This is a genomic window from Pelosinus propionicus DSM 13327 (genome assembly GCF_900114615.1).
GTDB lineage: Bacteria > Bacillota > Negativicutes > DSM-13327 > DSM-13327 > Pelosinus > Pelosinus propionicus.
In genome coordinates, this window is sequence record NZ_FOTS01000027.1 from 1 (window position 1) to 57,671 (window position 57,671).

General features: G+C 40.4%; 52 protein-coding genes (1 of these 52 running past the window's edge). 4 read left to right on the forward strand and 48 right to left on the reverse strand.

Translation table 11 applies throughout. The features are described 5' to 3' along the window. Positions 1 to 248: 248 nt before the first annotated feature. The 11 genes from BMZ99_RS14665 to alr form a co-directional block, all read right to left on the reverse strand. Positions 249 to 2,105 carry a methyl-accepting chemotaxis protein gene (locus tag BMZ99_RS14665; RefSeq protein WP_217645096.1) on the reverse strand — a complete coding sequence of 619 codons (1,857 nt, stop codon included), beginning with the start codon at positions 2,103 to 2,105 and terminating at the stop codon, positions 249 to 251. 356 nt (positions 2,106 to 2,461) lie between these two features. Continuing rightward, complete coding sequence (proC, locus tag BMZ99_RS14670) at positions 2,462 to 3,265, reverse strand: pyrroline-5-carboxylate reductase (RefSeq protein ID WP_090938728.1); 804 nt, start codon at positions 3,263 to 3,265, stop codon at positions 2,462 to 2,464. A gap of 93 nt (positions 3,266 to 3,358) precedes the next feature. Beyond that, positions 3,359 to 4,774 carry a 2-amino-4-oxopentanoate thiolase subunit OrtB gene (gene ortB / locus BMZ99_RS14675; protein WP_090938731.1) on the reverse strand — a complete coding sequence of 472 codons (1,416 nt, stop codon included), beginning with the start codon at positions 4,772 to 4,774 and terminating at the stop codon, positions 3,359 to 3,361. Beyond that, complete coding sequence (ortA, locus tag BMZ99_RS14680) at positions 4,774 to 5,076, reverse strand: 2-amino-4-oxopentanoate thiolase subunit OrtA (RefSeq protein WP_090938734.1); 303 nt, start codon at positions 5,074 to 5,076, stop codon at positions 4,774 to 4,776. Before ortA ends, ortB begins: the two co-directional genes overlap by 1 nt. A gap of 33 nt (positions 5,077 to 5,109) precedes the next feature. Beyond that, on the reverse strand, positions 5,110 to 6,861 hold the full coding sequence (locus tag BMZ99_RS14685) for a cobalamin B12-binding domain-containing protein (protein ID WP_090938737.1): 1,752 nt from the start codon (positions 6,859 to 6,861) through the stop codon (positions 5,110 to 5,112). A 14-nt stretch (positions 6,862 to 6,875) separates the two neighbouring features. Continuing rightward, positions 6,876 to 8,279 (reverse strand): glutamate mutase L, encoded by a 1,404-nt coding sequence (locus BMZ99_RS14690; protein ID WP_090938740.1) that lies wholly within the window; start codon positions 8,277 to 8,279, stop codon positions 6,876 to 6,878. Between the two features lie 165 nt (positions 8,280 to 8,444). Next, complete coding sequence (locus tag BMZ99_RS14695; protein WP_090938742.1) at positions 8,445 to 9,590, reverse strand: YkvI family membrane protein; 1,146 nt, start codon at positions 9,588 to 9,590, stop codon at positions 8,445 to 8,447. A 278-nt stretch (positions 9,591 to 9,868) separates the two neighbouring features. Beyond that, complete coding sequence (locus tag BMZ99_RS14700; protein ID WP_090938745.1) at positions 9,869 to 12,223, reverse strand: glycyl radical protein; 2,355 nt, start codon at positions 12,221 to 12,223, stop codon at positions 9,869 to 9,871. Continuing rightward, on the reverse strand, positions 12,220 to 13,140 hold the full coding sequence (locus tag BMZ99_RS14705) for a glycyl-radical enzyme activating protein (RefSeq protein WP_090938747.1): 921 nt from the start codon (positions 13,138 to 13,140) through the stop codon (positions 12,220 to 12,222). The genes BMZ99_RS14700 and BMZ99_RS14705 overlap by 4 nt, the downstream gene beginning before the upstream one ends. Before the next feature lie 353 nt (positions 13,141 to 13,493). Next, positions 13,494 to 14,609 carry an alanine dehydrogenase gene (gene ald / locus BMZ99_RS14710; RefSeq protein ID WP_090938750.1) on the reverse strand — a complete coding sequence of 372 codons (1,116 nt, stop codon included), beginning with the start codon at positions 14,607 to 14,609 and terminating at the stop codon, positions 13,494 to 13,496. 69 nt (positions 14,610 to 14,678) lie between these two features. Further along, entirely contained in the window at positions 14,679 to 15,806 is a 1,128-nt protein-coding gene (alr, locus tag BMZ99_RS14715) for an alanine racemase (RefSeq protein WP_090938752.1), read from the reverse strand. 630 nt (positions 15,807 to 16,436) lie between these two features. Between alr and BMZ99_RS14720 the strand changes: the two genes are divergently transcribed. Then, on the forward strand, positions 16,437 to 17,447 hold the full coding sequence (locus BMZ99_RS14720; RefSeq protein ID WP_090938755.1) for a proline racemase family protein: 1,011 nt from the start codon (positions 16,437 to 16,439) through the stop codon (positions 17,445 to 17,447). 52 nt (positions 17,448 to 17,499) lie between these two features. On the opposite strand, the gene BMZ99_RS27410 is transcribed toward BMZ99_RS14720, so the two are convergent. From BMZ99_RS27410 to BMZ99_RS14805, 18 genes are all read right to left on the reverse strand, one after another. Beyond that, the gene (locus tag BMZ99_RS27410; RefSeq protein WP_281246814.1) at positions 17,500 to 17,622 is read right to left on the reverse strand and encodes an IS3 family transposase; all 123 of its coding nucleotides are present in this window, start codon (positions 17,620 to 17,622) and stop codon (positions 17,500 to 17,502) included. Positions 17,623 to 18,168: 546 nt separating this feature from the next. Then, positions 18,169 to 19,998 carry a glutamine--fructose-6-phosphate transaminase (isomerizing) gene (gene glmS, locus BMZ99_RS14725; RefSeq protein ID WP_090938758.1) on the reverse strand — a complete coding sequence of 610 codons (1,830 nt, stop codon included), beginning with the start codon at positions 19,996 to 19,998 and terminating at the stop codon, positions 18,169 to 18,171. Positions 19,999 to 20,388: 390 nt separating this feature from the next. Then, positions 20,389 to 21,732: a phosphoglucosamine mutase gene (gene glmM, locus BMZ99_RS14730; protein WP_090938759.1), complete on the reverse strand. Its 1,344-nt coding sequence runs from the start codon at positions 21,730 to 21,732 to the stop codon at positions 20,389 to 20,391. 22 nt (positions 21,733 to 21,754) lie between these two features. Further along, positions 21,755 to 23,350, reverse strand: coding sequence for an NAD(P)/FAD-dependent oxidoreductase (locus BMZ99_RS14735; RefSeq protein WP_090938762.1), 1,596 nt, complete (start codon positions 23,348 to 23,350; stop codon positions 21,755 to 21,757). Between the two features lie 33 nt (positions 23,351 to 23,383). After that, positions 23,384 to 24,307 (reverse strand): CdaR family protein, encoded by a 924-nt coding sequence (locus tag BMZ99_RS14740; RefSeq protein ID WP_090938765.1) that lies wholly within the window; start codon positions 24,305 to 24,307, stop codon positions 23,384 to 23,386. Beyond that, on the reverse strand, positions 24,307 to 25,125 hold the full coding sequence (cdaA, locus tag BMZ99_RS14745) for a diadenylate cyclase CdaA (protein ID WP_090938768.1): 819 nt from the start codon (positions 25,123 to 25,125) through the stop codon (positions 24,307 to 24,309). Before cdaA ends, BMZ99_RS14740 begins: the two co-directional genes overlap by 1 nt. A 160-nt stretch (positions 25,126 to 25,285) precedes the next feature. Next, positions 25,286 to 26,359 carry a branched-chain amino acid aminotransferase gene (locus BMZ99_RS14750; protein WP_090938770.1) on the reverse strand — a complete coding sequence of 358 codons (1,074 nt, stop codon included), beginning with the start codon at positions 26,357 to 26,359 and terminating at the stop codon, positions 25,286 to 25,288. A gap of 280 nt (positions 26,360 to 26,639) precedes the next feature. Beyond that, positions 26,640 to 28,055: an argininosuccinate lyase gene (gene argH / locus BMZ99_RS14755; RefSeq protein ID WP_090938772.1), complete on the reverse strand. Its 1,416-nt coding sequence runs from the start codon at positions 28,053 to 28,055 to the stop codon at positions 26,640 to 26,642. After that, positions 28,052 to 29,266 (reverse strand): argininosuccinate synthase, encoded by a 1,215-nt coding sequence (locus tag BMZ99_RS14760; protein ID WP_090938775.1) that lies wholly within the window; start codon positions 29,264 to 29,266, stop codon positions 28,052 to 28,054. Before BMZ99_RS14760 ends, argH begins: the two co-directional genes overlap by 4 nt. A gap of 28 nt (positions 29,267 to 29,294) precedes the next feature. Next, entirely contained in the window at positions 29,295 to 30,242 is a 948-nt protein-coding gene (argF, locus tag BMZ99_RS14765) for an ornithine carbamoyltransferase (protein ID WP_175490567.1), read from the reverse strand. Between the two features lie 44 nt (positions 30,243 to 30,286). Beyond that, positions 30,287 to 31,477, reverse strand: coding sequence for an acetylornithine transaminase (locus BMZ99_RS14770; protein ID WP_090938778.1), 1,191 nt, complete (start codon positions 31,475 to 31,477; stop codon positions 30,287 to 30,289). A gap of 30 nt (positions 31,478 to 31,507) precedes the next feature. Beyond that, on the reverse strand, positions 31,508 to 32,392 hold the full coding sequence (gene argB / locus BMZ99_RS14775; protein ID WP_090938782.1) for an acetylglutamate kinase: 885 nt from the start codon (positions 32,390 to 32,392) through the stop codon (positions 31,508 to 31,510). Between the two features lie 12 nt (positions 32,393 to 32,404). After that, positions 32,405 to 33,610: a bifunctional glutamate N-acetyltransferase/amino-acid acetyltransferase ArgJ gene (argJ, locus tag BMZ99_RS14780; protein WP_090938785.1), complete on the reverse strand. Its 1,206-nt coding sequence runs from the start codon at positions 33,608 to 33,610 to the stop codon at positions 32,405 to 32,407. 33 nt (positions 33,611 to 33,643) lie between these two features. Next, positions 33,644 to 34,675, reverse strand: a complete 1,032-nt coding sequence (argC, locus tag BMZ99_RS14785; protein ID WP_090938788.1) for an N-acetyl-gamma-glutamyl-phosphate reductase — start codon at positions 34,673 to 34,675, stop codon at positions 33,644 to 33,646. A 151-nt stretch (positions 34,676 to 34,826) separates the two neighbouring features. Next, complete coding sequence (locus BMZ99_RS14790; protein ID WP_090938791.1) at positions 34,827 to 37,130, reverse strand: HD domain-containing phosphohydrolase; 2,304 nt, start codon at positions 37,128 to 37,130, stop codon at positions 34,827 to 34,829. Positions 37,131 to 37,459: 329 nt separating this feature from the next. Beyond that, positions 37,460 to 37,918, reverse strand: a complete 459-nt coding sequence (locus tag BMZ99_RS14795; RefSeq protein WP_090938794.1) for a YbaK/EbsC family protein — start codon at positions 37,916 to 37,918, stop codon at positions 37,460 to 37,462. Between the two features lie 176 nt (positions 37,919 to 38,094). Further along, positions 38,095 to 38,946, reverse strand: coding sequence for an AmmeMemoRadiSam system protein B (gene amrB / locus BMZ99_RS14800; protein ID WP_090938797.1), 852 nt, complete (start codon positions 38,944 to 38,946; stop codon positions 38,095 to 38,097). A 93-nt stretch (positions 38,947 to 39,039) separates the two neighbouring features. Continuing rightward, positions 39,040 to 39,756, reverse strand: a complete 717-nt coding sequence (locus tag BMZ99_RS14805) for an N-acetylmuramoyl-L-alanine amidase family protein (protein ID WP_245754992.1) — start codon at positions 39,754 to 39,756, stop codon at positions 39,040 to 39,042. Positions 39,757 to 40,025: 269 nt separating this feature from the next. Here BMZ99_RS14805 and BMZ99_RS14810 point away from each other — a divergent pair, with 269 nt between their 5' ends. Continuing rightward, a complete protein-coding gene (locus BMZ99_RS14810) occupies positions 40,026 to 40,790 on the forward strand; it encodes a transglycosylase domain-containing protein (protein WP_090938802.1) in 765 nt (254 codons plus the stop codon). Positions 40,791 to 40,899: 109 nt separating this feature from the next. Here the strand turns inward: BMZ99_RS14810 and BMZ99_RS14815 are convergent, their stop codons facing one another. Then, the gene (locus tag BMZ99_RS14815) at positions 40,900 to 41,556 is read right to left on the reverse strand and encodes a hypothetical protein (protein ID WP_090938805.1); all 657 of its coding nucleotides are present in this window, start codon (positions 41,554 to 41,556) and stop codon (positions 40,900 to 40,902) included. An 893-nt stretch (positions 41,557 to 42,449) separates the two neighbouring features. Between BMZ99_RS14815 and BMZ99_RS14820 the strand changes: the two genes are divergently transcribed. Then, positions 42,450 to 42,707, forward strand: coding sequence for a hypothetical protein (locus tag BMZ99_RS14820; protein ID WP_090938808.1), 258 nt, complete (start codon positions 42,450 to 42,452; stop codon positions 42,705 to 42,707). Between the two features lie 105 nt (positions 42,708 to 42,812). Here the strand turns inward: BMZ99_RS14820 and BMZ99_RS14825 are convergent, their stop codons facing one another. Continuing rightward, the gene (locus BMZ99_RS14825; protein ID WP_090938811.1) at positions 42,813 to 43,448 is read right to left on the reverse strand and encodes a hypothetical protein; all 636 of its coding nucleotides are present in this window, start codon (positions 43,446 to 43,448) and stop codon (positions 42,813 to 42,815) included. A 191-nt stretch (positions 43,449 to 43,639) separates the two neighbouring features. Here BMZ99_RS14825 and BMZ99_RS26375 point away from each other — a divergent pair, with 191 nt between their 5' ends. Next, positions 43,640 to 43,786, forward strand: coding sequence for a hypothetical protein (locus BMZ99_RS26375; RefSeq protein WP_175490568.1), 147 nt, complete (start codon positions 43,640 to 43,642; stop codon positions 43,784 to 43,786). 145 nt (positions 43,787 to 43,931) lie between these two features. Here the strand turns inward: BMZ99_RS26375 and BMZ99_RS14830 are convergent, their stop codons facing one another. The 17 genes from BMZ99_RS14830 to map form a co-directional block, all read right to left on the reverse strand. Further along, complete coding sequence (locus BMZ99_RS14830) at positions 43,932 to 45,647, reverse strand: methyl-accepting chemotaxis protein (RefSeq protein ID WP_090938814.1); 1,716 nt, start codon at positions 45,645 to 45,647, stop codon at positions 43,932 to 43,934. A gap of 1,352 nt (positions 45,648 to 46,999) precedes the next feature. Continuing rightward, positions 47,000 to 47,392: a 30S ribosomal protein S9 gene (rpsI, locus tag BMZ99_RS14840; RefSeq protein ID WP_007937653.1), complete on the reverse strand. Its 393-nt coding sequence runs from the start codon at positions 47,390 to 47,392 to the stop codon at positions 47,000 to 47,002. Positions 47,393 to 47,413: 21 nt separating this feature from the next. Next, positions 47,414 to 47,851: a 50S ribosomal protein L13 gene (gene rplM, locus BMZ99_RS14845; RefSeq protein ID WP_090938817.1), complete on the reverse strand. Its 438-nt coding sequence runs from the start codon at positions 47,849 to 47,851 to the stop codon at positions 47,414 to 47,416. A 179-nt stretch (positions 47,852 to 48,030) separates the two neighbouring features. Then, positions 48,031 to 48,765, reverse strand: coding sequence for a tRNA pseudouridine(38-40) synthase TruA (gene truA, locus BMZ99_RS14850; RefSeq protein WP_090938820.1), 735 nt, complete (start codon positions 48,763 to 48,765; stop codon positions 48,031 to 48,033). A gap of 161 nt (positions 48,766 to 48,926) precedes the next feature. Beyond that, the gene (locus BMZ99_RS14855; protein WP_090938823.1) at positions 48,927 to 51,134 is read right to left on the reverse strand and encodes a HelD family protein; all 2,208 of its coding nucleotides are present in this window, start codon (positions 51,132 to 51,134) and stop codon (positions 48,927 to 48,929) included. A 153-nt stretch (positions 51,135 to 51,287) separates the two neighbouring features. After that, entirely contained in the window at positions 51,288 to 52,091 is an 804-nt protein-coding gene (locus tag BMZ99_RS14860) for an energy-coupling factor transporter transmembrane component T family protein (RefSeq protein WP_090938826.1), read from the reverse strand. 1 nt (position 52,092) lies between these two features. Next, positions 52,093 to 52,950: an energy-coupling factor transporter ATPase gene (locus BMZ99_RS14865; RefSeq protein WP_090938829.1), complete on the reverse strand. Its 858-nt coding sequence runs from the start codon at positions 52,948 to 52,950 to the stop codon at positions 52,093 to 52,095. Continuing rightward, positions 52,941 to 53,774 carry an energy-coupling factor transporter ATPase gene (locus BMZ99_RS14870; RefSeq protein ID WP_090938832.1) on the reverse strand — a complete coding sequence of 278 codons (834 nt, stop codon included), beginning with the start codon at positions 53,772 to 53,774 and terminating at the stop codon, positions 52,941 to 52,943. The genes BMZ99_RS14865 and BMZ99_RS14870 overlap by 10 nt, the downstream gene beginning before the upstream one ends. 274 nt (positions 53,775 to 54,048) lie before the next feature. After that, positions 54,049 to 54,387: a 50S ribosomal protein L17 gene (rplQ, locus tag BMZ99_RS14880; protein ID WP_090938835.1), complete on the reverse strand. Its 339-nt coding sequence runs from the start codon at positions 54,385 to 54,387 to the stop codon at positions 54,049 to 54,051. 12 nt (positions 54,388 to 54,399) lie between these two features. Next, a complete protein-coding gene (locus BMZ99_RS14885; protein WP_090938838.1) occupies positions 54,400 to 55,359 on the reverse strand; it encodes a DNA-directed RNA polymerase subunit alpha in 960 nt (319 codons plus the stop codon). Positions 55,360 to 55,448: 89 nt separating this feature from the next. Next, entirely contained in the window at positions 55,449 to 56,084 is a 636-nt protein-coding gene (rpsD, locus tag BMZ99_RS14890; protein WP_090938841.1) for a 30S ribosomal protein S4, read from the reverse strand. 26 nt (positions 56,085 to 56,110) lie between these two features. Further along, complete coding sequence (rpsK, locus tag BMZ99_RS14895) at positions 56,111 to 56,503, reverse strand: 30S ribosomal protein S11 (protein ID WP_090938842.1); 393 nt, start codon at positions 56,501 to 56,503, stop codon at positions 56,111 to 56,113. Positions 56,504 to 56,520: 17 nt separating this feature from the next. Further along, entirely contained in the window at positions 56,521 to 56,892 is a 372-nt protein-coding gene (gene rpsM / locus BMZ99_RS14900) for a 30S ribosomal protein S13 (RefSeq protein WP_007937673.1), read from the reverse strand. 14 nt (positions 56,893 to 56,906) lie between these two features. Continuing rightward, the gene (rpmJ, locus tag BMZ99_RS14905) at positions 56,907 to 57,020 is read right to left on the reverse strand and encodes a 50S ribosomal protein L36 (RefSeq protein ID WP_007937679.1); all 114 of its coding nucleotides are present in this window, start codon (positions 57,018 to 57,020) and stop codon (positions 56,907 to 56,909) included. 80 nt (positions 57,021 to 57,100) lie between these two features. Beyond that, entirely contained in the window at positions 57,101 to 57,319 is a 219-nt protein-coding gene (gene infA / locus BMZ99_RS14910; RefSeq protein WP_007937682.1) for a translation initiation factor IF-1, read from the reverse strand. A 24-nt stretch (positions 57,320 to 57,343) separates the two neighbouring features. Further along, positions 57,344 to 57,628: a KOW domain-containing RNA-binding protein gene (locus BMZ99_RS14915; RefSeq protein WP_090938844.1), complete on the reverse strand. Its 285-nt coding sequence runs from the start codon at positions 57,626 to 57,628 to the stop codon at positions 57,344 to 57,346. A 12-nt stretch (positions 57,629 to 57,640) separates the two neighbouring features. Next, positions 57,641 to 57,671, reverse strand: partial view of a type I methionyl aminopeptidase gene (gene map, locus BMZ99_RS14920; RefSeq protein ID WP_090938847.1) — the 3' end only. 716 nt of this gene lie beyond the right edge of the window; only the last 31 of its 747 coding nucleotides appear in the window; its start codon lies off the right edge, out of view; it ends in the stop codon at positions 57,641 to 57,643.

Here is a 57,671-nt window from a genome sequence, read left to right on the forward strand (position 1 = left end):
GAAACCGTAAATTTGCTTCCCATAAAAAATATGCTCCTTCCTTGCAATAGACAGTTTTATTATTTCAACTGTCTATTACAAGGGGAGCATATCAGGTAATTAGCGGCTTTCCTCTTTTTTCAAAAATTGGGATTTAGATGAGGAGCGAACCTCAATCTTGCATATCCCACTTTTATTTGATCATCGTATGGGTGGCTTCATGTTCTTGCTCCAAATCTTGCTGTCGGCGCAAAAAAGCATTTCGTTTTTCAAGTTTGGAAGAACCGTACGGTTTCTTGCAAATTTTGCGCCATTTTAGCCATATTCTTACTGGCACAGGCAACTTCATGTATGGAAGCCGACTGCTGCTCGGTGGCCGCTGATACCGACTCGGCTTCAACGGCCGACTGCTTACTCAAATCATTAATCCGATGTACAGAGGATACTATCTGCTGACTACCTATCTCCATCTGCTGCATAGCATCGGAAATCTCCATGATTTGTTCGGCTACCTGCGTGACGATCTCGTCGATTTCCTTGAAGGATCTACCGGCATCTTTCACCGCTTGAGCCCCCAGACTTACTTCACGAGTACCGCTGCTCATAGCGGTTACCGCTTTAGCCGTTTCCCTTTGTATTTCTCCAATGAGCGTGGCAATCTGTTTTGCTGCATCTTCCGATTGTTCCGCCAATTTTCGAACCTCATCAGCCACAACGGCAAAGCCACGACCTTGCTCCCCGGCCCGTGCCGCTTCGATCGCAGCATTAAGCGCCAAAAGATTCGTTTGTCCGGCAATGCCGGCAATAGTCTCGACAATTTGTCCTATTTCTTTGGACCGCTCTCCCAAATTAGCTACTAGATTAGCTGAAGTGTTTACGGTTTCCTCTATCAATCCCATTTGGCTGACCGCCTTATTGATGGATTGATCACTCACCTTCGCTTTTCCAGCCGCTTGAGAGGTTTTCTCCACCACATGATTAGCATCTACAGCCATCTGTTGGATATTACCGGAAATCTTATGAACCACCGCTACTGTATTTTCTATGGCACTCAACTGCTGATCTGCTCCCATGGCAATATGGGAAATTGACCCCGCAACTTGCGTGGATGCCTCTGCTGATTCTTGCGCGCTAGCCGTCAGTTGTTCCGAAGAGGCCGCAACCTGTTCAGCGCTGCCATTCACCTCTACAATCAAATTACGCAGGTTATGCACCATTTTATTAAAACCTCTAGCCAAATCAGCAACCTCATCCTTTCCTCGAATCACCGCCTGCACGGTAAGATTGCCGTCCGATACCACATTAACCTGTGCAGCCAACTCTTCCACCGGCTGAACAATGCGCTTGGCTGTAAAGAATGTCACTAGAACGATGAGCAGAATTGCTACTATGGTAATACCGATAAACATCCACCTGAGGGTAACCAGCGGCTTATTTACAACCTCTTCCGGCACACAGATAGCCAACACCCAACCAGTGGAGGGAATCTTTTGATGTATCATTATGATATCAGTATTATTAAGGCGATAATTGATAAAGCCTTGGTCTTTGCCTAACATCGTTTTGGCCTGCTCTGCCAGGTCCTTCAACTTAGGATCCGTCAAGAAATTGGCATTTACCAGTTCAGGATTAGGATGAGCCAGAATGATGCCCTTGTTGTCAATTAAATAAGCATAGCCATTGCCGTTAATGGTAATGTTTTTTACCGTATCCACCAACGTTTCCAGAAAAAAATCCACAGCAAGAACGCCCTTAAGCTGACCGCTGGCATTCATCATCGGCACCCCCACCGATACTGCCATCTTATTGGTCTGCACATCCAGATATGGATCATTAATACTTAAACTACCCTTTCTTACGGTCTCAGCATACCAAGGACGTGAGCGGGGATCATAGGTAGCTGGAGGAATCCATCCATCGCCATCAACATGTGCACCATCAGCCGCGCCGTAGTACAAAGCGGACAGATCTTTATCCACGTTTTTGTAGCCTGCCACCATAGGTACGGTTATTTTATTGTCGCCATTAAGCGTTTGCAACGTACCAAGCTTCATTTCCAGCATTTTTGTCTTAGCAATCATCCATCCATCCATCTTGTTCACATGAGCATTAATACTCTCGGTCATTTCCCGCTTGATGCCATTATCCACTTGCTCCTTGGCGAATAGATAGCCTCCTAAGGATACGAACAGCAAAACTCCAAATGTCGACAGGGAAAAAATTAAAGTTAGCTTTCCTCTTAGTTTCAACGCACATCACCCCTTATTTTAAATATACCTGAAAACTTATGACCATGTGCTCTCGTTTTTAAAGAAAAACAGGAGCACACTTATATCTACTCCTGTTTTTAAATCTGAATTATATTCAATTGCCTTAACTAAATGACATTAGGCTAAGCTGGAATGTCTAAATATAGCAGTTGTCTGCTTGCAAAAGCTCTGTTTGCACCCCTTTTCAGATGCCTAAAAATAGTCAGAGAACCTTATTCGATAGAATTAGCCTTCTTGACAGCGGCAGTAACCGATGTCATTAAAGCTGCTGCTAAGCCCTCCTGCTCAAGCGATTTTAATGCCTCAATCGTCACTCCTCCTGGAGATGTCATCTCATCAACCTTTACTGCCGGATGAGCACCGGTCACATCAAGTACCTGCGCTACGCCTAACATATTCTTAATAATAATGTTGCGTGCCTCCCTACGGCTAAAACCTACATATACGCCAGCGTTTATTAACCCCTCTACCGTTTTGTATATCCAAAGCGGACCTGAACAACTAAAGGCGGTAAAGGTATCGAACATATTTTCTGCGATATACATCGTCTGACCTAATGCGTTTAGAATCGCTGTGACGACTTCCTTATCATTATCGTCAAGGTTAGCATTTACGCAAGCAGCACTATGACCATTGCCAGACTGAATAAGAGTATTAGGCATCACACGCAGTACTTTTTTATCACTGCCAACCTGACTCTCTAGGGTTGCAATTGTGACACCGGCGGCGATTGACAGTACGATCGTCTTTTCGTTAATAAGTTCCTTAAGCACCTTGGTAACGCTTGGTACTTGCGGTGGATTTACAGCTATAATAATCACATCCGCTTCCTTTATAGCCGCAGTTGCATCTGTAAGAGCAAAGACGCCATAGGTGCTGGACAGATATTCACAACGCGCTGGGAATAGCTCGCTTACTGTGATGTTTTTCGGAGTAGCTACCCCATTGTTAAGTAGTCCTCTCATTATACCTTCCGCCATGTTGCCGCCACCACAAAAAACAATTTTCTTATTCATATATAACTCTCCTTCTCCTAATAAATTTTTTTTTAAAAAATTGCCTTATAAATTTCCATCGTTATTAGATCATATTCAATAGTCAATGTAAATTTACTTTAATTCTAAAGTCCTTTTCACAAACTCTTCATTAGTCTTAGTTTCTTCTATTAAGAATCTCATGTCTTCTGCTGTTAAATCTTTTGGATCAACGCCGCTCTTCTTACAAGCCTTTTTGATCATTGACTGTCTGAAACGATTAATATCAGCTTCCTGATGCTTGATATATCCAGGATTCTTTGGAAGTATAATGTTTTCACCTGGCTTATCTTCTTTTGCAGGATCACCAAACTTGATTTCTATTCCATTTTCTCTCGCAAAAGTAAGCTGTGGCTGAATGTGTTTACCTGCTCCTGTGTATTCAGTTTCGCTGACTACGAGGACTGCATCTTCTGGAAGTTCCTGAGCCAATGAGAATGCTGCAGCTAATGCAGTATTTCCTGCCGGTCCTCTTTCGATACCTTCCAGGTTAGCCAGAGCTTCAGTCATGTACATAACTTCCCCCTGGGTAATAGTTACATAACGATCCGTATAACGAAGAGTTCTTGTTGCCGCACGAGGAACGTCGGACAGATCAGGGTCGGTCGTATGAGGAACAGCGAAACCAGTATGTCCTGTCGTACAAGACTTTCTATTGAACTGGGAATCAGAAGCCATGTGAAGACCCGTAAGATCAATAGCTGCAGCTACCATCTGCGTGTTCGCGCAGCCTGCTTTCATAATTCCACGGGCTGTTCCTGTAATCATGCCGCCCCCTGCAGTTGTGCAAACAACCATATCCGGATCTTTTCCCACAAATTCGCGGCACTGCATAGCAATTTCGTATCCGAGTGTTTCAATACCTGCTATACCGAACGGTGAATACAGAGAAGCGTTAAAATATCCTGTATCCTCCATAATTGACAGAAATGAGTAGAATAATTCAGGCCCTACGGTGAGCTGAACTACTTCGGCACCGTATGCTTCACACGCTCTTGCTTTTTCAACGATTTCAGGCTGACCCACTCCTCTTGAGTCATAGCACTCCTGTACAATGATGCACTCTAATCCCTGCATAGCCGCCTGAGATGCCACTGCTGCACCATAATTGCCGGAAGTAGCTGCCATAACCCCCTTGTAGCCTAACTTCTTTGCGTGAGCAACTGCACAAGCCGCTCTTCTTGCCTTGAAGCTTCCGGAAGCATTAGCCGCTTCGTCTTTTGCAAAAATTCTCGCACCATATCCTGGTTTTGCATATTTTCTTGCAAGTTCGGTCAAGTTTCTTAGTTCCAGAAGCGGAGTATTACCAACACCGGTTCTAGATTGAATTTTTGTAATTTCATCTAATGTATAATTTGTAGCATTCATCAATGCTTCATAATCGAATGCCACTGAACCTGACTCGAATTCCTGATAGTCAAGTCCGAGTGCTGTCTTCATGATATCATTGGCTCTTCCCATTACGGAATCATAATCTTTTGCTAAAGCCATTATTTGTCACCTCCAAACATGATCTCTCTCAGCTGCCTGTCAATCTCTATGAATTCGGGTACAAACTTGCCATAACTGTGTGTATAGTAAGGTCCTTCTTCGATGAGAGTTCCCTTTACCATACGGTTAGCTGCCGTCTTTACTGTTACTTTCTCACCGATATTAGCGGATTCATCCTGCAGGAATCCTTTCGTCCACTGCTGAAGGTCACATTTCTGCGTATCTTCAGGAAGTCTGGCAGTTCTTTCTGCCGCCTTAAGTACTATTGAATGAATGCGCACCCAATCGCCTCTTTTAGCCATTTTGTTTCTCTCCTTTGAAATTATTGATATCAGCTATTTATATGAAGCAATAACATCTACGATTGTATCTACATTATTATCGGCGTTAATGCCCATTTCTCTGAGCATATCGGAGACATCAACCGGAATGTCGCTGCCGCCAACAGGCTCATTAAGGCGACCGCCCATCAGTACATGGATGCCCTCAAGATTTGCTTCCTTCAAACTTATCAAAAGGTCTTTGCCGAAGCTGTATGCCATGCCGTTATATGTGCCTAACGCAATCACATTGCTGCCTGTTTCAATAAGTGTATCGGCAATCTCCGCGATCGACACTGTTGTCCCAAGGTCAAATACGTTAGCACCGGCCTTTTTTATTACATTCTTTATTATTTCTTTACCGAATTCATGAACATCTGTTGAGCCCACAACAACATTCATGCCTGTCAATGGTCCCGTTTCTTCAAATTTTTGCCTGGAAATTACATCATCCTGAATCTTACTTATTGTCTGGATAATACTTGTCGGACGGATAGGCACTCTGCCCCTCATGGCATTTTTGTCACCTGCCCCGACACCAAATGCCACTTCAAGCTGTTCAGGACCAATAGCCTTAAGCACCCCCGTAATCTGGCCGGCATGATTAATATCTATACCCAAATCATCCAAAGCATTAATGACTCTTTCAAAGAAAATGTTTCCGCCTGTTACCAATATCTCAGCTTCGGAATTTATCTTTTCCCAATTAATGAACTTCTCATAATAGGGGGCCTTTTCCATCATCATATCCACCGCACAATGCGCTTCTATCATTTCCTCTGCAGATGGTATTCTTATTGCTTCGGTCAAAGGTACGGGGGCAATCGCGTATCCACTAGGATATTTCATCTGGCAAATAATATCTGCCAGGGAATACGAACAAAGTGCTCCATAATTTCTCGATATATCCGTGCCATAGTCTATTGTATTGCCATTAATAAAAGAGCCGGGAGTACCATATTTATCAATCATCCCCATCGCCCTATTAAAGACGATACGAAGTACAGAATCACTGAATAAATTGCCATAGGTATGAGCCACTCTTCCTCCCAAAAGCTCTTCCGCTATATATCTTTCCAGCTTGGCCCATCCTACAAGGTTTGCAACATCGTGGAACTGCGCACCATAACCATCATCTAAGTTGCAGTGCAGCACAGCACCCGCATCTTTAAATTCAGCCATTATCGCTATGGCCTTCATGTAATTTTCGGTACGATAAAGCTCTAGGTCGAGACCCGGATATTCATAAGTAAAATACTGAGCAAGGTTTCCAATGGCTGTAACACCAGCCCGAAGTCCACTAACTGTATTTTCCACTGAATTTAAAGAGCCGATCATATGATCCCCAAGGTGTGGCTGTACAGGTACAACCTGGCCGAGAGCATTCCATTCTTCCTGCGTCTGAAAAATAAGGCTGCCTCCTGCTTGGAATTTATTGCGATATTCTTTAGGCACACCCATGACCCAGTCCAGAGCCACGCCCAGACGGTCTATAAAAGAGCCTGCTCTTTCCAGCCCCTTGTATACTGTCTTAAAGCCTTGCTCCGTCGCCGACCAGGAGTTCCATCCAATGACAGAGTGCTTCATGAGCTTTCCGGCCTTTATCATGTTGCGCTTATACTCTGCCTCGGATTTAACACCATGCTTTTTCATAAACAAGGTTTCTCCAATGGAAAACTCTGATGCAATTTTTTTTGCATCACCCAGAACGGACTGCATATCCGGCAATTCCTTCTCATTAAATCTTCTTTTTATTTGAATATCCATACCAAATGCTCCTTTTAAGTCAATCTAAGGCTTCTCTTCATTATGGAAATGGCTGCATCTTCATCATATTTACGAAGAAGACCTGCGGCAAAAAAAACATAGTCATGATCCATCAAGGTACTAATCCTTTCGGGAAGTAATATATGACCCGTTTCCGATGCATCTGCTCTCACATTTTCCAATATGGGGAAAGGATTTTCTTCATTAACGATAATTCCACCAGTTCCTATAATTGTTTTTATTTCCGTAAGGTTTTTACCACGCTGTACTAAACAGCAGCCATCATTAAATTCTTTTGCCACATAACCCGCATGACGTCTGGCAGAAATGTTCACTGCACTGCATGCAATCTGATAGTCTATGATCTTTTCCCTGCTGTCATCAGCTATATAATCTTTACAGATGATGCGTTTCTCTATTGCTTCCTTAAGAAAGGTTTCAGATATACCACACCTTTCGGCAAGATTTTTTTCTCCTAATTCTCTTGTAAGACATATAGAGGATTCTCTCATTCCCATATCTCCTTCTACCGTCCTTTTGGCAAAAGGCTCAGGTGACCCTATACATTTTGCACCTTGAAAGCTTTTATTTTCGATATATGAATAAATATCTGTCGTTGCTCCGCCAATATCAGCCAGCATAAAAGAACCGATACCTATTTCATTTTTTGTACCACGGCACAAAAGCGCTCCTGCCGAAAGCACTGCTGCAGGTGTCGGAATGATAGGTGCATCCATTTCTTTTTGCACAGAGCCTATACCCTTCATATTGGTGATTCTGTTCATAAACAAATTTCGAATTATGTCCGCTGTAGGCTCTATATTTAAAGAGCCTATAACAGGCATTATATTTTCAGCTAAAAAACATTCTTTACCTTTGTTCATAAATATCTTTCTTATCTCTTGAGCCACAAAGGAGTTACCTGCATAGATTACGGGAATTGCTAATTTGCTTTCGCTTAATACTGTTGCATTGTGGAGCAAACCATGCGTATTTCCACCTTCATATCCACCACACAAAAGGAGTATCTCAGCCCCTGCATCTTCTATTTCCTCCAGATCTTTTCCGGAAATAAGGCCGTTCATACTGAATACTATTTTTGCACCAGCGCTGAAACTGGCATTTCTGCCAGCTTCAACACTTACAGCCTTAGTTAGTCCCACTACAGCCATTCTCAGGCCACCTGCGGCACTGCTTGTAGCAAGTTTTAACGCAGATTTAAAATTCTCATGACCAATTGCAGTCCTTGCAGCATCAAAACACTGGCAAAGACCGATTGCCGCATCAGTATGCACCGTAGAAGGAAACTTATCGGTGGCAACAACTTTGCGTTCCCCTATATTAACACACACCATCTTCGTATAGGTGCTTCCAAAATCCACAAGAATAGCAAATTTCAGAGTTAATCCTCTCTCCATAATATCTACTCTCTCCTAATCTTTAAGCCAGTATTAAAAATACCAGCTTAAAGATGTAGTTTTTAATAATTTTTCCAATTTTCGGAAAAATATTGATAGAATAATATTACCTCAACAAATGCAAGTAAAGGCATGGCGTTGCATTCTTTAAACTATTGCGGATATTTATTCAGCAATATCGTCCATTGAAGTATTCACGGATGCTTTTTTACATTTGTAAGGGAAAGCATCCTTGTTGATAAACTCCTTGTAGATAATAAAGCCGATTAAGGCAATCGCAATATAACCGGAAATCGGGTACAGGATATTTGCCAGCTGGTCAAAAGGCAGCAGCGTACCAAAGAACATACCGACTACGGTTAAACAAACAGCAAGCAGATTGAATTTCTTAGTTTTGTCTTCAGCAAATTTTCTAGTAACAAGCAACAATAAGGAAGCAACCGCCGAATAAATACACAAAACAATTATCGGTGCAAAAACCTTAGTTAAAAAAGGAGCAACCGATTTGGCAATGGCCAATGTAGGCACTTGCTGACCTCTAATAAGATCCAAATAAACCACTTCTGCGATAGTCAGCAAGCTAAGTACGACACAAGTTGCGAAGACACCTAAGATCGCTCCCATTCTTGCTTCTTTTACACTCTGACATACTTGCCCGCTGACAATAAAGAATGTAATGCCATAGATAAGACCCAATAATGCCCATAAGACGGCTGACCATGGCCAGATACTAGTTATCTGCTTGAACCCTGCTTGCGAGACAAGCACACTGTTAGTAGCTAGCACGTCCGGATTTCCCGCAATAGTACCTAAGGCATAAAAACCAATGATAGATAGAAATACAATTTTAATCGGTCCGATAACACCGATGACATCAAGCAGTTTTTGAATACCTAATATGGCTGTTAAACAGGCTAAGATAGCGACAAAATAAGTACCTGTACTTGTCGAAACCCCGTAATATTGGTGAATTGTCGCACCAGCACCTGCCATCATAACAACATAACTGCAATAGCTTAATACTACCGTAAACCACAAATATACCTGCCCGATATGTTTACCGCAATAATATTCAAAAACATCATAAGGATTATCAAATTGCTCTCTTTGTCCTGTCCCATATAAGACATATCCCATAAACATTAAAAGCAACATATAGAGTATATTTATTGCCATACCTTTAAAAGCTCCGTGTGTTGCTGCAAATTGCATAGCTTCTTGTCCGGTTGCTACCCCAGAACCAATCCAAAATGCACAGAATGCTCCCGCAATTATACATACTTTTTTCCAACTGACCGCTTGGTTTTCCATAGTTGCATCTCCTCTTTTTTAATATTGTTTTTCAATTTTAAAGTACCCAATAAGAATACGATTAACCTTTATAGAAGTTATTGAAAATATAGATGGGAGTATCCAGCAATGCCCCGTATCTCGTTTGATGGACAGTATAAACAGACAGAAAACTGCAAGAGGCAGTACAGAGGAGCTGCCTCTCTTATAGAGTAAATGCGCCTTAATGATCATTTCCCGCTTATGGAAATCCAGTTGAGGTCATAAATGCCGCCGCATCGCAGCTGTAGCTTCATCCACTATAAGGTTTGCTGAAGGGTTCTAGCAATAATGTTATCCTGAATATCCTTTTCAAGATCAACGAAGTAAGCAGAGTAGCCTGCTACACGAACCAAAATATTACGATGGGACTGCGGATCCTTTTGAGCGGCACGAAGTGTTTCATCATCGACTATATTCACCTGAATGTGCTGCCCCCTCTGATTGAAGAAAGTGCGGACAACAGTCTCTAATATATCTAATCCCTTTTCTCCTTTAGTGATAGCAGGGTCAAAACGTTGATTAACCAGCACACCGCTCTGTGGAATTAATGGATCAAGTGCAGATATGGAATTTACAACTGCAGTAGGTCCGTTTACGTCCATTCCAATCATAGGTGAAGCATTGTCTGCAAGGTCCGTAAAAGCAAGTCTTCCATCCGGCGTTGCTCCGATCAAGCGTCCCAGTACAACGTTATAAGATTGAGAAGCGATAACAGTAGTGAACTGACCATCACGACCATCTCTGTACTGTACTACCTGCTCATTGCAAAGATCAGCAAGCCAATGTGCATATTCATCTACTGAATCAATATTGTTGCCGTACTTTGGTGCCTTGTTGATCAAAAGCTGACGCATATTTTCCTTGCCCTCGAAGTTAGTCTCCAAAAGCTTCACAAGTTCAGACATCGTTAAGTATTTCTTATCAAATACGCACTCTTCAATTGCAGCCAGCGAGTCAGCAACATTAGCAACGCCTGATATAGCAACAGCGGAATAGCGATGTTCTGCCCCCTTACGTTGAAGAATTCTCCCCTTCTCGATGCACCCATAGGTGAAGCATGAGGCAGTTACAGTAGGCAAAGCATGTGCATGACACGATATGATTCTGTTAAAAAGTACGATAAACTTCTTCATGAAGAACGCTTGCTGCGTCTCATATGCATCCATGAGTTGCTTAACGGAAGTAAATGTTGTAACGTCACCGGTACGTGGTCCGATTTGAACCTTGGTAACAGGATCCACTCCGTTATTCATAGTGATTTCGAATACCTTAATTGGATTGAAATATCCGGCATTGGACTGGAAGTCAGTAATTCCGGGAACGCTTGGCTCGATGCATCCGCAAATACCCCAGTCTCTGGCTTCTTTTAGCGTGTGACCTAATGTCAAAAGATGGGAAATATTTGTGCTATCATTAAAGAAAGCAGGATGGCTTCCACCCTTTCTGGCTACGGCCAGGGCCAAACGGAAGGTATCTTGATTTACGCCATCGTGGTACCGGAATGAAACGCAAGGCTCTTTCGTTTGCAAATCATCCATGCAGTGAAGTATGGCGTTTGTAAGTTCGTTGCAGCCGTCCTTTCCGTCAGGAAGTACACCGCCAATCATCATATGGATCCAAAGCGGGCACCCTGGATAAGCCTGTGATTCACGATTGGTTCGCAGCACCCAAAGTTCTCCGAATTTAAGCTTAAACTCATGAATAACATCGGCAATAAAGGCTTCACTTACACCATTTTCTAAATCCTTCTTATAGAAAGGGTACATGTACTGATCGAAACGACCGATGCAGTGATCCCCGCCGTTTACTTCCATCATTAATGCAAGATGTGTAAACCATACGAACTGTGCAGCCTGCTGAAAGTTCTGCGGTGGATTCTCAGGAACCACACGGCAGTTTTCCGCCATAGCAAGGAGCTGTGCCTTTCTTTCGCTATCTGAGCACTCCCCAGCCATTTTTTCTGCTAAGTCAGCATATCGGTGAGCAAATTTGATAATTGCTTCCATTACAATGATCATGCTCTGCCATGTAATCTGCTTTTCCATGGTGTCGATATCCATATCTTCCAACGCAGCGATGTTTTCCTTGCACTTATCGATATAGTAACGGTAACCTCTGTGAACCATATCGTAATAGGCAGGAGCATGGTTCATAGTGGACAGGTTGGATACACCCTTGGTAAAGATGCCGATGTTAATCATGGTATTCATATCGGCATCAACCAAAGCCCCGGTCAGATCTCCAAAGGTTCTGCCCTTCCAGGCTTCAACAATTGTTCTTAGCTCGTCTTTTTCGCCAGGAATGAACTTGAAATGATCTGAGCTTCTCGTATCAATCGTTTCCAGATCATCATATAACCATGCAGTTACTTCGGGATAAATAGGGACCGCGTGCAAGCGGGATGCCAAATGTCCGGCTAAAACAGAATCATCATCGATGAAAATTTTCTTATTTTCTAGTACATATTGAAATGATTTTGCCCTTCTAAGTATGAATGGCTCCATGGATGGCTCGCTATAGAATTTTGTTATTAAGCGTGCACGGTCCAGACAAATTTCAGCAGGCGTATTGCGTACCTTTTCACTTAGTCTAAATATTCTTTCCGAAATCATTTAATCACTTCCCTCTCATTATTTTTCATCCAATAACATTCTTTTTTATATTTCTGAAGAATCTGATTAGCACATTTGACCAAATCATTCATTTCTTCATCTTCAGGTACTATAACACCCTTAAGGGGATACGGTTTTCCCAAAGCAGTATACTTCGGTTCACCGAAGTTGTGGTATTGTAGAAGCTCATACTCCTTAACGGTCGGTATTGTGGAAACAAACTCTGCAATACCTTTAATATTTTCCTGAGAATTCGTGTATCCCGGAATAATTGGTGTTCTTATCGTGATCGGAGTGCCAAATTCCGAAATGCGTCTAATATTTTCTAAAATCAACTCATTACTCATTCCCGTTAAAGCTTTATGTGTTTCTGGATCGATATGCTTGATATCCATAAACATAGCATCTATATACGGCAGTGCTTCCTTAAATTCTTCAAATTGACCGTAGCCACAGCTTTCGACAACGACATTGATCCCATTATCATGGCATTTTTTTGCAATTTCCTTTAAATCTTTCGCATGTGTCAGCGGCTCTCCTCCGGAAAAAGTTACTCCTCCTCCGTATAGTGAGTAAAACGGACGATCCTTTTCTATTTCCCTATAAAGCTCTTCAACGAAATAATCCCTTCCTACCACACGCTTAGATTCAGCATAACAGCAATCCGTACACTTAAAGCAATTTGTACAGCGGCTTCTATCTATTCTATAATCGTCTAAAATTGCCGCTTCCGGACAGACCCTCTTGCACTCACCGCAACCTATACATCTTACCGGTGACTCCATAATCTCCTGCCGATACGATTGGGATTCCGGATTGGAACACCACAAACACCTTAAGGGACAGCCTTTAAAAAATACAAGTGTTCTTAAACCGGTTCCGTCATGAATGGAGCACTTTTGGATGTTAAATATCATCAATAGACCGCCTCCTTCCTTTTTCAATAAATATATGCAAAATACGTGCCAAGTCAAAATGAGATTGAATGAGGAGGCAATTCTGGACTAAAGCAGGGATAATTGATTCCAAAAGCTCCGGAAACGATCTTCAATTATTAGTTATAAGCACGACTTATCAAGAACAAAATAGATTCTCGAGTAGTTTTTGACACACTTTTTCGTCATAAATAATTTCATGTGTCATTTTATATACATATGAACAGTATAGTGTATATCTCTAGATACACACTATACTGTTTTTCACACTAATCAGATTTTTTAGAAGTTTGAAAATAACTAGGAGCATTTTTGGGGAAGATGGTAACAAGCTCCTATGCTAATACATCTGCAACCGGCGTATAAGCAAGTCCATGAGCTTCCGCAACACCTTGGAAGGTTACTTTTCCATCAAATACATTCAATCCTTTTGCCAGACCAGCATCGTCTTTCAGAGCCTGTTTCCATCCTTTTCCAGCTATTTGCAAAGCGTAGTCAAGGGTAGCATTGGTTAAAGCAAACGTAGAAGTGCGGGCTACAGCGCCAGGTATGTTAGCAACCGAGTAATGGACAACACCATGTTTTACATAGGTAGGTTCACTGTGAGTAGTAGCACGGTCAACAGTTTCTACCGAGCCGCCCTGGTCAATGGCAACATCAACGATTACTGAACCAGCTTCCATCGTCTTAACCATTTCTTCAGTAATCAGTTTAGGAGCTTTTTTACCAGGAATCAGGACAGAACCAATCAACAGGTCAGCTTCCTTTGCCCATGCGGCAATATTGTAGCTGTTGGACATAACAGTGTTCACGCGACCGCCAAAAATATCATCAAGATAGGCCAAGCGCGCCAAGGATCTGTCCAGAACGGTTACGCGTGCGCCCATACCTAAGGCCATTTTAGCCGCATTGGTACCAACGACACCGCCGCCGACGATCACTACTTGGGCCGATTCAACACCCGGTACGCCGCCAAGTAGAATACCTTTACCACCGTTAGGTTTTTCCAAAGAAGTAGCGCCTACCTGCACTGCCATACGACCGGCCACTTCACTCATAGGAGTTAAGAGTGGCAAAGTGTGATTCCGCTCAATGGTTTCGTAAGCGATGCCAATTACTTTTTTAGCTAAGAGTGCTTCGGTCAATTCTGGTTCAGGAGCCAGATGGAGATAGGTGAAGAGAATCTGTCCTTCATGAAATAGATCATATTCCGCCGCAAGGGGTTCCTTGACTTTCATAAGCATTTCTGCTTGGTCAAACAACTCCTTTTTATCGGCAATAATTTGCGCGCCTGCTTCTTTATAGCTTTCATTCGAAAAACCGCTGCCCACCCCGGCATTTTCTTCTATTAACACTGTATGTCCAGCTTTTTTTAGGGCTAATGTGCCTGCTGGGGTAAGAGCTACGCGATTTTCATTGTTTTTGATTTCTTTTGCTACACCAATAATCATGTTTTTTTGCCTCCTTAATTTTAACAGCACCGATAAGTATTTTATTTGGCACGTTCTTTACAGACAGTATCATTTGTTACGATACAGTCTGGGTACACGTTTACCGACGGTACAGACAACTTCATAGCTGATTGTACCCAGTTTAACAGCCACCTCATCAGCTGAAAGCACTGTGTCAGCAAATAAGACAGCGGTATCTCCCGGTCTTACGTCGGGAATTCCTGTAACATCAGCCATGCACTGATCCATGCAAATTCTGCCGATAAGCGGCGCTCGTTGTCCTCGGATGAGGATATCTGCTTTACCGGAAAGTAATCTTGTCCACCCATCAGCATAGCCAATCGGTAAAACAGCAACTGTTCCCGCCCGTGAAGTTATATAACTCCGACCATAGCTGATACTAGTTCCGGCAGCAACTTCCCGCACCTGCGTTATTTGGCATTTCAGTGCCATTGCCGGTTTTAAATGAATGCATTGCGTCACTTCCGGCGACGGCCATAAGCCATAGAGAATAATTCCCGGACGCACCATATCCAGATGAGTTTCTGGCATTTCAAGTGTTGCGGCGCTGTTCGCTATATGGCGGATGGGTATATGAAATCCTTGTGCTTCGACGGCGGCTATTGCCTGGCTAAAGTGTGCCATTTGTTCCCGGCAATAGGTTTTATCCGCGCTGTCGGCAGTAGCAAAATGCGAAAAAATACCCTCTATTTCAATACCCGCCAAAGCCGCTACCGCCGGAATGAATACACCCGCATCACTGGGTCGTATCCCTATACGCCCCATGCCCGTATCGATCTTCACATGAACTTTTGCAATTTTTCCTGCTTCTACAGCTGCTGCCGATAAAGTTCTAGCTGCCTCCATTGAATAGATCGTCTGCGTAATATCATGCGCAACCACTAACGTAGCTTGAGCAGTCGGTGTAAAACCCAGAACAAGAATAGGTGCAGTAATTCCGGCGCTTCGAAGTTCCAGCGCTTCATTTAAAATAGCCACAGCCAGATAGTCTGCCCCAGCGGCCAGACTTGCATTAGCCACGGCTATAGCACCGTGACCGTAACCATCAGCCTTCACAACCGCGCAAAATTTAACTGTTGGCTTTAACAGTGTCTTAATTGCTGATACGTTGTGCTTGATTGCGGCTACATCCACCTCCGCCCATACAGGACGCGTCAATTCTTCGTCTGACTCCATGTTTCACCTCCTTGCTGTCAACTTTTTGCATTACAGATGAGATATACCTCACTCGAAGTGCACCTCAATACATAATGCAAGTTTAATGCCAACTTTATTCTCCTCTACAGATTTTGAAAGCCAAACCACTCTTTTTTTTATTTCCTTAATATATACAAAGGATGTGCTAAGTTGAAATGAGATTGAATAAAGGATAAGTTTATACTAAAATGAGGATAATCGATGTTAAAAGTTCTCCGAAAACGATCCTCAATTACTGGTTAAAAGTGCTATTTATCAGGATCAAACATATTGGTGGATAATTTTTGACACACTTTTTTTGTCGTATTTTAGCACTCCACAAGGTAAAATTATATAAAATAATGAGGTATAATGGATTTACTTTATCACAAAAACGTTTATTGTGTCATTTTATACACACAATAAAAATGAAAGTGTGTATTTTTCAACACACCTTCTTTGGGGGTTTTTATTTTTATACCGAATTATCTTATGATGACACTGTATTCAGATGTTTTTACCTTCATTCTTTTATTGGCATACTTCTTGCTTATTTTTTATAGATAGTCATATGCATTAGGTTGATGAATATGAAGCGCACAACGTGCGCATGAAAGGAATGGTTATAAAATGAAGGCTAGAAAACTATTTAGAACGATTGAGACACATACATTGGGACAGCCTACACGTAATGTTGTAAGTGGCTTTCGCAATATTCCGGGAAAAACCATGGCAGAAAAGTACTCCTACATGAAGGAGCATGAGGATTGGTTTCGCAAGCTATTATCTTATGAGCCTCGCGGTAGTGAAATCATGTCAGGAACTCTGATTACAGAGCCATGCACACCGGGAACAGATATTGGAGTTTTGTACTTTGAAGCAAGCGGTTGGATGCCTATGTGCGGTCACGACACCATTGGCGTGTCGGTGGCCTTGATTGAAGCTGGTCTGGTTGACGTTAAGGAGCCGATTACCTTTATCAATCTTGATACAGCCGCTGGCGTAGTAACCGTTGAAGCTACAGTAGAGGATGGAGTCGTAAAAGAGGTTTCCTTCCTTAATGCACCAGCACTGGTATTAAAACGTAATGTTGCAGTGAATACGAGAGATTTTGGAAAGCTTACCCTGGATATTTCCTGGGGCGGCAACGTATATGCAATCCTGCCGGTTGAACGTTTCGGCTTAACAATCGAGCCTCATAACTGTGGCAAACTGATCGAGATTGCACAGTCAATTGCAAAAGATATCAACGAACAGGTGGTAATTTGCCATCCGGAGCTTTCGTTCGCAGATTGCGTAACGCACGTGGAATTCTCAGGACCTCCAAAGAGCCCAGAGGCGGATATCCAAAACTGCGTAGTAGCTTTACCAAAGGTTGTAGACCGTTCCCCTTGCGGTACTGGTACCTCCGCTAAAGCAGCACTTTTATTTGACGAGGGTAAGCTTAAGGTGGGCGACAGCTTTGTTCACGAGAGTGTCATTGGTTCACTGTTTAAGTGTGAAATCGTCGAAAAAACTACAGTTGGTGGAATTACTGCTATTCGTCCAAGAATTACAGGCAATGCTTGTGTAATTGGCTTTGCTACTTGGATCTTAGATCCTAAGGATCCGTTCCCAGAAGGCTTTGTATTAGATTATTAAAATATTGATTCTGAGGTTTTATTACGACAAAAAAAATAACTTTAGAATTCAATCAAAAACAAGACTGACACCGTTTTTCAAACGGTGTCAGTCTTGTTTTTGATTGAATTCGTTCATAGTTATTAACGTGTATATATTCATCAATTAATTCACGTGCTTTCGAACGTTCTTCCACTTGCCAACATTTTTAATACTTTATTTTCAACGACTTTAATTTGAGGTATTCACGCTTAACTTCTTTCGACATAATAATACCCCTCTCTGTATACTTCAATACTGAAATTCTACAGGAAGGGATACTTTTTTACAAACAGATGTCTCTAGTACTAATGGGTTTTCACAAAATACATATTTTTCAGTTTTAATCTTCTTTTTACATATTGTGGAAGTAAGAATTTCACTACTCTTTTTATTGGTGGCAATCACGATAAATTTCCAAAAACATAATATGAATGTAGATATTATTATAAGCTATAGTGCACCGAAGGATATAATTCATTTAAGATAATATTCTTACTCTTTGAGTGTCCCATATAACGCCGAGTCTCCTGCAATAAGAACATAATCACTTTTAGTTTCATTGCCTATTAAACTGTAACCCCCATCCCAAATACATTTTTTTAACATATTTGAAAAGGGGATTACAATTACATATCAAAGCAGATAGCTTTGTTCAATTTTTTTTTGCAACGCTACAAGGATAGGAGCGGTTCATCATTTATTATTCTACCGTTACTGACTTCGCCAAGTTTCTTGGTTTATCTACGTCGCAGCCACGAGTTACGGCAGCGTAGTAAGCCAACAATTGAAGAGGAAGAACAGCGAGGATTGGTGCTAAGAATTTATCAGCTTTCGGAATGAAAATAGTGTGATCTACATATTTGTTGATTTGTTCATCACCCTGCTGAGCAATACCAATGACAACGGCATCACGAGCTTTGACTTCTTTGATGTTGCTGAGTGTTTTTTCGTATACATCATGCTGCGTAGCTAGAGCGATAACGGGTACGCCTTCAATGATGAGAGCTAATGTACCATGTTTCAATTCTCCGGCGGCATAGGCTTCTGCATGAATATAGGAAATTTCTTTCAGCTTCAATGCGCCTTCTAAGGCTACCGCATAATCTAAAGAACGGCCGATAAAGAATACATCTTCGTTAAAACCATATTTTTGTGCAAAGGTTTTAATGGATTCCACATCTTCTAGTATTTCATGCAATTGGGCTGGGAGATTACGCAAACCAGAGATTAGCTCACGACTGCGTTCTGCTGAAATGGTATCCCGAAGTCCAGCAATGTAGATCGCTAGCATGCTCATAAGAACAAGTTGAGTCGTATATGCTTTGGTGGAAGCTACTGCAATCTCTGGACCGGCCCAAGTATAGATAACTTGATCCGCTTCCCGAGAAATCGAAGAACCAACAACATTGGTAATTGCCAATGTCTTTGCTCCAAGACGTTTTGCTTCTTTCAAAGCCGCTAAGGTGTCTAATGTTTCACCAGATTGGCTCACCACAATGGCTAAGGTATTTTCATCCACTAAAGGAGAGCGGTAGCGGAATTCAGACGCTACGTCTACTTCAACAGGAATGCGAGACAAGGATTCAAGGTAATATTTGCCTACAAGACCAGCATTATAAGCAGTACCGCAAGCTACAACGACTATTTTCTTGATCGCTGCCATTTCTTGTTTGGTCCATTTTAGTTCATCCAAGATGATATGACTATCATCTTTTGCCAAACGGCTGGACATGGTTTCCCGAATCGCTCTTGGCTGTTCATAGATTTCTTTGATCATGAAATGTTCATAGCCGCCTTTTTCAGCAGCTTCTGCGTCCCAGTGTACTTCAAATACTTTTTTCGTAATGGGCACTCCTTGACGATTCATAACCCATACAGAATCTTTAGTGACAACTGCCAATTCTCCATCACTTAAGATATAGGTTCTACGAGTGCGATTAATGATCGCTGGAATGTCAGATGCGATAAAATTCTCGCCTTCTCCTAAACCAATGACCAATGGATTGTCTTGTTTCGTGCAGATAATTTTATCTGGCTCATGTTTTGTCATAAATACTAGGGCATAGGAGCCTTCAATTTCCGATAACACTTGCTTTACTGCCGCTTCAAAGTCACCTTTGTAGTATTCTTCTACCAAGTGAGCTACTACTTCCGTATCTGTCTCAGAAGCAAAAACATGACCTTTTGCAATGAGTTTTTCTTTTAAGTGCATGTAGTTTTCAATAATACCATTATGCACTACAACAAAATCTCCTGAGCAGTCTGTATGAGGATGGGAGTTTACATCAGAAGGACGACCATGAGTTGCCCAGCGAGTATGTCCAATACCTAAGTTTCCAACAAGTTTATTGCTTTCTAATTTTTTTTCTAAATTTGCCAAGCGGCCTACACTTTTTTCTACATGAATCTGTGTTCCATCGAATACAGCTATTCCTGCAGAATCATAACCCCGGTATTCCAGTTTACTTAAACCATCCATCAAAAATGCTGAGGCCTGTTCAGGGCCTATATAGCCAACGATACCACACATATGGTAATTCCTCCTAAAATTCAAATACAATTCAAATCATTCTGTCAATCTGCCCCAGTCGCTTTGTCTTGCAAGTTACCTTGCAGTTTTGTCGCTGCTTAACGGCCGCAGAGTGGCCGAGAGGTATCCGCTGAAAAATCTCGATAAACCTCTTCCTCGTCTGCTTAACGTCAACACGCCCTTATACAGGCTGCCACCGAGATGTGGTACTATGTCACGCAAGCTCCAGCGCTATAATTTACCATTTGAGAGATCTTCTAAAATATAGTTTCCACCAATCTTCTTTGCTTTATCCATTTCTCACCCCCTATTAATACTATACATATGCAAAGGAGCACAATTGTGCTCCTTTGCATTTACATTGTAATATAAAGAACGACTTTGGTCAACTCATCCTTGTTCTTTTTTTACTACAGCAGCGATTTCATGTACAATCCGCTCTAGCTCTGTCATACATGGACCTTCTGCCATTACACGAATTAATTGTTCCGTACCGGAAGGACGTACTAAAATGCGTCCATTTTCTCCTAACTGAGCATTGCCTTTCTCGATGGAGCGGCAAATCGCTTGATTTTCTTCCCAGCCGTCTTTGCTCGCTACAGAAACATTCACCAGTAATTGAGGATAACGAGTCATAACCGCTGCGAGTTCCGACATATCCTTGCCGCTCTTTTTCAAAGCTGCAATTAATTGAAGGGCTGTTAATACACCATCGCCTGTCGTACTATGTTCAGCAAAAATCACATGTCCCGACTGCTCTCCACCGAGCAGGAACGATTTTTCAAGCATCGCTTCTAGTACATAGCGGTCGCCTACCGCTGTTACTTCGACTTTACCGCCTGCCTTTTTAATGGCTTGGTATAAACCGATATTACTCATCACTGTGGCAACTAAGGTATTATCTTTTAGCTTATTTGCCTGTAGGCGATCTAATGCACAAATAACCATCATTTGATCTCCATCAACGATAGCACCTTTCTCATCTACCGCCAGACAGCGATCTGCATCACCATCATGGGCAATGCCAAAGTTAGCTTTATGGTGTACTACAGCTTCCTGCAGTCCTGCCATATGGGTAGAACCACAGTTTGCATTGATATTAATGCCTGTAGGTTCATTATTAATGGTAATGACCTCAGCGCCTAATCGCTCATATACGATCGGTCCTACTTCATAAGCGGCTCCATGAGCGCAGTCTACGACCATTTTTAATCCTTTGAAATCTACATCAACTGTACTTACCAAATAATCGATATACTCCTTTAGTAAATCATGGCGGTGCAGTATAGTGCCAACTCCATCCCCAACGGGACGCTCCATGTCTTCTTTATAGGAAGATACCAATTCTTCTAATTCATCTTCTACAGCATCAGGCAGTTTATAGCCAGACCCTGCAAAGAATTTAATCCCGTTATCAGGATATGGGTTATGAGATGCAGAAATAACAATCCCAGCTTGGGCATTGATTTTTCCAGCCAAATAGGCTACTGCCGGTGTAGGAACCACACCTAATAGCACTGCGTGCCCTCCTGCAGAGCAAATACCAGCTGCTAATGCAGCTTCAAGCATATGCCCTGAAACCCGTGTATCACGACCAATCACCATGACCGGGCTAGTATGATATTCTTTACCAAAATAGGTTGTTGCTGCCCATCCTAATTTAAACGCTAATTCTGGTGTTAACTGCGCATTGGCTACTCCACGTACGCCATCTGTTCCAAAAAGTCTCCCCATGTATCTTTCGTTCCTCCTTTTCTTAAACCTTGCTATTTTTTATTATCGAAATTGCAGAATTAAGGCCGTCAAGTGCGGCACTCATGATACCGCCAGCATAGCCGGCACCTTCTCCAATTGGATATAACCCTTTTATATTTAAAGACTGAAAATCACTGCCACGCAAGACTCGAACTGGAGCCGATGTTCTCGTTTCTACTCCAATCATAACCGCATCAGGACTGGCAAAGCCTTTAATTTTACGTTCAAATTCTGGCAATGCTTGTGCGAGAGTATTGGTCACAAACGCAGGCAAACATTGACGCAAGTCTGCTGCCAATACACCCGGTTTATAACTGGGCTTGGTTGCAAACGTAGTGCTGCCAGTTGTCCCCGCAAGAAAATCACCTACTGTCTGCAAGGGAGCATGATAATTAGATCCGCCGCAGACAAAAGCTAATTGCTCATATTTACGCTGAAAGTTGATACCCTCTAATACACCTCCACCAAAATCTTCCGGCGTTACATTAACAACTAAAGCACTGTTAGCCACTCCTGATGCCCTGTTGTACAGGCTCATACCATTGGTCACTACTCCTCCCGTTTCAGAGGCAGCAGCTACTACTAGGCCGCCTGGACACATGCAAAAAGAATAGGCCGTACGCCCAATATCTTTTGCATGATAAACGAGAGCATAATCGGCAGCCTTTAGCTGCGGGTGTCCCGCCGATATGCCATATTGCGATGTATCAATCACTTCTTGAGGATGTTCTATTCTCACTCCGATGGAAAAAGCTTTTGCCTCCATCGCAACTCCTTGCTTATGCAGCATCTCATAGGTATCCCGAGCGCTATGCCCAATAGCCAATAAAGCTGTACAGCAGGGTATGTAGGTAGTCCCATTGACAACTATACCTTTTAGTTTTCCTTCTTTTTCGTCAATCGCGGTAACCTTGGCTTCAAATTCGACTCGTCCTCCTAAAGCAATAATCTCTTGTCGAATCGATTTTACAACTTCCCGTAGTTTATCTGTACCAATATGGGGTTTATGTAAATAAGCGATTTCTTCTGGAGCTCCAGCTTTAATTAAAATATCCAGAACCTGACGCATGAGAGGATCATTGACTCGAGTGGTCAGCTTACCATCGGAAAAAGTTCCCGCTCCCCCTTCACCAAACTGCACATTGGAAATGGGATCAAACTGCCCTGTCTGCCAAAACCTACTTACATCCTTGGTTCGCTGCTCGATATTTCGTCCTCTTTCTAATAGAATCGGCTTATAACCATGCTGTGCCAAGATCAAGGCTGCCAGCATGCCAGCAGGTCCAAAACCAATTACAACTGGGGGGTGTTCTAATGTATTTTCTCCTTGCACAATTACTTCCGGCACATATTCTTTTGCTATAGATATATCCTTATCACCTTTTAAACGTGACAATACTTGACCTTCAGGTATTGCTAGCTTCACATCTAAGGTGTAAACAAAACTAATATTGTTTTTTCGACGAGCATCCAGTGCTCGACGTATAATGACCACCTCAAGCACAGCTTGGGGTGGTACTTTAAGCTTTTTTGCCGCCAATTTATTTAATGATGTCTCATTGTCTAGCAGCACCCGCATATTAATGATCCGTAACAACGATTTTCGCTCCTTCACCTTGCCATTTTTCTATTATTGCTGCTTAATTACAGCAATATTCACTTTTATCGTTTTTTTGCTATAGGTAACACCTTCGCGTGCCTGCAGTTTTCCTTCTACTTCTACATCTTTATCAATTCCATCCAAGCTAATCGGTTCGGTGTACACTGCATCAACTTTATCTATGACTTGCCGATCACCGCTAATCTCTATTTTGTTTGGGTTCGTAATAATTTGCTTTAGGGCAGTATCTTTTGCTAGCTGCCCTATGACATTAGGTTTAATATCAACCGTTTTTTTAGCAATCGTAGGAACTAAAAACAAAGAAACATACATACTATTCGGTTTCATTTGCAGACCTTCTCCTACGCCCTTGCCATTGTGATCTAATAACTTCAAGGGAACGGCTAAGGTGAAATCAGCACTTTTTCCTGCCACATCCACATAGGCTACTGCTTTAGCTGCTGTTTCTAACAAACCTTTTGGGCCCACCACAACGACAGTTTGGGAGCTGTAAGTAATTTTGTCTACAAGAATATCAGCAGGAGGTGCACCGCTTAATTTCACTTCCACAGGCACTTGCCGGCTGACAATGCTGTCTAAGTGAAAGGTAATCGGATCTGGACTGACTTCTACTACTTCAATGCTTGTAGGAATCGTAGTATGCACTTTTGCAGTATTAACGCCTTCTGATAAACCTTTTAAATCTACGTATGATTTTATATCCTGTTTCGCAAGTCCGGCAATCACTGTCCTTGGTCCACGCACTCTGATACGAATCGAGTCAGGGACATCTACTGCTACAACAGTACTGGAAAGATTCCGTACTTCCAGAGGAATCTCCATATTAATTTCTACAGGAGGATTTTGTTCATTCATTACGAAAATCCATAAAATAATTGCACAAATGAGTGCTATGATCTTCGCTGTCATGTTTTTCTTTGGAAGTCTATCCATTATGAATACTGCCTCCAATTCAAAAAGTTGCCGAAGGTATGATTTTTATTGCTGAACAGCGGGCGTATTTTTTCTTTTAATAACTCTGCATCCAGATCTCGCACCAATCTCCCACCCCGGGCTAAGGAAATAATTCCTGTTTCTTCACTCACGATCACCACTGCAGCATCTGACTGTTCCGTAATGCCAATCGCCGCTCTATGCCTTGTTCCCAATTCTTTATTGAGACTTCGATCTTCCGTTAGCGGCAGTAGGCAGCCTGCTGCCATAATTCGACTTCCCCTTAAGATGGCTGCCCCATCATGCATAGGGGTATTAGGAATAAAAATATTAATTAAGAACTCATTGGAAACCAGACCATCTACTTTGATCCCGGTTTCAATATAATCACTAAGACCAGTTTCCCTCTCTAGTACAATAAGAGCGCCAATTTTATTTTTCGCCAGTACAGCTACTGCTTTTCCTAGTTCATCTAATAGGTTTTCTTGTTCTTGCTCATCTAAAAATACACTTTTTTTAAATAAATTTCCTCGACCTAGTTGTTCTAATGCACGTCTAAGCTCTGGTTGAAAAACAATCGGCAAGGCTACCAAAACGACTGTCATGGTTTTGTTCAATAACCAGTTAATCACATTAAGTCCCAGCCATTTGCTGATAACCGTGGCAATCAAAAGTACAATGAGTCCTTTCAGTAAAGCCAAGGCTCTTGTGTCGCGGATCATGACATACAGCTTATACAAAACAAAAGCCACTATGATCATATCCAAAAGATCTAATAAGCTAATCGTAGAAATAATTCCTTGAATTTGTAGCAACATACGCCAAACTCCTCATCATAATCGTAAGAATAATAACAATAAATATTAATTTATTCTACCCAATATTAGAGAAAACCTTTAATATTTCCCCTTATAAATAAAAAAATAATACCTCTAGATGTCAGAGGTATTATTTTTGGCAATTTCTTCGTATTTTAATCTATAATTTTGTTACTTCATCAACCCAGCCTAACGTATCTTCTACTTTACCATATTGTATGCCTGTCACCGTATTAAACAGCTTTTTGGCAAAATCGCCTGTCTGATTTTGATTGATCGTAATTTTTTTACCTTTCCATGACAATTCTCCAACAGGAGAAATAACAGCTGCCGTTCCTGTGCCGAAAACCTCTTCCAGCTGTCCTTTCTCATGAGCTGCAAAAACTTCTTCCACGGAAATACGGCGTTCCGAAACTTTTATCCCCCACGATTTGGCTAACTCTAATACGGTTCTTCTTGTCATACCGCCTAAAATACTGCCTACTAAGTCAGGGGTAATTAATTCTCCATTGATCTTAAAGAAGATATTCATGGTACCGACTTCTTCAATGTACTTACGTTCCACAGCATCTAGCCATAAAACTTGAGCAAAGCCCTCTTTTTTCGCTTCTTCTTGTGCTCTTAGGCTCATAGCATAATTGGCAGGAGTTTTTGCTTCCCCTAAACCACCTAGCGTCGCACGTACATATTTATCTTCCACTTTAATGCTTACAGGATCGAATCCAGCAGCATAGTAAGCACCTACTGGTGATAACAAAATAAATAATTTATAGGTATCCGAAACCTTTACGCCTACATAGGGATCCGTAGCGATAATGAAAGGTCTGATATATAAAGCTGTACCGACTTTTGTTGGTACCCATGCTTTATCAACTTCAATGACCTTCTTTAATCCCTCGGTCACCACGTCTATATCAATATTCGGAATACACAGCGCATCTGCAGAACGATTAAAACGTGCCAAATAATCCTTTGTACGGAAAATAATAATTCGACCATCATCTGTACGAAAGGCTTTCATTCCTTCAAAGATAGCTTGCCCATAATGAAAAACCATTGCCGCCGGCAAAACAGAATATTCATTATAAGGAATAACGGCCGGATTATGCCAGCCATTTTGGGGATCATAATCCATTGTAAACATATGGTCGGTAAAATATTTACCAAACCCCAGCTGTTCCTCAGGTGGCATTACCCCAAGTGTATTGCTTTTTGTAAATGCGATCTCAGTCATAGTAGAGTGCCTCCTTATCATTTAAGAAAAAATGCTGGTAGTCCTTTTTACTCACAAAAACGCATAGGACTACCAGCATACTGCGCCTTTGCAGTTCCATGATTCTTCCTGTAAATCAAATAAGATACTTTACTATGTAAAGAAGAAAGACCTCACAGACATCAACTTCTTAATGCAACAGGCAGACCCTTAGTCATCGTAATGGATTTAAAGAAAATAACTATTTTCTTTGTCCAAAATCGATTTACAGGGTCTGCAAAATTGCTTTAATTTATGGTTATTATATATTGCCTTTTGTATACATGTCAAGTACACTTTGTTGCTTTATCAATATATCTTGTGCTACCGTAAATTGCTGTTTCACTCCAGTGGACGATGTTCCGCCATAAGAATTCCGAGCATCTACACAGGTTTCCACTTTTATAGCTTCCAGAATATCACTTTCAAACAGAGGGGAAAATTCTTTAAACTCCGCTAAGGATAAGTCCATCAGCCACTTATTGGCACTCAGGCAATAAGCCACGGACTTTCCTACGACTTCATGAGCCTGTCTAAATGGCAAACCTTTTTTCACCAAATAATCAGCCATGTCCGTAGCATTGGAAAAATCATTGCTCACGGCTGCTCTCATGACCTTTTGATTGACTTTCATCGCTCTTAGCATTGAGGCATATACACTTAAGCTAAATTTTAATGTATCAATGGTATCAAACATACCTTCTTTGTCTTCCTGCAAATCTTTATTATAGGCTAATGGCAGACCTTTCGCAGTGGTTAATAAGGCCATTAAATGACCAAAAACCCGCCCGGTTTTCCCACGGACCAATTCTGCCACATCGGGGTTCTTCTTCTGCGGCATAATGCTAGAGCCAGTACAATGACTATCATCTAATTCAATAAAGGAAAACTCTGTTGAAGACCATAAAATAATCTCTTCACTGATTCGACTAAGGTGCATCATGAGAATGGAGGCAAAAGATAAGAACTCTAAAATATAGTCTCGGTCACTCACGGCATCCATACTATTTTCATATACTTGACTAAACTTAAGCTGCTGTGCCACAAAGTGTCTGTCTATGGGAAAAGTCGTACCAGCCAACGCTCCTGCTCCTAATGGCAAAATGTCTGTTCCTTCCCAAACGCCTTTTAGCCGTCTAAAGTCACGAGTTAACATAGAGAAATACGCCATCATATGATGAGAGAAAAGAATCGGTTGTGCTCTTTGCAGATGGGTATAGCCAGGCATAACCACATCTTGGTATTTTTGTGCTATTTCCACAATCGCCTGCTGCAAATCCTGCAGCAAGGTACCAATCGCTCCAATTTCATGTTTTAAATACATATGAGTATCTAAAGCAACTTGATCATTGCGGCTGCGGGCTGTATGAAGTTTTCCTCCCACTGCTCCAATACGGTCTGTTAAGCGCTTCTCTATATTCATATGTATGTCTTCCAAGGATATTTCAAAACTAAAATTTCCAGCTTCAATATCCGCTAATATAGTTTTAAGACCTTCAATAATCGTATCTGCTTCTTCGTTAGCAATAATGCCGCACTTTGCCAGCATGGTCGCATGAGCAATACTGCCGGCAATGTCTTCAGCGTACATACGCTGATCAAAAGAAATGGAGGAGGTAAATTCCTCCACCATTACATCTGTATTTTTGGCAAATCTACCGCCCCACAATTTACTCATTTCTTGTCCGCCTCTTTCAACATTAACGCTCTTACTTTTAATGGTAAGCCGAAAAGATTAATAAAGCCTTCTGCATCTTTTTGGTTATATACTTCATCACGACCAAAGGTTACAAATCCTTCATGGTACAGAGAATAAGGAGATGTTGCTCCGGCACTGATAATATTGCCTTTATATAATTTCAGGCGAACCGTACCTGTCACGGTCAGCTGTGTGGAATCAACAAATGCATCTAAGGCTTCTTTTAGTGGAGAAAACCACATGCCGTCATATACCAATTCTGCATAACGAATAGCTACTTGCTCTTTGTAATGCATAGTTGCCCGATCCAGTGTTAAATATTCTAATTCCCGGTGAGCATAGTATAAAATGGATCCGCCTGGATTTTCGTATACACCGCGAGATTTCATTCCAACTAAACGATTTTCCAGGATATCCGTAATACCGATACCATGCTCGGCACCAAGGATATTGAGCTTTTCTAATAAGGCAACGGCATCCAATTTCTCACCATCAACAGCTACCGGAATTCCTTTTTCAAAGCAAATGTCTACATACGCTGCTTTGTCTGGTGCACTTTCTGGCGTTCTCGTCACCATGTACACATCGTCCATCGGTGCATTCGCTGGATTTTCTAAGTCTGCACCTTCATGGCTTAAATGCCAGATATTGCGATCCATACTGTAAGGACGGCTTTTGGCAACAGGAATCGGAATGTTGTGTTTTTCTGCATAATCAAAGGCATCTTCACGGGAACGAATATCCCATAGTCTCCAAGGAGCTATAATTTTTAAATGCGGTGCCAATGCTTTTACGGTAAGCTCAAAGCGTACCTGGTCGTTACCTTTACCGGTAGCACCATGAGCAATAGCATCAGCTCCCTCTTTTTCGGCAATGGCTACTAGGGCTTTTGCGATAATTGGTCTTGCAAAAGAAGTACCTAACAGGTATTTTCCTTCATATACTGCGCCTGCCTTCAAAGTTGGCCACACATAGCTTTCTACGAATTCTTTCTTTAAATCTTCGATATATACCTTACTAGCTCCAGACTTAAGTGCTTTATCGTGTACAGGTGCTAATTCATCCCCTTGACCAACATCTGCACACATAGCAATTACTTCGCAGTTATAGTTTTCTTTCAGCCACGGAATGATAACAGAAGTATCCAATCCTCCGGAATACGCCAATACTACTTTTTTAATTTCACTCATCTTTGTAATCCCCCTTATGTAACATTTTCTATTTTCCCATTAATAATACCATAATTGCTTTTTGTACATGCAAACGATTTTCAGCCTGATCAAAAACAACGGATTGTTTACTTTCCAGAACGTCTTCCGTAATTTCTTCTCCTCTATGAGCTGGCAGGCAGTGTAAAACGATGGCATCTTTTTTTGCAACATTCATTACCTCTTGATTGATCTGATAATTAACAAAAACTTCTCGTCTGTCTTCCTGTTCGATCTCCTTGCCCATACTAGCCCATACATCAGTATACAGCACATCTGCATCTTTAGCAGCTTCAAGAGGATCTTCACACAGCACAATCTTACTGCCAGTCGCAGCTGCAACGGTTAAGGCCTCGGCTACAATGGCAGCATCCGGTTCATAGCCTTTTGGTGTAGCAATGGAAATATCCATCCCCACTTTTGCACAAGCCTGCAATAAGGAATTTACCATATTGTTGCCATCACCAATATAAACCATCTTTAAACCTTGCAATGTTCCTTTATGCTCTAAGACCGTAAATATATCTGTCAAGGCTTGGCAAGGATGCATCAGATCTGTGAGAGCATTAATGACTGGTATCGTAGCAAACTGAGCCAGTTCGATCACTTCATCATGGGAAAAAGTACGAATCATGATACCATCTACATACCGCGACAATACGCGGGCAGTATCTTTGACAGGTTCCCCTCGGCCAATTTGCATGTCATTAGCATTTAAAAATAACGCTGCACCGCCTAGCTGCCACATACCTACTTCAAACGAGACTCTGGTACGGGTCGATGCTTTTTGAAAGATCATCCCCAGCGTTTTTCCTTTTAGCAAATGATGCTGCTCACCGTTTTTCAACTGTGTTTTTAATGTTTTAGCCAAGTTCATTATGTCATTGATCTCTTTTGCTGACAAATCATGAATAGATAATAAATCTTTCACCTCTATACCCACAACAATAACCCCCATACATAGCTATATCATCCTTGCAATATAACTTTTTCTTTTTATTCTTATAATTCCGCCAGTACTGCATCCAGCACTGCCAGCACCTCATCCACATGAGCTCGTTCAATGTTAAGCGGTGGAACAAATCGTAATACATCACCTGCGGTGCAGTTGATAATCACACCTTTTGTTAAGCAAGTATTTACAATATCTCTGCCAGGAAGAGTTAACTGCGCCCCGAGCATCAGACCTTTCCCACGGACCTGGGTAATCAGTTTAGGATACTTCGCTTGTAAAACCAGTAAGCCTTTTTCAAAATAGTTTCCTAATTCTTTCGCATTTGCCAGTAATCCCTCTTCCTCAATCGCCAATAAGACAGCATTGGCAGCTGCACAAGCCAGTGGATTGCCGCCAAAGGTGGAACCATGGTCACCGCTGGTAAAAACAGAAGCTACTTTATCACTGGCAATAAATGCACCAATAGGCACGCCGCCGCCTAAGCCTTTTGCTAATGTAACAATATCAGGGACAATTCCGTATTGCTCATAAGCAAACATCGTACCAGTACGTCCCATACCTGTTTGGATCTCATCAAGTATAAGCAGTATTTCCTTTTCATCACACAGCTGACGTACTTGCTTCAAATACGTTTCATCCGGCATGTTGATGCCGCCCTCTCCTTGAATGGGTTCAAGAAGAATCGCACAAGTTTTTTCCGTTATAGCCCCTTTAAGGGCTTCTATATCATTAAAAGGCACATAGCTAAAGCCGCCAGGTAACGGTTCATACCCTTTCTGATATTTAGGCTGGGCAGTAGCAGTAAGAGTTGCTAAGGTCCGTCCATGAAAACAATGCTGAGCACTAATAATCTCGATTTTATTTGGATTTATTTTTTTTGCATACTTACGCGCGAGTTTAATGGCACCTTCATTGGCTTCGGCACCGCTGTTCGCCATAAATACTTTCCCCATACCACTGACTTTTGCTAAACTTTCCACCAATTTTGCCTGCACTTCTGTGTAGTACAAATTGGAGCAATGAATCAGTTTCCCAGCCTGCTGGCTAATGGCTGCCACTAAAGCAGGATGCCCATGCCCCAGCACATTTACTGCGATACCAGCTAAGAAATCTAAATATTTCTTACCATCATTATCATACACATATGGACCTTCTCCGTGTGACAATACGATACCATAACGAGCAAATACCGGCATGTAATTGTCATCAACGGTTTGAATAATCTCTTGTGTTTTCATATCGTTACGCCATCCTTCATATCAAACTTTTTATTTTACAACCTGTGTACCGATACCTTGGGAAGTGAATATTTCAAGTAATATGGAATGAGGCTGTCTTCCGTCAATAATATGTGTTTTCCCAGTGCCACCCTGCAGTGCTTTGATGCATGTTTCAACCTTAGGAATCATGCCGCCGCCAATACGTCCTTGAGCAATCATTTGCTGGGCTTCTTCAAGTGACAAAGAAGAAATAAATGAGCTTTTATCTTGATAATCACGATAAATCCCTTCTACATCCGTTAACATTAATAGTTTCTCGGCCCCTAGGGCACCTGCAACTTCACCCGCCACGTAATCGGCATTAATGTTGTAGCTTTCACCGTTTTTCCCTACTCCAATCGGTGCAATGACTGGAATATAGTCACTGTCAATAAGGGTATTCAGGATGTTCGTGTTGATTGATTCTACTTCACCGACAAACCCAATGTCTACCATACTGACTCTGCCATTTTCATGTACTTCAGCAAAATGTTTTTTTGCGAGTATCAAATTCGCATCTTTCCCGCTTAAACCGACTGCTTTAGATCCGTGTTGATTTAACAAATTTACAATTTCCGTATTAATTTTACCGACAAGTACCATTTCTGCAATGGATACGGTTTCTTCATCCGTTACTCTAAGACCACTAATAAACTCTGTTTTTTTACCGAATTTATTTAAGACACTCGTAATCTCTGGACCGCCGCCATGAACAACAATGGGTCGCATTCCTACATATTTTAATAACGTAATATCTTGAATTACACTATTCTTTAATTCATTATTAATCATGGCATTACCGCCATATTTAATTACCACTGTTTTTCCATAGAAGTCCTGTATATATGGCAAGGTTTCAATTAATACCGCAGCAGTTTCCAAGGAATTTTTCACATTTCTACCTCCTTATGTATGGTATTCTCCGTTAATTTTTACATATTCATACGAAAAATCACAAGTCCACATCGTAGCTTCAGCTTGACCTAATCCTAAGTCAACAACGACTCTAATATCATGCTCAGCCATAATCTTTTTTAATTCAAATTCGTCAATGGGAGCGCCCAGACCTTGTTTCACAATGGTCAAATTACCAATGGACAAGGATATCTTAGTAGGATCTGCCGCTGCTTCTGAATAACCTACTGCACATAAAATGCGTCCCCAATTGGCATCTTCTCCAAAGAATGCCGTCTTAACCAAAGGTGATTTCGCAATCGCCATGGCAGTCTTTTTTGCATCGGCAAAACTGGCAGCCCCTCTTACATTCAGTTCCAAGAACTTAGTTGCACCTTCACCATCAACGACAATTTGTTTTGCTAAAAAAATACATACTTCTGTTAGTATTTTTTTAAAGGTAGTATATTCTTTATCCTGAGTCTCGATTTGTTTATTGCCAGCCAAGCCATTTGCAAGTACAGTTGCCATATCATTTGTACTAGTATCTCCATCTACAGAGATCATATTAAAGGATACATTCACAGCATCCGTCAATGCTTGTTTTAGCAGTTCTGGAGCAATAGCAGCATCCGTTGTAATAAAAGACAGCATTGTAGCCATATTCGGATGAATCATTCCTGATCCCTTAGCAATACCAGCAATGCGCACAGGCACACCGCCTAACTCAAATTCATAAGCACAATGCTTTTGAAATGTATCCGTAGTCATAATAGCCAAGGTAGAATAATCTTGTTCATCTGGACCTAATTGAGCCACTGCATTTTTAATGCCGGCTGTTACTTTGTCCATTGGCAGTGTCACTCCAATAATTCCTGTAGATGCCACTAGAACATCTTCCTTTGGAATACTCAGAAGATCGGCTGTAAGTTGAGCCATCTCATTGGCATCAGAAAGTCCTTGTTCACCCGTGCAGGCATTAGCACATCCCGAATTGACAACAATTGCAGAAGCAATACCACTTTCAAATGCTAAACGAGATACAGCTACAGGAGCTGCTGCCATAGTATTAGTCGTACATACGCCTGCCACGCTGGCAGGTACTGTACTATAAATGACTGCGACATCATGTTTACCGCTCTTTTTTATCCCTGCCTGTACTCCAGCAGCCTTAAATCCTTTCGGTGCTGTAATACCGCCTTTAATTTCTGTATACATGTTTATGAGACCTCCTTATATTTCCAGTTTAAATCAAGGGTACAATGCAACTTGCTTTAAGCCGCTGCCTTCGTCAAAGCCAAACATCACATTCAAATTTTGTACAGCCTGGCCCGCTGCACCTTTGACTAGATTATCAATCGCCGATACTACAATCACTCGGTTGGTGCGAGAATCAATGTGCCAGCCTAAGTCACAAAAGTTAGACCCTCTCGTATTCTTCACAGCAGGATAACCGCCTCTTCCTAAGAGCCTAACAAAGAATTCTTGACCATACATTTCATAAAACGCCTGATCGACGTCTTCTGGTTTTATTCCTTCTTGTAAAGTAGCATAGCAGGTACTTAAGATTCCTCGTGACATCGGAATCAAGTGAGGTGTGAAACTGATTAGAGACTCCTGACCCGAAATCTCCGCTAATGCTTGTTCAATCTCAGGTGTATGGCGATGCCCTCCGACATTATAAGCTTTTAGATTCTCAGACATCTCTGCCATATGAACATTTAGACTGAGTCCGCGTCCTGCACCAGAAACACCTGATTTAGCATCTACCACAATATTTTTAGTATCAATTAAGTGAGCTTTTGCTAAAGGAGCCAGGGCTAAAATACTAGCCGTAGTATAACATCCTGCATTACCTACGATACTAGCCGCTTTGATTTGCTGACGATATAATTCTGTCAGTCCGTATACTGCTCCGGAATTACGGTGTGTATGCTCTACTTTATACCAGGCTTCATATATGGATTCATTACGAAAACGATAATCAGCCCCTAAATCGATCACTTTTATACCTTGCTCTGCCAATGGTCTGCCAATTGCCATAGCATGACCATGAGGCAAACCAATAAATACCGCCTGGCTATCAGCAAATTGATTCAGATCGTTCATACTCGTTAATTTTTTATCATAAAAACCTGCCAGATGAGGAAATAGGTCTGCAATACTCGTACCCGTATGACTTTCTGAGGTAATTGCAGCAACCTCTACTTCTGGATGATTGCTTAAAATACGTAATAATTCTGCTCCAGCATACCCTGTTGCGCCAATAACACTTACTTTCATTACCGTCCCCCCTTATAATGTTATAATTATACATTACTCATGCATAATGATGCAATATTTTTTTTACAATACTGGCTCTTATTTTTCAATTGCTTCACAATGATCTTGTCCACTTTATTATTCTCAATCATTATAAAATAATGATTGGATTCTACCTTTTTTCATCGCAAGCTTTCATGATCTCACAGAACTTTTCGATAAGCTCAGGATCAAATTGTGTTCCAGCACAACGTTTTAGTTCTTTCATTGCCTTTTCATGAGACATCGCTTTCCGATAAGGGCGATCATTGGTCATCGCATCATAGGCATCGGCAATTGCAAGTATACGGCATTCAATGGGAATATCTTCACCTGCAATTCCTAATGGATAGCCAGTGCCATCCCACCATTCCTGATGCTTTAAAATCCAATCGGCAATCGAAGTAAGATCCGGTGCGGATAAAGCAATCCGCTGACCAATTTCACAATGCCTTCGCATTTCCATTGCTTCCGCAGGAGTAAGCGGCTCTTCCTTCATTAAGATTTTCTCTGCTATACCGACCTTCCCAATATCATGAAATTGAGCTAAAAGGCGCATATCACTTATTTTTCTTTCTGATAGACCAACTGACTTAGCAAGATTTGACACCATATCCTGCAGACGGTCTCCATGACCATCGATAATAAAATCCCGAGCTGCCAGCAGATTGACAACTTTTTGCACAATTGCGCTCCGTGCCTTTTGTCCGCGGTGCAGCTTTTCACGATACATGTTATTATCGGCTTCTTTAAACAGCTCTCTCATCGTCATCGAAGGTCCGCTGCTGATAGCAAATCCGATCGATAGACTTACAGGTACATCCTGATTTGATTCATTATTCAGCCGGATTCCATTTTTTAATCGTTCACAAGCTTCTTCCATATGCTCTCTTGTAATATTCTCCATGATTACAACAAATTCATCACCACCGACTCTTGATACAACATCACTGTCGCGAAAACTATTCTTAAAGATATTGGCAGCATTAATAAGCATTTGGTCGCCGCTTTCATGCCCTAATGTATCATTGACTAATTTTAAGCCGTCCAAATCACATACCATTAAGCCGACAGACCCACTGCGGCGTATGTCTAAGCGACGTATTTCTTCTTCAAAATAGGATCTGGCATATAGTCCGGTAAGTGAATCATGGAAGGTCACATAACGCAAGCGCTCTTCCGTTTTCTTGCGTTCTGATATATCATGAGCAATAATAAAAAAGAATTGTTTGGTTCGCAAACCAATAAGAGTCATGCGAACTTCAACATCCCTAATTTCTCCATTGGCTAGGCGATGTTTGAACTCCCACTGTCCGCTTTTTTCCTGAAATGCTTTTGCAAGTACATCTCTAATTTCATCTATGGAAAGAAGATTTAGATGGGTGATCTTCATTTGTTTAAACTTTTCTAGTGAATATCCATAGAATTTTTGAGCTGCTTCATTAGCATCTAGAATATCATATGTCTCCGGATCGACAAGATACATAATGACTTCTTGTTTGGTAAACATTTGCCTAAATTGCTCTTCGCTTTCAATCAAGCTTTCTTCACTGCAATGCAGGGATGTCTGGACTTCTCGAGAATAAATTAAAAACCATACTAAGGCAGCTGAGCAAATTGCTAGAAACCCTCCAATCAGCCAAATCCAGATAAAGGCTGGGCTATGTCTTTCCCAGCCTTTAGTCGGCACAGCAGCTAACTGCCAAAGTCCATTGGCAACTTTCACATTTACAATCACGGGGTTATCTAAGAAGACTCCTTCTTCTCCCCAAAATACTCCCCCTTCTTTACCAAGCCCATCACGACCACGTATAGCAAACTTCAGCATAGATGACTGATCATATAGTCCGGCTTCTGCAAACAACCGATCTTGAGACAAGGCTAGGCTAACCTGTCCCCAATAAACCGCTTCTGTTTTGCCTTGGGGAGTCCAATAAATGGGAGTACGACTAATAAGTCCTACTCCACCTTCGATCAGTTGAATGGGACCTGCAATGATCATACTTCTACTCTCTATCACCTGCTGCAACGTTTTATTTTGATCTGGCAGTAAAGACAAATCGATGCCGATCATCTTTTCGTTACCATCCAATGGATAGATATGAGTAATTTTATTGTTCTGAATTAAGCTAAAATTATTTATTCCAGAAAGTTGAGGCATAAATTCTGCACCAAACCGATTCACCTCTTCTTGGGTAATCTTGTGCTGTGGATCCATCTCAAGGTGAGTCAATATAAAAGCAATGAGTCCCTTTTCAAGAAACAGCCTTGAATGCAATCCACCTTCTAATCTAGCCTGGCTAGCTCTCAACTGACCTAACACTTCTGCCCGGACCTTTTCTTGATATTGCTGTTGTTCACTCTTTGTAAAAACATACACGCCAAAAAGAATGGTAGCCATAGTTAGGAAAGCTAAAAAAGAAGCTTTTAGTTTCATCTTCGCCTCCACAACAATTTATAGTCTCTGCTGTCATTTAAAACAAAATAATAAGTCACGACGTTTGATAAAATGAATTAGCTCCGCGTATAAGCTCTATTTTCGACAATTTTCCCCAAAACCCTGCGTTCATCTCAAGCAAAAAAAGTTGTATTATTCTTAATTAAAAGTAAGGAACCACTCCTACGCAGAGTAGTTCCTAATCTGAAATTTATCATATGTAACATACAATAAATTAAAGTATCCATGTTTCATACTTTATATCAACTACTAGCCATTATTATACAATATCTTCCTAAGCAATGACAAATATAAGTATATAAATCCATTCAACAACAAACGTCGATAACCTTAGCTCCTGTAATTTCACATAATCGATCTGGACTCACGGGCAAGGCAGAATTATCAGTCCCTGCAGCTGCATAGACTATATCAAAATCCCATAAACTTTTATCGAGAAACAATGGTATCTCACTGATTAGCCCTATCGGCGATACTCCTCCTGGTAAAAAACCGGTTGCCTCTTCTACTTTCTGCGCATCTGCAAAACGAATTTTTTTAACTTCTAATTCTGTGGCTAATTTCTTTGTGTTGATCTTTTTATCGCCACAGGTTACTACCAATACAGGTTGTCCATCTGCAAGAAACACCAAGGTTTTAGCAATTTGTGCAGGTGTGACTCCTAAGGCCTGAGCAGCTAAATCCGCTGTATGGGTACTTGTTTCAAATAAAATGATTTGTAAATCAGGATAGCGACTTACAAATTCTCTAACACGTTCTAATGACATCGCTTTTTCTCCCCTTTATAAGCAATAACACAAAGAAGCATCGAAATATATTTTAAAATGCTGCATTTCTGCTTTATATTGTATCATATACCTTTATTTTCATTATAGCAAATACTCTATAATCTAAAAGATTATAGAGTATTTATCCGACCTTTATATAGTTGATAAATTTATCTTCAAGGTTTTGCACTTGGTGTCTCTTTTGGCTTGTGTTGAAGAGTGATTAAAGATACACCATAGCCAATCCCCAAAGGCGCTTCGTAGGATAGTGTTTCACCAGCCGCATTCAATCCACCTACTACTCCCATTATAAAAAAGATCGAACGCAAGCTGCACTCTTTCGCAGCAGCTACTACTTCTCTGTCCATCTGTAATAGTGCTTTTATATTTAACTTTTCAACTGCTTCCATGACCTTGAGATCAAACTCTCGCCCCTTGGCATTTAATTCACCATCTACTGATCCGCAATGAGACAGGTTTCCAGATGCAACCACTGCAACTCGTTTATCAACAGAACCAATCGCTGCTTGCACCGCTTTACCAAAGGTATATACTTCTTCATAGGATAACATCCCTACTGAGATATGTACTAATTGCCCCTTAAAACCAGCTTTTGTCAAGTAATACAACGGTACGAGTGCTCCACGGTCTAACTCTAAACGGATTCCTTTATTTTTAGCTTCATCATCCGTCAACTCCACGATATTCACACCTAAACGATCAGCTTTTTTTAAGATGTGCCGAACCAGTAAACCATCTGTTTCAAATCCTAGAACAAGATCAGGGGCACCAAAAGCGGCAAAGCTCCCCTTCAGTCTAGGATGAACACTGATACTTACAGCATCTTCAAAGGAAGGACCATGAGGCGTAATTAAAATAATGGTTTGAGGGTTGCATTCCTTAATTTTTTTTGCAGCTTCTACAGCAGCCGCAACAGTATTTTTTATTTTATCCAGCTCACTATTCCCCACCTCAGGAATCATACTAGAAGGATGAGGCATTAGAGCACAAATTTCTAGATTTTTCATATAACTGCTCCCTTTCGTCTTTAGAAAATACTAATGATTTGAATCTACCATAATTTTTAAACCTCCAAAAAACCTTCCTAACACTACTCTTCTTTATCTTTCCGCATTTTTATAGAAATGATACGCCAATGCTTTTGCAATATTCTCCACCATTTTTTGTTGATATTGAGCATCTGCCAATAAAGAGGCTTCTTCCTTATTGGTTAAATATCCTGCTTCAACTAACACACCTGGTATATTGATTTCATTCAATAACAAAATATGCAAATCCTCTTTTATCTGGCGTTTATTTCCTGGAGGAAAGTCTTTTAGTACGTACTGCAATTTTGTTGCCAAAGCCTTACTCATTTCAAATTTAGGATTATAAAATACTTGTGCCCCCGACAAACTACCTCCTCGATAGGCATTACAATGAATGCTTACATACAGTTCAGCACCTGAATGATTAATAATCTTAGCACGCTCTAATAAATCATTGCGTTTACCGCCCTTACCTTTTGTGTAATAATCTATATCCGTTTCTCTTGTCAACACAACCTTTGCTCCATGCTCCTGCAAAAGGTTCGCTAATTTTGTCGAAATAATTAGGGTTATTTCTTTTTCATCTACGTTATTCGCATTTGCACCACTATCAATACCACCATGCCCAGGATCAATTGCAATCGTATGCCCAGCCAATACTGACATGTCCACATTTTCAAAATCATCACCTATTATATACTGCATTGCTAAAAAGTGAAGTACAACCATGGTAACGCTTAACATAATGACTCTCTTCACACTGGCTTTTCGAACTGTAATGAGTCTCATATACACGAACAACTCCCTACTATCAAAACTCCTCTTTCCGATGAATAAGCCGCTCTAAGACTCTCCAAATTTACTAGTGAGAATTAAGAGCGGCTAACTCCCAGGATAAGTGTGACTAAGATTGGTAACGAAGTTGGCACTCTATCACCAATTAAGTCTTCTTTCTATCCTTATGCTTCGTATTTTAGAATTATACAAGGAAAAGCGCATATAGCCAAACACCATATAGTAAGGTAAAATAACACTAACGAGATAGAAGGAGGCTACCAATGAGGTTTCGTAGATTGATATTGCTCTCGATACTATTATTTGCTTTATCCTTTGGATGGGCTGGCGGCACCGATTACATAACAGGACTTCTTCCTGCGATTCCATCATCCCAAAAAATAACGACTCATTTTGCAAGTTCATGGGAGCGCACCTACCGTATGATTGCCCTAAAAAGTGCTGTCAATGAAAAACTTAATAAGTCAAATTATATCACCATACAATATATCCCTCTGGCTATGCAGCAAAGTATTATTGCAGTTGAAGACAACCGATTTTACCGCCATTATGGCTTTGATATTGAAGGCATCCTGCGCGCTATGCTAGTCAATATGCAATCAGGCGGCTTCTCTGAAGGAGGCAGTACGATTACGCAGCAGCTGATTAAGAACTTATTTCTTACCCAAGAAAAAACCTATGGACGCAAGGCTGAAGAATTTTTTCTCGCCATGAATATGGAATTGCGGTATTCAAAGGAAGAAATCTTAGAAATGTATCTAAATACGATTTACTTTGGATCTGGTGCTTATGGTATCGGAGATGCTGCAAAAATCTACTTTGACAAAGCGCCTGTTAATCTAACCTTAGCCGAATGTTCTTTATTAGCAGGTCTTCCCACTGCTCCTTCCCTGAATTCACCATACGTAGATTTTAATGCGGCAAAGCAAAGACAAGCCATCGTGCTGTCTGCAATGGCACGCCAAGGATATATCGGTACCCAAACAGCAGAAGAAGCAAGGCTTACTCCGATTAAACTTGCGAAATAATTGATGCTTTTTACATTACTCTCTGCAATCAGCAAAATAAGAAACTAAACAATATTAACTATGCTTTTAAATTTATACTTTCAAAAAAAAGAGGCCAATGGCCTCTTTTTTAATTGAAATAATTTTTGATCGGTTTCCACTCTGGATTGCTTGTATCCATATTGTCATGTACTGTCGTGCGGGAAGCGCGCTCAATAACAAATTCTCTAATATATGTATCTTCATTAATATTCTCAATATCTTTAATCAGACGCCCTTCATCTTGGACGTTGAAGGCAAGCAAAGTATAATATTTACCACCTGACAACTCTCTAATAAGTATGCCCATACCTACAGGAGACTCCCCTTCTTGGAAGTTTCGGCTTATTGAGCTGTGCGTTGCAAAGAAATTAGCTTTTGGTGCCTTTGTCAAAGCGTATACTTCTGGAAAGTATAATTTAAACTCTTTAATTGTAATTGGCATATCTGGGGTAAACCGTTGCGCAGCCACTACTGCATCAGACTTATTGTTTGCATACATAACTTCCATCTGTACGCCTATTCCATGGCGACTAAAGGAATACCGATAGGAAGCAGCTTTTGCCTTTTTAAAACCTTTTTCTTCCCAATCAGCTCTTGTCCACAACTGATTATCAGAATCAATCACTAATCGATAATCTCCATATTGTTGCTGAATCGAAACCTTGTTGTCATCCAAGCTGGCAAAAGCTACGCTTGAAAGCATCAACAACATTGAAAAAACTAGCATTGTTATGATTTTTTTCATAAACGAACCCCTCTCACTCTTATATCATTACTCTTTATTATTATACCTTTCCTATCAAAGTTCCTGCTCAATCACAGAAAAACACCTCATACTCCCTTTTTCTTTTATTGTCAGTGTCTGACCAACATATAATGTATTTCCAGGAGTTTTTCCTTTTTTAATTGTGATCTTTTGGATAGAAAAATATCCGATACAAAAGATCATAAAGATTTTACTATCATCAACAGAAAAAAACTGCCTCACTTTTGCAAAAGCAAGGCAGCTTTTTAATATTACGATCCAATGCTGTCTTTAAACGCGATCCGAATGAGTTAGCCAATAGATACACAAAGCAGCTACTACAATGATAATGCAACCTACTTCAAGCGCATCAGGCACATCCAGCCACATTTTCTTCCCTCCATTATTTTTCGATACTCTTTTCATATACATACTTTGTTTAGCATTTTTTTATAACATAATCTTCAAATAGAAAAGACAGAAACTAGGCCGGGGGTCAATCATTTTAAAAGGTATCGTTAGCACTCTCTTTTTAAAGAAGTGCCGTATAAAGTAAGCAAGTTTATTGCATGCTAATTGAAAAGGAGTATTATTATGCTTTCTGCCAGTAGTGACTCTAAATATATAAAATGTGATTCTTGCGGCCAAGCTAGAGAATGTTATGTGCAATTTGAACACAATAATGAACAGGCATTATGTGTCTACTGTTTATCTGCTATATATTGCTATTTATAAATGAAAAACGAACCGCGTTCTGATAAGCGGTTCGTTTTTCATTTTTACTTAATTGGTATTATGGTATCACTCCATAAAGGTTATAATGACTCGGTACAAAATAATCTCTCTTGCATATATTAGAGTGTTAATGCAAAAGGATTAGGAGGGAAAAAGCAATGAATTGTAATATCGTCCATTGTGGTATTGCCTCAGGAATTCCAAATCTTGAAGAGTTAGAAAAGAAGGCTTGTAAAACGATTGAATTTCCTAGGCTAGCTACAACAACTGGTAATTCAATTGCATTGTTCACAATGCTAGTCTTAAAAGAAATTCTTAAGCAGCAAGCTATGAATCCAATTGATAATTTGACTAATATTCTTGCAATTTCCAGTAGTATCGCTGATTTAAACAGCAGTATAAAGATCATTCAATAGAAAAATAGTATCTACTAATTCAGGTACTACACCTCCTGAAAAGCGCTGAGTATCTTTTTCGATACAGTCTTGCTTTCTGGAGGAGTTTTTTTTGTAAACAGGATATTAAAACTTAAATCCCGCACCAATATAAGCAGCCGATTGGCTGCCTGCCAATTGATAAGCCCCAACCCTTCCAAAATTGCTAGTGTAACCGATACCCGGCTCTATCCTGCCTTGCGTGAACATTGCACCTACTGTAATTACATTTTGCCTAGTGAGATCAATGGTAGGGATCTCAGCTTTAATTACGATTGTGCTATTTTGTCTTAAATCGATCATATTCTTTTCAAATACAAATTTTTCGTCTTCTGTTTTATCAAACTTACCGATTCTGCCATTTATCATATACATAAAATTTTGTTTGCCAAGATCAAATTTACCGTCTAACTTTACAGGGTTTGCGCCCGGCGTATCTTTATCAGCTGGTACTACTAATACCTCCTTCACTTCTCCAGGTAAATAAACTGTTTCTCCTGGAATATATTGAAACTTAGAATCTGTAATTGTCTTTATCGTTTCCCTAATGCCAGGAGGTTTACTTCTTTCTATTGCCAAGGCTTGTCTATCGCTTTCTCCCAAGATATAACCTAGCGTTAATCCAGTAACGTTGCCAGTAAGCAATGAAACAACGGCAACAATTATAAGAATCGTAAGGGGATATTTAGATTCTTTCAAAGCTATTTCTTCTTTCTCGTTCATGCTATCTCCCTCCCTGGTCCTCATGTAAAACTGTCTTTCCTCTTATTATATGATTGCAATCACCGTTAGCTACCTCAAGGATAAACCGATTGCATAAGGATTACATAGCAAAAGGTACCAATATTTTTTAGACTACATACACTATAATATGGAGTTTACGAAATGTTACTTTATTACATGGAGGTGATCGTATGATTATTGATTTCGATGATCGAAAATTCAAAAGTGAAGTTAAAAGTATTGCCAAAAAATATGGGGCAAAGTCTAGCGATGCAGAAATGGTTGCATCAATGGCTTTATCGATTGTAATTAAATCCAGCAAACCTGTAAAGCAATAAATTTATTTTCAGCAAGCAAAATATATTTGCTTGCTGTTTTTTTATACCCCTTAGTTATAAAAATCACCATCTACCAGTTAAGGCAGATGGTGATTTTTTTCTTGAATGGCAAGAATGCAAGTCTAAGGAGGTATAAATCTTAGGCTTAAATTTGAAATCTACTAACAGCTTCACGAAGATCCATTGCTAATTGGGCTAACGCTTGACTGGATGAAGCAATTTCTTCCATAGATGCCGATTGTTCTTCCGTTGCAGCTGATACAGTCTGCGCCTCTCCAGCTGCCTTCTTACTTAGTTCATCAATTTGCTTCACCGACTCGACAATTTGATGACTCCCAATAGCCATTTGCTCAATGGCTGCAGATATTTCTCTTGTTTGATCTGATACGTTGCTTACCATAGCTGCGATTTCCCGAAATGCTTTACCAGACTCATTGACTACTTCTGCTCCCAACTTGACCTCTCGTGTACCATTATCCATAGCTACTACCGCTTCGTCAGTTTCACTCTGAATTTCACCAATCAATGTGGCGATTTGCTTGGCTGCATCTTGTGATTGTTCTGCAAGCTTACGTACTTCTTCTGCAACCACGGCAAAACCACGTCCTTGTTCTCCTGCCCGAGCAGCTTCAATAGCAGCATTTAAAGCTAATAAGTTTGTCTGGCCAGCAATGCCAGATATGGTATCTACAATCTGTCCAATCTCCTTAGACCGTTCTCCCAATTTGACTACTACCTGAGCTGAAGCAGTAACAGTACGTTCAATAGAAGACATCTGGTTTACTGCTTTATCTACGGACTTATTACCTTCTTTTGCTTTGTCAGCTGCCTGAGTTGTTTGTCCAGCTACTTCATTGGCATTGGTAGCAACCTGCTGAATACTGGCGGATATTTGCTGTACAACCGCAGATGTATTATTGGCTGCATGTACCTGTTCTTCAGCACCATTAGCAACATCGGTAATGGACACAGCAACTTGGTTTGCCGCCAGCGCTGACTGATCTGCACTCGCTGTCAGCTCTTCAGAAGATGCTGCCAATTGCTCAGACGACTCACTAACACGTTTCATCAAATTGCGCAGGGAATTTCGCATATCTGCCAAGGCATTCGCCACTTGACCAATTTCATCTTTCCTAAGCAAATTCTGATTCTTGTCACGAAAATCACCAGCTGCTAATTCTTTGCAAAATAGTACCATTGCATTTAAGGGAGTTGTTATAATTTTAGTTATATACCATCCACTCAATCCTAATACCATAAAGGACACAAAAATAATCCCAAATACAATATGTGTTGCTCTTTCAAATGCCTCCTTATTGTCAGCATTGTTTTTCTGTGACATTTCAACACAATATTTAGAGAGATCAATGAGCCTATCTTGAGCATCTGTTGCTAATGGTTCCACACTAGCAACATATAATGCATAGGCTTCAGCATTTCTGTTTTGCATTGACAACTCCATAACCTTATTTCTGCCTTCGCGATATTTTTGCATAGATGTCTTAATTCCGGACACTTTTTCCTTAGCTTTAGCATCTAAATTAACTTTTTCAATTTCTGCAAAGTTATTATTAAATCCGTCTACTCGACCTTCTATCGTCTTTTTTAACTCTTGATTTTTTTTGTCGTCCGTGGTGATCATCAACTCTATTACTGCTCCATTGACCTTGTTAATATGAGCACGATTTTCATTAATAAGCCCTATTGGTATTAACTGGTTCGCATACATAGCATTCATATCTGCATTAGATTGTTGAAGATAATAATATCCTGTGTACCCAACTGCCCCCATAAATAGCAATGCAATAATGACTAATATACTTAATTTAAAGCTTACTTTGATGTTATTAAAAAAGTTCATTTTACTATCTCCCTTATCATGTTATAAACGCTTAGTATCTAGCCAACTACTCAATTGGGGAATTCCGTTTTGAAAACCTAACGATTTATACCACTCACTTGGCCTTTATGACACATCTCTTCATTCATCAAGGAAGAAAACGATAACCACAAGCAACGTATGTAATCTTTATCATTTCTAATGCGCTTTAATATATGATCCCATCCATTCTGGCATTCCAATGTCAGTAATCCATAAATGTATGACGACACTATATATGCGAGAGACTTTATTTAGTAAAAACAACAAAGCAATTATCAAATAACAAAATATTCTGAATATATTTTCGTCTTCAAATTCTCAATAACAGGACAAATTAACCAGTGGCATTACCCGTCCACGTAATGTAAATATACTATCAACATGAGAGTAAGAATTAGACATTTACTCTCTTACCTTAGCATATACTCCCATAATTCACTTTACCAACTATAAAATCTACAATTTAAAATTTGTTTGTATTCGCCTCTAATAAAATTCCTTTTTTCTTATTCATCACTTCATTCTTAAACCACCTCCATTTTTATTTGTTTGCTTGCTTGCATCATTTTGTGACTTCTCTTTGAAAGAAATAACCATGCTCCATGAATTGGATTCCTAAGTATTAAATTAATTAATTATTCGACAAAATAGTTTGAACACCTCTAAATTTTGATAATTCTTTTACCAGAGATTAACATGATCAGTTTTTAAAACTACTAGAGAATGTATTATAATAATTCATTTTGTGACTAAAAATCATACTCCTTGTCAAACGGGAGGTTTGCACTGAGTCATAAGCCATTATTACTAGCAGCGTCTAAAGACTGACTCCGGCTTTGTCATTTTTTACTATCTCTCAAAGGATATTTCCCCTTTAGAGTCATTATACTCTCATACACTTAATTTAAATATGAATAATGCAAATAAGAGTACCATTTACAGTTTTTAAAATTATGTAGATTTATTGTCTAAAGTATAGTATACAATCATATTCTGAAAAAAACCTGAAAAGAATACTGGTTGACCTAGCTATTCGAAAATAAAGCCGCTTGACTCTCACTCAGCAATCAATCGGACATAACTGCTTTGGTCACTACTGAAAGTACAGACACTGATAAGATATTGAAGAGCTAAGAAAAGTCTATAACCCAAAAAGTTTATACCCACAAGACAATAAAACAGCTTGTAGATGCAATAAATTTAATATAATTTGTCTATTTTACGTCTATTGTTTGTCTATTGCGCTTTGTTTTTAGTCAGTTTAATCCAAATTTGTACAGCAAAAAGCCCCAAGAACACTGGGTTCTTGGGGGCTTTCCATTTCGTTAATATTAACGTTTGGAGAACTGAGACGCTTTACGCGCTTTCTTCAAACCATATTTACGACGCTCTTTTTCACGAGGGTCACGAGTAAGGAATCCAGCCTTTTTCAAAGATGGACGATACTCAGCATCAACTTTAAGTAATGCACGAGAAATACCGTGACGAACTGCGCCAGCTTGTCCTGAAGGACCGCCGCCCTCCACTTTAATTAACACATTGTATTTGCCAAGAGTTTCTGTCAAATTAAGGGGTTGTTTTACAATAAGTTCTAATGTTTTGCGACCAAAATATTCTGCGATAGTACGGTCGTTAACTAGAATATTGCCTTCACCCGGAACCAGACGAACTCTGGCAACCGAGGTTTTTCTGCGACCTGTGCCGTAGTAAGTAACCAATGCCATAATATGTTCCTCCTTTCCGGATTATCTTACGTTAATTTCTAATACTTCTGGTAATTGTGCAGCATGCGGATGCTCAGCACCACGATATACTTGCAACTTACGATACATTTGACGACCAAGGCGGTTCTTAGGTAACATACCCCTAATAGCCAGCTCAAGCACTCTTTCTGGTTTGTCTGCAAGCATTTTACCAGCAGTAATGAATGTAGTTCCACCTACATAACCAGAATGACGGAAATATGTTTTTTGTACTAACTTTTTACCAGTTAATGCTACTTTATCAGCGTTGATGACGATAACATGGTCACCGGTATCAACATGCGGAGTAAATGTTGGTTTATGTTTGCCGCGAAGAACTTTTGCTACTTCGGCAGCTAATCTACCTAAAGTTTTACCTTCAGCATCTACAACATACCACTTACGTTCTATGGTGGCAGCATTTGCCATAAATGTTTTCATGCGATATACCTCCTTGTCACAACATTACAAAAAAAATTGATTTTGTTTCCTTGAGCTCCGGGGCTAACGGAAGTCATGGCATAAATCTCATAAAAACATTGTATTAAATTACCTGGACAATGTCAAGGAATATCGGCATGTAAATTCACTTTTTTTTGAGTTATCCACAGTTTATTAGATTAATAAAGTACTTCTTTGAGATATAATCCATGTGCTGGCGCCGTTGCCCCCGCTTTCTTCCGATCCCGCCCTTCGAGAATCGTCTTAAATCCATCATTTGTAGTCCTTCCTAAGCCTACATTCACTAGTGTGCCTGTTAAGTTACGCACCATATGGTACAAGAAACCATTTCCCCAAAAAGATAATTCTAATATTTTACCCTGCAGCTGGCATCCAACCTCCATTATTGTGCGAACTGGACTAACAGACGATCCACCAGAAGCACGGAAGGCTGAAAAATCATGAGTTCCCACAATGATTTGCATTGCATTTTCCATAGCTGATATGTCTAAGGTTTGAGGAATCGTCCAAATCATATTTCGCCAAAAGGGATTCGGTACTGTATGCTGATAAATTTTATAAACGTAGATTTTACTTTTAGCACTAAACTGCGCATCAAAGCTATCAGGAACTTCTTCTGCATGGGTAACTACAATATCGTAAGGCAGTACCTTTCTTGATGCAATTACAATGCGATCTACAGGGATTGTGCAGCTAGTTTTAAAATTGACTACCTGACCATAAGCATGAACACCGGCATCTGTTCTGCCTGCCATGTGAATCCTAAATGTGTGGCCAAATACTTTTGCCAATTTATCTTCTAATACTTGCTGTATACCAATCGCATTTGTCTGACGCTGAAAACCATGATACCCTGTACCATCATAAGCCAATGTCAATTTAATATTACGCATATTTATACACTCCGTTACTTACTATATAACTTAACGAGAATATTTAAAAATATAGAGGACGCATAGCCGCTTACGCAGACACAGAGAACATAAGAGGTCTATATCTTTATGTTCTCTGTGCATTTCTGGGTCCTCTGCATTTATTCATGAATTTCAATTTTTCACTTTAACAAAGATGTAAGGTTCCCCTGATATAGGATATGTAAATAATATAGGGGTCGAGATAATGCCACGTAGAGTAACTTGGCATCGAAACTATTGTTTTTAAATTCTTTATCCGATGCATTCCACATAATCACACCATCAAATTCTAATCCTTTTGCCAAACTCACTGGAAGTATGGAGATACCTCCTTGATAGGAAAGGGTATCGCTAGTAATTAAATGCAATTCTTCATCATTTTCCTCTTGCTGCAGAGCATGATATAAAGAAACGCTGTCGCTCTCCATTTTTGTGATAATTCCAATAGACTTACACTCTTGCTCTTTAAACCTTCGAATAACATCTCGAATCGCTAATAATGCTTCCTTTTCTGTACTCACTTGCTGATATATGGGATCTTGACCAATTTCATAAACGGGAATAGCAGCAGAGTGTCCTCTAGGCATTACTTTGTTAAAACATTCCACAATTTCCCGTGCCGATCGATAGCTGTAATTTACTTCACGATAAATCGATTTCACGTCAGAAAAGACCTCTTTCATCACGACCTGCCAACTATCAATACTGCGATACTCTGTAATTCCTTGGGATAGGTCCCCCATGATGGTGAAAGAACTATTCCTTGATAGCATTTTAAGAATCATAAATTCGAAAGCATTTAAATCCTGTGCCTCATCTACTACAATATGTTCAAATTTTGCAATGTGATTCCAGCCATTTACTAGATAAGATAGATAGCAAATTGGACCTAAGTCTTCTCTCTCTACCTTTCCCTCTTGTAATATGCCACTAGAGTATTCTGTGATAAAAGTATTGTCTAATTTTTTATTCTTTAACACTTTAAATATACTCTTATTACTAAAAACCTCTCTGTAACAAGTGCTAATATCGTCGCAAGACCATTTTTGAAAATGACTTGCCAGAAATTGCGTCCCGTTCTGAGAATATTGTTCATAGGTTTTATCTGTATTACCCCTCTTGCGCTTCTGCTCTATTTCTAATACTTCTAAGAAATTTCGCACCCTAAACTTAATATAACCACTTAATGCTTTTACACGCTCATTATAGGATGTATTAAGCATATTGCCTTGCATAAAATTTTCAATTTGCTGCTCTTTTGTAATCAATAATTTTTGATCAAACAACAGAATATCTTTTAACTTTAGGCAGAATTTCTCAATTTTTTTATCCATCCAAGCATCTAATACTTTCACAAATTCCAATGATCCCTTTAATCGGGCAACTGCCTCTAACTGATCGCGCCGGCTGTCTTTTATCTTATTTTCCAAAAACAGATGTGCTTTCTCATCTAGGTGCAAAGAGAATGTCGTCTGGGTTATTTCATGTACTACATCAATAAATGTCTGCTGCCTTACATCATCTGCATCAATCTCTGGCAGCAGTTCACAAATATAATCTAAGAATAATTTGTTCGGTGCAATGACCATCATTTTCTGTGGGTCTAATTTTTCATTATAAAGCAAATACGATAGTCGATGCAGACCAATGGTGCTTTTACCTGAACCAGCAACCCCTTGGATAATAATCACTTGATGTAATGTTTCCCGAATAATTTTATTTTGTTCCGCACGGATGGAAGTTACAATGTCTTTTAGCTTATTACCAGTACCTTGCAGCAGCCTTTCCGTTAAAAAGGGGTCGGCAAGCAAGGCCTCCTTTTTAGGATCAGCCAATTGATCAAAAATATAATCGTCAGATATTTTTTGCAAAATGCCTTCTACTATTTTGTATTGTCTCTTTAAATTCACGTCACCGCTATAATGGTATTTTCCTAGAACATCGTAACTAGCACGTCCATCTTGGCATTCATAGAAAATCGTTGCCACAGGGTCGCGCCAGTCAAATACTAAAATATCTTTTACGGTAAGAATATCCAGCCGGCTGATTTTAACCCGTCCTATATAGAAACTCTCATAGTCCTTTGCATCATCATCTTTAAAATCTACACGACCAAAATACGGACTTGACAGCGCCTCTTTCATATCAAAAATCTTTTCCGCATGATCATGTTTCATCATGGAATGAACATAGGTACTAATTTGATCCTTATGCTCCAATGACACACGCATTTGCGCAGTACGCTTATCAATATCCTCTTCCAAAGATCTAATGATTTGATTCATCTCTTCTAACGTATAATCCAAGTGCTGTTTTTCTAAGGCATAATCCGGATGATCCTTAACCATATAGCCTCCTGCTTTTACTTTACGTATCGTATCATTGTTCAAAAGTCAATTTTACAAGAATCTTTTAACATGAAGCATTACGAAGGGATCCATTGTATTTCTACTTCGCATCTCCATAGTTCAAGCATGCTTTTTTTATTTTTCTTTTGTCCGCTACTTACTATATATCCTCACTGCAATTAGTATTCCAATGATAATGCCTAGCACTCCGTATGCCAGCCAATCTCTTGTTGTAATTTGAAGCTCTTTCATACGAGTTCTCTGATGTCCACCTCGGTAGCATCTGGCCTCCATAGCAGTAGCCAGTTCATCCGCGCGGCGAAATGCACTAATAAACAGCGGAACAAGTAAAGGAATCATATTCCGTGCACGGCGCAATATATTTCCTGATGTAAAATCTGCTCCTCTGGCCATTTGCGCTTTCATGATTTTATCTGTTTCTTCCAGCAGCGTTGGAATAAAACGAAGAGCAATGGTCATCATCATAGCCAATTCGTGTGCAGGTAGACCTATCTTCTTAAAAGGATTAAGCAAACGTTCAATGCCGTCTGTCAACGCAATGGGGGAAGTGGTAAACGTCAATAAAGAAGAAACAACAATTAAAAAGACAAGTCTGATTGTCATAAATAGTCCTTGCCGGACGCCTTCCTGGGTCGCCGCTAATGGACCAATCTTATAGATAATACTCCCTGGCGTAGTAAAAATATGAATCAGTAAGGTCAATATAATAATAATCCATAATGGCTTTAAGGATCGTAAAATCATAGTAGGAGGTATTGCCGCCAATGCAATGATAGATACAATAAAGGCAGCTAATATGCTATAAGCCTGGTAGTTTTCCGCCAGAAAAATACTGCTGATAAATAATATCGTACTAATAATCTTTGTGCGAGGGTCCAGTAAATGAAGTATAGAATTACCGGGAAAATACTGTCCCAGCATAATATCCGTTAGCAAGTTAACCCCTCCTTACGGCTTTATATACATTTTGAGCAGCAGCAGCAATATCAGTTAATGAGCTATCAATGTCTAAGCCCCGTTGTTTAAATTGATTCATTAATAAAGTAAGGGGAGGTACATCCACACCTGCTTCTTTTAACTGGTCTTGATGATGAGAGAAAATCTCTTTTGGTTTTCCATCTAAGAAAATTTCGCCTTTATTCATAACAATCAAGCGATTCGCCATACGTGCAACATCTTCCATGTTATGTGAAACTAGGACTACGGTAATCCCTGTAGCCTGATGTAAATTCATGATTTGCCCAAAGATTTCATCCCGTCCACGTGGGTCAAGTCCTGCCGAGGGCTCATCTAAAACTAAATATTTTGGATCTAAAGCAATCACACCCGCAATGGCAACCCGCCTCATTTGCCCTCCACTTAGTTGAAACGGCGTACGTTTTGCAAATTTATCAAAATCAAGACCAACAAATTTCAGAGCATTTTTTACTCTACGATCAAGTTCCTCTTCCATCACTCCTAGATTACGAGGACCAAAAGCAATGTCTTCATATACACTTTCTTCAAATAGTTGGTGTTCGGGATATTGAAACACCATACCTACACTTCGTTTGGCATTTCGTGCAGTTTCTCCCTTTTCATGTATATTCTGTCCATCTATCTGCACCATACCTGACGAAGGTTTTAATAGACCATTTAAGTGCTGCACTAATGTTGATTTACCAGAACCAGTATGTCCAATAACCCCAACAAATTCGCCTTGCTTTATCTCAAGATTGATCTTTTTGATTGCTGCCTTTTCAAATGGGGTCTTTGACATATAAGTATAAGTAACATCTTGTAATCTTATGGACATACCGCCACCACCAATTCTGAATCTGTAATAATGTCTTCTGGTATTTTTATATCAAGCTGACGTAACCGATATGCAAATTCCGCCGCTACAGGCACGTCTAGGCCTAATTCTTTTAAACGATTCACTTGACTAAAGATTGTCTTTGGCACGCCTTCCATAACGACTTTTCCTTGCCCCATAACAATGACACGATCTGCGGCTACGGCTTCTTCCATAAAATGCGTAATATATACTACGGTTATATTCTGTTCACGATGCAGTCTGAGCACTGTCGATAGAACTTCTTGTCTCCCCTGAGGATCAAGCATCGCTGTCGGTTCGTCTAAGACCAAACAGCTAGAGCGCATAGCTAATACTCCAGCAATTGCCACTCGTTGCTTTTGTCCACCTGATAATAAGTGTGGACTATGCTGCCGATACTCTTCCATACCTACATCTTTCAATGCTTCCGCTACTCGACTTCTAATTTCTGTTGGAGGCACCCCTAAGTTTTCCGGGCCAAAAGCAACATCTTCCTCTACTAAGGTAGCAACTATTTGATTGTCTGGATTTTGAAATACCATTCCAACCGATTGCCTAATTTCCCAAAGATTCTCTTGGTCCTTGGTATCCATCCCATTGATAAAACAGTGACCGCTTGAAGGGATCAATAGTGCGTTCAGATGCTTTGCTAATGTGGATTTACCTGATCCGTTGGTACCAATAATAGCGACAAACTCGCCTTTTTCTATCGCTATATTTATATGATCAAGTGCCTTTACCTCTTCGCCCTCATGGGCAAGGTACGTATGGCACATATCTTTCACTGTTATTAACTCTCCCATATCGCGTTACCCCTTTATATGTAAAAAATCATTTATTGAACCACGTCTAGGCAAAGTGCACAAAGTTTTTACACTAGGGGTTACCTGTCACTTTTTCGTGTATCCTTTATGTACCGCAATAGCGGTATCGTGCCTTTGTGGTTCAATTTTTTTATAACTCATTTCAATCATATAGAAATAAAGACGGCCTTAAAAGGCCGCCTTCTCTATAAACCACAATAACCAGGCGACGAGGCCAAGTATATGCCTTTGTCACCTGGCCCAATTGCAAACGTTAGACCAATTCCAATATTACCATTGGTGCAGCATCGCCACGACGCGGTCCCAATTTCATAATACGGGTATAACCGCCTTGACGATCAGCATATTTAGGGGCAATCACGTCAAACAATTTTGTAACTACTTCTTCATCCATGAGGCTTGATAACACTTGACGGCGAGCATGTAAGTCACCGCGCTTAGCCAAAGTAATCATCTTTTCAGCAAGACCATTAATTTCTTTCGCTTTAGCTTCTGTTGTTTCAATACGCTCGTATGCAAAGAAGGAAGTCAAGATGCTGCGAAACAGCGCTTTACGTGCGCTAGAGTCTCGTCCTAACTTTCTATAGCCCATTTTCTTCCCTCCCTATTCTTCCTCTTCACTAAGCCCTAAGCCTAGCTCGATTAATTTTTTCTTCACTTCTTCCATTGATTTACGACCAAGGTTACGAACCTTCATCATATCATCTTCGGATTTTTGTACCAAGTCCGCGACTGTATTAATTCCTGCCCGCTTCAAGCAGTTATAAGAACGTACTGACAGATCCAGATCTTCAATTGTCATATCCATGATTTTTGAATTTCCTTCTTCTACAACTTCAGTAAAAGTACCATCAATACTATCTTCTTCAGGGATTATACCTGCAAGATTCTGAAATAGCTTCAAATGAGCAACCATAATACTAGCAGATTTACTTACAGCCTCTTCTGGTCTAATACTTCCATCCGTCCATACTTCCAGAGTTAATTTATCGTAATCAGTAACGTTCCCGACACGAGTATCAGTGATCTGATAGTTAACTCTCTGAATGGGTGAAAAAATGGAGTCAATCGGAATTATACCGATCACATGATCAGGCTTTTTGTTCTTGTCTCCAGGAACATAACCCCGACCACGCTCTACGGTGATTTCCATTTTTAGCGATCCACTAGCATCAACTGTCGCCAAATGTAATTCGGGATTTAGAACTTCAATATCAGGGTCAACAAGAAGATCTCCTGCCGTGACTTCCCCTTCAGTCAATCGTTCAATTCTCAAAGTCTTTGGTTCATCATTGTGCATTTTTAGACGCAATGTTTTTAAATTCAGGATAATGTCGGTAACGTCTTCCCGAACACCTGGAATAGTAGAAAACTCATGAAGAACACCTTCGATTTTAACCGCTGTAATTGCGGCCCCCTGCAGGGAGGACAGCAATATACGGCGTAAACTGTTACCAAGAGTAGTACCATAACCACGTTCTAGTGGTTCACATACAAACTTGCCATATCGATTGTCTTCACTTAGTTCTACAATTTCAATCTTCGGTTTTTCGATTTCGATCATCTGGAAAAACCCTCCTCTTTGCGTACGATTAAGTTACGCCATACCCACGGTTGAGGGCAAAATGCGGATTATCTTCAAAATCACTTTGATTATCTGGAGTATAATTCGACAATCAAATGCTCTTGAATTGGTGTATCAATTTCCTCACGAGTGGGGTAACGCAATACTGTACCATTCATTACCTCTTGAGTTGGTCTTTCCAACCAAGGTGCCACTGTTTTGTGAGCAAGAGATTCTGTAATTTCTTTAATTAATGGTGAATCTTTACTGGTTTCATGAACCGCAATAACATCACCAGGCTTAATTAAATAAGATGGAATGTCTACTCTTTTTCCATTAACAGTGAAATGTCTGTGGGTAACCAATTGTCTAGCTTGTGTACGGCTTGCCGCAAAACCAAGACGGTATACCACATTATCCAGACGTCTTTCTAACAATACCAGCAAGTTTTCACCAGTAATGCCTTTTTGACGATCTGCTTTGTCAAAATAGGAACGGAATTGAGTTTCCAAAATTCCATAAACGCGACGTGCTTTTTGTTTTTCTCGTAGTTGAACACCATACTCGGAAACTTTTTTGCGAGTTTGGCCTTGGCCATGTTGACCAGGTGCATACGCACGTTTACCTACTGAACATTTATCCGTGTAGCATCTTTCGCCTTTAAGATATAACTTTGTGCCTTCACGACGGCATTGTCTACAAACAGGTCCTGTATATCTAGCCATGTATATTTAACACCTCCCGAAACTTCTTATACTCTTCTACGCTTAGGTGGACGGCATCCATTATGAGGTACAGGCGTGCAATCTTTGATAGAACTTACTTCTAATCCAGATGCCTGTAGTGATCTAATGGCTGCTTCCCGACCTGAGCCAGGTCCTTTTACAAAAACTTCAACTTGTTTTAATCCATGCTCCATTGCAGCTTTAGCAGCTGTTTCTGCTGCCATTTGCGCAGCAAATGGAGTACTTTTACGGGAACCTCTAAATCCAAGTCCACCCGCACTAGCCCAAGACAAAACATTACCCTTTGTATCGGAAATAGTCACAATCGTATTATTAAAAGTAGAACGAATATGTGCTTGACCATGCTCAATATTCTTACGTTCTTTTCTTTTTGGTCTAATAACTTTCTTAGCAACCAATCTTTATCCCTCCTCTACTACTTTTTCTTTTTCGCTCCAACAGTCCGCTTTGGACCTTTACGGGTGCGGGCATTCGTCTTAGTACGTTGACCACGTACAGGAAGACCCATACGGTGACGTTTACCACGGTAACATCCAATTTCAATTAGACGTTTAATATTGAGTGCTTGTTCACGGCGTAAGTCGCCTTCTACTCTATGGTTTTTATCAATTGCTTCACGCAATTTCACAACTTCTTCTTCTGTTAAATCGCGTGTACGTGTATCAGGATTAATCCCAGTTGCTGCCAAGATTTCCTTGGAAGTTGTAAGACCAATACCAAAAATGTATGTTAAAGAGATCTCGATTCTTTTATCACGCGGTAAATCTATTCCGGCAATACGTGCCATCTATAGTACACCTCCTATCCTTGCTTTTGTTTATGTTTAGGATTTTCACAAATCACCATTACATGTCCATTACGTTTAATTACCTTGCATTTTTCACAAATGGGTTTGACCGACGGTCTCACTTTCATTTGCCAGTCCTCCTTTTCATATATTCACGAACTCGCGCTCTTCGATTGTGCTACCGAAAGCATCTTACCTTACGAATCCGCTATTTGAAACGGTAGGTAATACGGCCACGCTTTAAGTCATAAGGCGTAAGCTCTACAGTTACTCTATCCCCAGGTAAAATCCGGATAAAGTTCATGCGGATTTTACCTGAGACATGCGCCAATACGACATGCTCATTTTCCAGTTTAACCTGGAACATAGCATTAGGCAAGGCTTCGACAACCGTACCTTCAACCTCAATTACATCTTGCTTGGACACGAGATATCCCTCCTAGTCCGCTTATCACAGATTCTCTGGCTTGTATAAAACCTGAATGGCATGGCGAACTTCTTCATCCGTAACTTTTGTGCCAGTTTGAATCTTATCCGCCACACTTTTGGCAATAGAATTAAGAACATTAACATGCCGGATATTTTTACGCTTAGGATTCATTATTTTTCGATCTCTGCCGTTGACCAGCAAGAGATTTTTATTATTTTGGACCCCAACCACAAGATAGATTTGCATCTCATCTCTTCCGGCAATACTAGTAACAAGTTGACCCATTGATATATTCACGACTGACACCAGAGCTGCCTCCTATAACTTAGTTAGAATCTCCGGCTTACCG

Excerpts from the sequence above, each read along its gene's own strand:
- BMZ99_RS14665 (WP_217645096.1), bottom strand. The coding sequence starts at position 2,105 with ATGACCGAGAGTATTAATGCTCATGTGAACAAGATGGATGGATGGATG.
- proC (WP_090938728.1), bottom strand. The coding sequence starts at position 3,265 with ATGAATAAGAAAATTGTTTTTTGTGGTGGCGGCAACATGGCGGAAGGT.
- ortB (WP_090938731.1), bottom strand. The coding sequence starts at position 4,774 with ATGGCTTTAGCAAAAGATTATGATTCCGTAATGGGAAGAGCCAATGAT.
- ortA (WP_090938734.1), bottom strand. The coding sequence starts at position 5,076 with ATGGCTAAAAGAGGCGATTGGGTGCGCATTCATTCAATAGTACTTAAG.
- BMZ99_RS14685 (WP_090938737.1), bottom strand. The coding sequence starts at position 6,861 with ATGGATATTCAAATAAAAAGAAGATTTAATGAGAAGGAATTGCCGGAT.
- BMZ99_RS14690 (WP_090938740.1), bottom strand. The coding sequence starts at position 8,279 with ATGGAGAGAGGATTAACTCTGAAATTTGCTATTCTTGTGGATTTTGGA.
- BMZ99_RS14695 (WP_090938742.1), bottom strand. The coding sequence starts at position 9,590 with ATGGAAAACCAAGCGGTCAGTTGGAAAAAAGTATGTATAATTGCGGGA.
- BMZ99_RS14700 (WP_090938745.1), bottom strand. The coding sequence starts at position 12,223 with ATGATTTCGGAAAGAATATTTAGACTAAGTGAAAAGGTACGCAATACG.
- BMZ99_RS14705 (WP_090938747.1), bottom strand. The coding sequence starts at position 13,140 with ATGATATTTAACATCCAAAAGTGCTCCATTCATGACGGAACCGGTTTA.
- ald (WP_090938750.1), bottom strand. The coding sequence starts at position 14,609 with ATGATTATTGGTGTAGCAAAAGAAATCAAAAACAATGAAAATCGCGTA.
- alr (WP_090938752.1), bottom strand. The coding sequence starts at position 15,806 with ATGGAGTCAGACGAAGAATTGACGCGTCCTGTATGGGCGGAGGTGGAT.
- BMZ99_RS14720 (WP_090938755.1), top strand. The coding sequence starts at position 16,437 with ATGAAGGCTAGAAAACTATTTAGAACGATTGAGACACATACATTGGGA.
- glmS (WP_090938758.1), bottom strand. The coding sequence starts at position 19,998 with ATGTGTGGTATCGTTGGCTATATAGGCCCTGAACAGGCCTCAGCATTT.
- glmM (WP_090938759.1), bottom strand. The coding sequence starts at position 21,732 with ATGGGGAGACTTTTTGGAACAGATGGCGTACGTGGAGTAGCCAATGCG.
- BMZ99_RS14740 (WP_090938765.1), bottom strand. The coding sequence starts at position 24,307 with ATGGATAGACTTCCAAAGAAAAACATGACAGCGAAGATCATAGCACTC.
- cdaA (WP_090938768.1), bottom strand. The coding sequence starts at position 25,125 with ATGTTGCTACAAATTCAAGGAATTATTTCTACGATTAGCTTATTAGAT.
- BMZ99_RS14750 (WP_090938770.1), bottom strand. The coding sequence starts at position 26,359 with ATGACTGAGATCGCATTTACAAAAAGCAATACACTTGGGGTAATGCCA.
- argH (WP_090938772.1), bottom strand. The coding sequence starts at position 28,055 with ATGAGTAAATTGTGGGGCGGTAGATTTGCCAAAAATACAGATGTAATG.
- BMZ99_RS14760 (WP_090938775.1), bottom strand. The coding sequence starts at position 29,266 with ATGAGTGAAATTAAAAAAGTAGTATTGGCGTATTCCGGAGGATTGGAT.
- argF (WP_175490567.1), bottom strand. The coding sequence starts at position 30,242 with ATGGGGGTTATTGTTGTGGGTATAGAGGTGAAAGATTTATTATCTATT.
- BMZ99_RS14770 (WP_090938778.1), bottom strand. The coding sequence starts at position 31,477 with ATGAAAACACAAGAGATTATTCAAACCGTTGATGACAATTACATGCCG.
- argJ (WP_090938785.1), bottom strand. The coding sequence starts at position 33,610 with ATGTATACAGAAATTAAAGGCGGTATTACAGCACCGAAAGGATTTAAG.
- argC (WP_090938788.1), bottom strand. The coding sequence starts at position 34,675 with ATGAAAGTAAGTGTTATTGGCGCAACAGGGTATGCTGGAGCAGAATTA.
- BMZ99_RS14790 (WP_090938791.1), bottom strand. The coding sequence starts at position 37,130 with ATGAAACTAAAAGCTTCTTTTTTAGCTTTCCTAACTATGGCTACCATT.
- BMZ99_RS14795 (WP_090938794.1), bottom strand. The coding sequence starts at position 37,918 with ATGTCATTAGAACGTGTTAGAGAATTTGTAAGTCGCTATCCTGATTTA.
- amrB (WP_090938797.1), bottom strand. The coding sequence starts at position 38,946 with ATGAAAAATCTAGAAATTTGTGCTCTAATGCCTCATCCTTCTAGTATG.
- BMZ99_RS14805 (WP_245754992.1), bottom strand. The coding sequence starts at position 39,756 with ATGAGACTCATTACAGTTCGAAAAGCCAGTGTGAAGAGAGTCATTATG.
- BMZ99_RS14810 (WP_090938802.1), top strand. The coding sequence starts at position 40,026 with ATGAGGTTTCGTAGATTGATATTGCTCTCGATACTATTATTTGCTTTA.
- BMZ99_RS14815 (WP_090938805.1), bottom strand. The coding sequence starts at position 41,556 with ATGAAAAAAATCATAACAATGCTAGTTTTTTCAATGTTGTTGATGCTT.
- BMZ99_RS14820 (WP_090938808.1), top strand. The coding sequence starts at position 42,450 with ATGAATTGTAATATCGTCCATTGTGGTATTGCCTCAGGAATTCCAAAT.
- BMZ99_RS14825 (WP_090938811.1), bottom strand. The coding sequence starts at position 43,448 with ATGAACGAGAAAGAAGAAATAGCTTTGAAAGAATCTAAATATCCCCTT.
- BMZ99_RS26375 (WP_175490568.1), top strand. The coding sequence starts at position 43,640 with ATGATTATTGATTTCGATGATCGAAAATTCAAAAGTGAAGTTAAAAGT.
- BMZ99_RS14830 (WP_090938814.1), bottom strand. The coding sequence starts at position 45,647 with ATGAACTTTTTTAATAACATCAAAGTAAGCTTTAAATTAAGTATATTA.
- rpsI (WP_007937653.1), bottom strand. The coding sequence starts at position 47,392 with ATGGCATTGGTTACTTACTACGGCACAGGTCGCAGAAAAACCTCGGTT.
- rplM (WP_090938817.1), bottom strand. The coding sequence starts at position 47,851 with ATGAAAACATTTATGGCAAATGCTGCCACCATAGAACGTAAGTGGTAT.
- truA (WP_090938820.1), bottom strand. The coding sequence starts at position 48,765 with ATGCGTAATATTAAATTGACATTGGCTTATGATGGTACAGGGTATCAT.
- BMZ99_RS14855 (WP_090938823.1), bottom strand. The coding sequence starts at position 51,134 with ATGGTTAAGGATCATCCGGATTATGCCTTAGAAAAACAGCACTTGGAT.
- BMZ99_RS14865 (WP_090938829.1), bottom strand. The coding sequence starts at position 52,950 with ATGTCCATAAGATTACAAGATGTTACTTATACTTATATGTCAAAGACC.
- BMZ99_RS14870 (WP_090938832.1), bottom strand. The coding sequence starts at position 53,774 with ATGGGAGAGTTAATAACAGTGAAAGATATGTGCCATACGTACCTTGCC.
- rplQ (WP_090938835.1), bottom strand. The coding sequence starts at position 54,387 with ATGGGCTATAGAAAGTTAGGACGAGACTCTAGCGCACGTAAAGCGCTG.
- BMZ99_RS14885 (WP_090938838.1), bottom strand. The coding sequence starts at position 55,359 with ATGATCGAAATCGAAAAACCGAAGATTGAAATTGTAGAACTAAGTGAA.
- rpsD (WP_090938841.1), bottom strand. The coding sequence starts at position 56,084 with ATGGCTAGATATACAGGACCTGTTTGTAGACAATGCCGTCGTGAAGGC.
- rpsM (WP_007937673.1), bottom strand. The coding sequence starts at position 56,892 with ATGGCACGTATTGCCGGAATAGATTTACCGCGTGATAAAAGAATCGAG.
- rpmJ (WP_007937679.1), bottom strand. The coding sequence starts at position 57,020 with ATGAAAGTGAGACCGTCGGTCAAACCCATTTGTGAAAAATGCAAGGTA.